This window comes from Bilifractor sp. LCP21S3_F8 (assembly GCF_052117805.1).
GTDB lineage: Bacteria > Bacillota > Clostridia > Lachnospirales > Lachnospiraceae > Bilifractor.
Genome location: NZ_JBQKIK010000001.1, coordinates 115343 through 171067 on the forward strand (window position 1 = coordinate 115343; position 55725 = coordinate 171067).

Below are 55725 nucleotides of genomic sequence, written 5' to 3' on the forward strand. Positions count from 1 at the left end.
TCAGACCCTGCGTCATTTTGAAAAGGGGGACTGGATCGTTCTTCAGAATGAAATCAACAATTTGAAGTATATTATTGAGAAAGCGCATGAAACGGGGATGACAATCGTGTTGAATCCCTCTCCGATGAATGAAAAAATCAATGACCTCCCTCTCGAATATGTGGACTATTTCTTTGTGAATGAAATCGAGGCAGGACAGATCACCGGTTATCCTTCTGATGATCCGGAAAAGCTGATGGAGGGCCTTGAAAGTATCTTCCCAAAAGCACATACGATACTGACGCTGGGATCTGCCGGTTCGGTATATATTTATCAAGGTGAAATCATCCGAAAGAGCATTTACAAAGTGAAAGCAGTGGACACAACAGCTGCGGGAGATACGTTCACCGGTTATTTCCTTGCATCCGTCATTGGCGGAAGAACACCTGAGGAAGCGCTGGATCTGGCAGCGAGGGCATCCGCGGTCACGGTGTCAAGACCGGGAGCGGCACCTTCCATTCCTGTCATGGATGAGGTGGTGAACTTCCGATTCTGAGGCTGCTGAGCAGGAATGACATATTGCTGACAGACAGATTGTTGCCGATGTATTGATCCGGAATGAGCGCCGGAAAGAGCGCCGGAAAGAGCGCCGGAGCAGATGTGTGCAGCGTTAAGGTGGCAAGTGCTGAGCATACGGGCGTGCAGCGGTCAAACAGCAGATACAGAGCATCCGGGTGTCTGGTAGTCGGGAGAATCGATATGAACAATCTATCTTGCGCCGGTGTTGGAGCAAAGTTATAATAAAACAAATTTATTTACCTGGAGAATATATCGACAGAATATTTTACAACCTCAGGAGGAATATATCATGGATTATAAGATTGATGGTCATACGACGCTGCTTGCTCTGATCGGCTCTCCGGTCGGCCATTCCGGTTCACCTGCCATGTACAACTACAGTTTTCAAAGACTTGGACTGAACTATGTCTATACAGCCTTTGACGTGAAGGAGGAGGATGTGCCGCAGGCGATCGATGCCATGCGGCTCTTCCACATGCGCGGCATGAACGTAACCATGCCGGACAAGATTGCGGCGGCAAAGTGCATGGATGAGCTTTCGCCGGCTGCCCGTATTATCGGAGCAGTGAACACAATTGTCAACGAGGACGGAAAACTGATCGGTCATATGACCGATGGCGTCGGATTCGTTGATAATCTCCGGGATCATGGCGTTGAGGTAAAGGGAAAAAAGGTGACCATAGCCGGAGGAGGCGGAGCTGCTACCGCGATCCAGGTGCAGCTGGCACTCGATGGCGCGAAGAAGATTTCTATATTTAACATCAAGGATAACTTCTTCCAGAGAACGGTGGATATGGCCGCCAGAATCAGGGCGGAGGTTCCGACCTGTGAAATCAACGTCTATGATCTTGCGGACGTGGCGAAGATGACACAAGAGATTCAGGACAGCGATATCATGGTTAACGCGACGATTGTCGGGATGAAGCCGCTCGATGACCAGAGTGTCGTCAAGGATCTTTCTGCCTTCCATGAAGGGCTTGTAGTTGCCGACACCGTTTATAATCCGGAGGAGACAAAACTCCTGCGGGAGGCGAGAGAACACGGTCTTCAGACCATAAACGGGAAGGGCATGCTGCTCTGGCAGGGCGTGGCGGCATTCAAGCTGTATACGGGAGAAGATATGCCGGTAGAGGAAGTGAAGGAACGGTATTTTTCTGACTAAGGTCCCCGAGATATTGAAGAGGACCGCGCGCGAACTACATGACCGCGCACGAACACGTAAGTGCGTATGAATCACATGACCGCGCACGAACCCATAAGTGCGCATGAATCACATGACCACGCACGAACACGTAACTGCGCAGGAATCACACGAATAAGACAGATAGAGGACTCGGATATGAAACAATTATTTGATTACAACATTTTCCTGATCGGTTTTATGGGCGCCGGGAAGTCAACCGTCGCGAAATATCTTCATCAGGCCTACGGGATGAAGGTGATCGAGATTGACCGTATGATTGCGGAACAGGAGGGCATGAGCATCCCGGAAATCTTTCAGACGCATGGAGAAGAGTATTTCCGGAAGCTTGAGACCTCTCTGCTGGTCGGGATGAAGAATCAGAGCAATACAGTTGTGTCCTGTGGAGGAGGCGTTCCGATGCGGGAGGAAAATGTATCTGCCATGAAGAAAAACGGGAGGGTTGTGCTTCTTGATGCGAAACCGGAGACAATCCTCGAGCGTGTGAAGGACAGCCATGACCGTCCGCTGCTTGAGAACCATAAAGATGTAGAATACATCGCTGAGCTGATGGAGAAGCGCCGGCCGAAGTATGAGGCGGCGGCGGATATCCGCATCGCGACGGACGGACGGAGCGCATCCGAGATCTGCGAGGCTATGATTCGCCAATTGGAGAAAGAGGTCAGGTGAGAGTCAGGTATCCACAACCTGAAGGCAGTGGGCTTCCGCCTGCGGCAAAGGAAAGGATTTCATTTATGAAGGACAATCAGATCTGGAAAATATACGGAACAGCGTATAAGGAGATGACGGTCCGGCTTCTGAAAAGTACGGATCTCGCGGGACGGATCCGTGACCGGAAACGCAGGATCTGCATCAAGCCGAACCTGGTATGCCCCTCTCCCGCGGATTTCGGAGCGACAACGCATCCGGAAATCGTGGCGGGAATCATCGAGTACCTGCAGGAAAACGGATTTGAAAACCTGATGATTGCGGAGGGATCCTGGGTGGGTGACCGCACTTCAGAGGCATATGAATACTGCGGTTACCGATCGCTATCGGAGGTGTATGGTGTGCCCTTTATTGATACGCAGAAACTGAAATCACATGTCATTGACTGCTGCGGTATGCAGCTCCATGTCACGGATGTCGTGGATGCGTATGATTTTCTGATCAATGTTCCGGTCCTGAAGGGGCATTGTCAGACGAAGATGACGTGTGCGCTGAAGAATCTGAAAGGCCTTCTCCCGAATTCGGAGAAGCGGCGCTTTCATAAAATGGGACTTCATGACCCGATCGCTCATCTGTCCGGAGGCATTCACCAGGATTTTATTGTGATTGATCATATCTGCGGCGACCCTGATTTTGAGGAGGGTGGGAATCCGCTTGTGAAGAACTGCATCATGGCATCCGCGGATCCTGTGCTGACCGATTGCTATGCCTGCTATCTGCTCGGCTTGCGTCCGGAGGAGGTCCCCTATGTGATCGAAGCCGGACGGCTGGGAATCGGCAGCACGGATCTTGCCCATGCGCAGATCGTGACAATCCAGGGTGCAGACGGCGCCTTCAGGATCAGTCGGCCGGAAGAAGACGGAGAGGAAGAGGCAAGAACGGAGCAGAACCGGGTTCTTGAGGTCGCCTATGCTGTGGATGAGGTGGATTCCTGCAGCGCCTGCTATGGGAGCCTGGTGCCGGCGCTGATTCGTCTGAAGGAGGAAGGTCTACTGGATCAGTTGAAGGATAAGATTGCCATAGGTCAGGGTCAGCAGGGAAAAAAAGGAAAACTTGGAATCGGAAAGTGCACCAGGGGCTTCGATTATTGTGTAATGGGATGCCCTCCCGATGAGGAAAAAATCTACCGGGAACTGAAACAATATATCGAATGTCAATGATGCGTTTCCATACAATAAAAAACGCCAACGGCGCGTTGCAATACAATAAAACGGCAATGGTGCGTTAAAAAACAATAAAAGTACTTTAAGGTTCTATGATAAAAGGTATTTTTTTCAGCGCTTCACTGTGGTAAAATGATGCAAGGTTAATACACGGGTGAGGCTGTGCTTCTGCCAGCTCCGTAAAATGAGGAGGAACATTGTATGGCTTTTTTGAATTTTCTGAAGAGGGCTGCGAAGAAGTATAACGATACCAGCCTGATTCTGCGGATTTTGTGCGGAATCATCATTGGTATTGCTCTCGCTTTTCTGCTTCCCGGCTGGAACTGGCTTGAGATTCTGGGAAATCTCTTCGTCGGCGCACTGAAAGCGATAGCCCCGGTTCTGGTTTTTGTTCTGGTCAGCGGAGCTCTTGCGCAGGGATCCGGCAAGCTGGACAAAAGGTTCGGCAACGTACTGTTTCTGTATATGCTGACAACCTTCCTGGCTGCCTTTGTGGCAGTAGCCGCCAGTTTCGCCTTTCCGCAGACTCTGGTACTGACCGGTGTGGAAGCGGCACAGGCTGATACCGTTCCGCAGGGAATTGGAGAGGTCATGAAAAACCTGCTGATGAATGTCGTATCGAATCCGGTCGACGCACTGGTAAATGCGAATTATATCGGCGTTCTGTTCTGGGCTGCTCTGTTTGGAGCTGCGATGAAGCAATTTGCTTCTGATACCTCCAAAAAATTCATGTCAAATGTATCCGAGGCAGTGTCGCAGGTGGTGCGCTGGATCATCAACTTCGCTCCGTTCGGAATTATGGGTCTGGTGTTCACCACGGTGCATGAGAACGGCCTTTCCATCTTCACGACGTACGGAAAACTGCTGCTGTTGCTTGTAGGATGTATGGCATTCGAATCTCTGCTTGTCAATGGAATTGTTGCCTGGATTCATCTGCACAGAAATCCGTATCCGCTGATCTGGAAGTGTATCAGGGAGAGTGGCATTACTGCGTTCTTCACCAGGAGCTCCGCGGCAAATATTCCGATCAATATGTCGCTTTGCAAACGTCTCGGTCTGGATGAGGATATGTATTCGGTGTCCATACCGCTTGGGGCGACCATCAATATGGACGGTGCGGCGATCACCATATCTGTGATGACACTTGCCTGCGCACATACGATGGGGATAGCTGTTGACATACCGACCGCTTTGATTCTCAGTGTACTCTCCACCTTTGCGGCCTGCGGTGCCTCCGGCGTAGCCGGCGGGTCTCTGCTGCTGATACCGATGGCCTGCTCACTGTTTGGAATTTCCAATGATATTGCCATGCAGGTGGTTGCTGTAGGATTCATCATCGGAGTCGTACAGGATTCGGTTGAGACAATGCTGAATTCGTCCGGAGATGTTGTGTTTGCCGCCATTGCGGAATACAGAGTGTGGCTAAAAGAGGGCAGAAGACTTCCGGGATTCATGTACACAGAGAAGGAACGGAAGAAAATGGGAATCTCCAGGGATTTCCAGGGCGACACCAAGGAAGCCATGAGGGAGCAGACGATCTCGGAAAATGCCGAGGGAGAATATAAATAACAGACAAGTCTGAGGGGGATGAAAATGGACAAGAAACCTTCAAAAACCAGGAAAATGATCTGGTGTATGATTATTGCGGCAATGATTGTTCTGCTGGTTGTCGCCGCAGTTACGACAACCGCGGATTCCGTAAAGGAGACGGCGTGGGCTCTGCTCCCGCCGGTCATCGCGATTGTTCTGGCACTGATCACAAAGGAAGTGTACAGCTCCCTGTTTTTCGGAATCCTTGCGGGCGGCCTGCTCTTTTCCGGGTTCTCTTTTCAGGGCACACTGAATCATGTGTTTCAGGACGGAATCATTACCGTTCTCGCTGATTCCTACAACGTCGGAATCCTGGTATTCCTTGTGATGCTTGGTATCCTTGTGGCGCTCATGAACCGCGCCGGAGGATCGGCAGCCTTCGGAGAATGGGCGGGAAAACACATCCGGACGAGAGTAGGAGCACAGCTGGCTACGATTCTCCTGGGTTGTCTGATCTTTATTGATGACTACTTCAACTGTCTGACGGTGGGATCGGTTATGAGGCCGGTCACAGATAAGCATCACGTATCCAGAGCGAAGCTGGCCTATCTGATCGATGCGACTGCCGCTCCGGTCTGCATCATCGCTCCGATTTCATCCTGGGCAGCAGCGGTTTCCGGCTTCGTGGAGGGAAAGAACGGCATTTCTCTGTTTGTACAGACGATTCCGTACAATTTTTATGCGCTGCTGACGATTGCCATGATGATTACGCTTACCGTAACTAAAACGGACTATGGTCTGATGGCCATACACGAGAAGAATGCGATTGAGAACAATGATCTGTACACAACGCCGGATCGTCCGTACGCGGATTCGGAAAGTCAGAAGATCAGCTCTCGCGGAACCGTGTTTGACCTGATCATCCCGGTTGTCGCACTGGTGATCTGCTGTGTTATCGGCATGATCTACACCGGCGGTTTTTTCAGCGGCAAGAATTTTATTGATGCCTTTGCGGGCAGTGACGCATCGGTAGGCCTGGTGCTCGGCTCCTTTGTCGGACTGGTGATTACACTGATTCTCTATCTTGTAAGAAGAGTCCTGTCCTTTAAGGAGTGCATGGATTGCATACCGGAGGGCTTCAAGGCGATGATCTCTCCGATCCTGATTCTTACCTTTGCATGGAGTCTGAAGGCGATGACAGACAGCCTTGGCGCGAAGGAATTTGTCGCTGCCATCGTGAAGAATTCCGCGGAAGGCTTCATGAACTGGCTGCCGTGTATCATTTTCCTGATTGCGGTGTTCCTGTCCTTTGCAACCGGAACCTCCTGGGGAACCTTTGGTATTCTGATTCCGATTGTGGTAAATGTATTTGAGGGATCGGATTACAGAATGATGATCATTGCGATGTCCGCCTGCATGGCAGGAGCTGTGTGCGGCGATCATTGCTCGCCGATTTCGGACACGACGATCATGTCCTCGGCAGGAGCGCAGTCAAACCATCTGAATCATGTGATGACACAGCTGCCATATGCTATGACATGCGCGGCGATTTCATTTGTGACATATATTATTGCCGGATTTACAAAATCGGCATGGATCTCGCTTCCGTGTGGAATTGTAATTCTGATTGCTGTGATCCTTTTTCTGAAACAGCAGGAGAAGAAGAGGGGATTTGTAGAAAGGTGACCGAAGGGTACATAACTCTGTGAATAGCAGAAAGTTAGGGGCTGCCGCACGAAGTGATCCGTGCGGCAGCCCCTTTAACATAGGTGTAGCCTGATGGGCCCGTGCAGATACTTTTCCTGCGAAACGGTGAGCCGGCAGATGATTTTTTGACATAGCAAATGTCCGCGTAAAGGTATATTGCACCTTAGTCAGAGCATACGAAATCAGGCAGATATGCGTTATTTTCTGCTCATTTCGTGAAAAAGCTTCTGCTTCATCTCGTACAGGCTGTCCGAGAGGTCTACATAGACCTCCTGCGGATTCGTGAGCCGCTTTGTCTCGTCCCAGAGCGTGTTTTTCTCATCTGTACAGATCTTTTGTATCTCCATTGTGGAGGGAGAAACGTAGCTGCAAAGCCCGTTTCGGAAGATCGGAATCAGCAGTTCGCGGATCCGGTAGGTTCCGCCTTTGAGCGTTGTCTTCTTCCACGTTGCGTTCGGGTCGAAGATCGTGATGTCCTTTTCGGGATCAAACTTCTCATCGGCGAGGGCGATGAGATCCGCGCGGATTTTTCCGGTTTGCTTGTCATAGAACCGGAAGATGGTCTTGTTGCCCGGATTCGTGATCTTCTCGACATTCTCGGAGAGCTTGATCTTTGGTACAAAATCTTTGTCATTTCTGTTCTTGATGGCAGCCATTTTGTATACGCCGCCGAAAGCAGACCAGCCGTTGGAAGTGATGAGGTTGGTGCCGACACCCCAGGAATTGATCCGGGCACCCTGCTGCTTAAGAGACGTGATCAGATATTCATCAAGGTCGCTGGACGCGGAGATAATCGCGTCTCCGAAGCCGGCCTTGTCAAGCATTTCATATGCCTTCTTGGAGAGGTATGCGAGGTCTCCGGAATCGATCCGGATGCCGTATCCCTTCATCGGAATACCTGCGTCGCGCATCTCCCGGAATACCTGGATTGCGTTTGGTACGCCGGATTTCAGTACGTCATAGGTATCAACCAGAAGGATGCAGGCAGAAGGATACAGTCTGGCATAAGTACGGAAAGCGGTCAGCTCATCCGGGAAACTCATAATCCAGCTGTGGGCATGCGTTCCCTTCACCGGCACGTCGAAGAGTTCACCGGTCAGGACATTTGAGGTGCCGATACATCCGCCGATCACAGCGGCGCGGGCGCCCCAGATGCCGGCGTCCGGACCCTGGGCGCGTCTGAGACCAAATTCCATGATTCCGTCGCCCTTTGCGGCGTCAACGACCCGGGACGCCTTTGTGGCGATCAGAGACTGATGGTTGATAATGTTCAGAAGTGCAGGTTCAATAAACTGGGCCTCCATCAATGGCGCAACGACCTTGACGAGCGGCTCTCGCGGGAAGACAACCGTTCCCTCCGGAATTGCGTAGATATCCCCGGTAAAATGGAAGCCTCTCAGATACTCCAGAAAATCGTCATCGAACAGACCGAGACCTCTCAGGTATTCGATATCCTCCGGAGAAAAATGAAGATTGCGTATGTAGTCGATTACCTGCTCCAGGCCGCAGGCTATGGCATAGCCTCCGTTGCATGGATTGTTGCGGTAAAAAGCATCAAAGACGACGATCTGATCGGTTGGATTCTTGAAATAACCTTGCATCATGGTCAGTTCATAGAGATCAGTCATCATCGTCAAATTTCGATTATCTGCCATTATTCAAACCTCCGCTTATTCTGTTGATGTAATGACCAGAATCTGACGAAGTCCGGTTTTATATATATATCTAAAAACAAAGATGTTCTGTCAGATGTAAGTTGCAAAAAGTATAACACTCCGGAAAGCAAAATACAACCGGCGAAAGCGGCGCCAGTGCTGAATTCCGGTTATGCTGCGGCGCGCATTCTGGCATAAAAATTGCACATCACAGCCGGCACGGGCCACATGCGCTTCCGGAGCGCGGCAACCGGGTGTTCCACAGGAAAAGACAGAATTATAATGACAGATTGACACGGTATGCTCTGACAGAGTAGAATCGAAGCACCGCTAACATGCATATGCGCGGGCAGAGGGGGCAGGATGATGGAATTTCTGATCCGGAAATTTGTAAAGAATTATCAGAACACAGATGACACCAGGGTGCGTACGGCTTACGGGACCCTCGCGGGTATTACGGGAATTATCTGCAATTTTTTTCTGTTTGCGGTAAAGCTGAGCGTCGGACTCTTCATGATGTCGATGGCGGTTATCGCAGACGCTTTCAATAACCTGTCGGATGCGGTTTCCTCCGTGATCAGTCTTGTCGCGATGCGGATGGCGGGAAAACCCTCCGACAAGGATCACCCGTTCGGACACGGAAGAATGGAGTACATCGCCGCACTGCTCATATCAATTTTGATTGTAGCGGTTGGTATGGAATTTCTGAAAAGCTCCGTTGAAAAAATCAAGAATCCTGAGGCACTGAACTTTTCCGCAGCGGCAATTGTATTCCTTGTGATATCTGTGGCTGTGAAGCTGTGGATGTACTTTTTTAACCGTAAAATCGGCCGGAGAATCGGATCGGAGGTAATGAACGCGACGGCGATGGATTCTCTGTTCGACGCGATCACCACGACACTGACATTGGTGTCCATCGGCGTGTATTTTCTCTTCGATATCAACATCGACGGTATTGCGGGACTCATTGTATCCTTTGTAGTCATCTACGCGGGCGTCGGGATCGTACGGGATACTGTGAAACCTCTTCTCGGAGAAGCCATGGATCCGGAGCTCGCAGATAAGATCGGGAAAATAGTCGAAAGTGTGGACGGAGTGGCGGGCGCGCACGATCTGATCATACACAGCTACGGACCAAACCGCTATATTGCGACCATACATGTGGAAGTGTCTGTGAAGCACACCCTGGAGGAGGGACACAATATCGCGGACCAGGCCGAGAAGAAGGTGCTGGATCAGCTCGGGGTTGTGCTCGTCGTCCATGTCGACCCGGTGGAACTCAGTGACAGTAGAGTGTTGAAGATCCGGAATGAGGTGACCCGGGTTCTGAACATCCTGGATGAAGAGCTCAAATTTCACGATTTCAGGGTGAATTTTGAGGGCGAAAAAGCCATGATTTCCTTTGATCTGGTTGTACCTTACTCGTATTCCCAGGAACAGGAGCACAAGGTTGCAAGACAGGTCGTCAGTCTCATGAAGGAGATCAATCCGGATTATGAATGCACGATTGTGATTGACAGAGGCATTCTGGAAGAGGTCGCACAGCCGTGACTTGAGAGAACATGGCGATCCGGGCACTGTCATCGGTGCTGTTGCTGATGGAAAATAATTACCAAAATCGGTTGTAAATGATTGCCGGGGTTTGTCTCAAGGCTGCTTTCGTGAACAGTCGGGATATGGTTGAAAAAACCGTCGAAAAAAACAGGAAATTTTTAAAAAAGTCCTTGCCTTTGCCTTTAGAATATGTTAATATTTCATGCGTGCCGTAAAGCACGCATAACATAAGGCCCGGTGGTCAAGAGGTTAAGACATCGCCCTTTCACGGCGGTAACACGAGTTCAATTCTCGTCCGGGTCACTTCTTATGAATCGGGTAAGACTTATGCCGATGTGGCTCAATTGGCAGAGCAGCTGATTTGTAATCAGCAGGTTATCGGTTCGAGTCCGATCATCGGCTCTATGGACCTTTAGCTCAGTTGGTTAGAGCAGTCGGCTCATAACCGATCGGTCCCGGGTTCGAGTCCCTGAAGGTCCATTTTAAACACAGCCTTGTGTTCACTGCTTACCTGATTATAAGAAAATAGTTTGTGGCCCGGTGGCTCAGCTGGTTAGAGCGCCGCCCTGTCACGGCGGAGGTCGTCGGTTCGATCCCGATCCGGGTCGCTTCATTCTGAACTGCTTCACGGCAGATTCGGAGTTCATATGTGTATGGGATCTTAGCTCAGCTGGGAGAGCATCTGCCTTACAAGCAGAGGGTCACAGGTTCGAGCCCTGTAGGTCCCATATTTTTTTGTACGCACGGGCTTCGGCCTGTGCTTTTTTTACGTGAACAGTGAGCCGCAGCTGAATGCGAAGTATTCGTGTGCGGCGAGCGTCGCGATAGCGAGATAAAACTCGCGCAGCGTGTTTTATCTCGTTGTCTATAAGTCCAACCGCAATGCTCGTGTATCAGTCGAACCGCAATGTTCGTGTATCAGTCCAGCCGCAATGTCCCTGGTCCGCAGGGAGCTGGTTCACAAGAGGGCAAGAACATTCGCAGCACGGAAGCTGCGAAGGGTAACAGGACTGTAAAATCCTTGCTGAACGTAGTTTGGTGAACAGCAACAAGTGACGCAGGGACTTAGATAGTATGTGGCGCTTTCGTCTTGTGCGCGGACGGTCAGAAATGATATGATAGCGATATCGATAAGATCTTCAGGCAGAAAGCCGCTTCCCGGGTATGTTTTCAGAACGGCGGAGCGGGCATGGGTATTTAGTGGGATGAGCGGAAAGAAGAAAAGATCATGGATAAACGAATACGAGACAGCGTTCGGTGAGAAAATTTCAGCACCTGGGAAGCCGGACGAACATCACGGTGAACAGAAAGAACGGGGCCGGAGTGCGATGGGACGGCTCGGGGACCTTGCGGAAAATGTTATCGGCGCGGAGATCGAGAAGCGGTTTGAATCTCCGGTGCTCGAAGGGGAACCGGAGACGGATGTCTGGTACCGGATCCCGATACCCCGTGGAAAATCCGGAGATGGCTCCGAGTACCATATCTATATCAAGAAGGGCAGGGTCAACTGTACCTGCGTCTTTCTGTCGGGCGGAGGAGTCGCGTGGAATGAATATACTGCGGCGCGTCCCGTTACGGGCGGGAAAGTGGCAGCCGGGCTTCCAAATTACTACTGGAACAATCTGCGGCCATTCACACAGATCATGAACATCAATACGGGAATCACGGAAATCGGTAACCAGCACAATCCCTTCAACGACTGGAATTTCATTGTCATCACATACGCGACCGGCGATTTTCACGTCGGGAAAAACGATTTTCATTATATCGCAGAGGACGGAACAGAGCAGATCCTCCATTTCCATGGATACGAGAACTTCACGGAAGGCATGAAAGCGGGGACCGCTTTTTTTCCAAGGCCGGACAAGCTTCTGATTGCAGGGGACAGCGCAGGCGCCTTTGCGGTTCCCGCCGTCACAACACCGATCCTCGAGGATTTTTACCCGGAATGCAAAGATGTGACAGTATTTTCGGACAGCGGCCAGCTGAATTATAAAAAATGGAGGCAGACAGCAAAGGAGGTTTGGAAGACGGATCCGGTGTACTGGGAGCCGCTTGGCTCCGGCAATATCACGGTGGACTGGTACCGGCAGCTGTATCGGATCTGGGGCGACCGGATCCGTTACCTGTATGCCGGGTCGCCGAGAGATTATCTGCTCAGCTCCTACCTGAATGACGTGCTGACTCATCAGTACGGAACCAATGCGGAAGTACAGGAGGAGTATTACCGCGAGATGCAGCGGATGATCCGCTCGCTTAAGGAGATTACACCGAAATTCGGGATGTTTATATACAATTTCCGGAATCTGAGATGGTTCCTCGGGGGTACCGTTCACACTACGGTCCGGCACAAGAGGTTCTATTTTCTGACGAAATCGGGGAAGACCATGGCAAAATGGCTCGGGGACGCGGTGAACGGTATGGTTTACGACTGCAATATGGATCTGATGAGCGGCGAAGATACAGGGTCAGACTTTATGGAGGAACTGTGAGGGGCGGATGAACCCGAAGGACAAGATTGGATGAACCCGACGTACAGAAGCTGTTTCAAGTGGAACAGAAGAGTACGCAGCCAGTGACAGGTTTTTTTCAGAACCCGGGACATTCGAGTGATCTCAGAGGAAACAGGAAGGAAATGTAATGGCAGACATGATTCAGAAGTTCGGCAATCTTGTGGACGCACAGATTCCCGATCATCCCAATGCGGCAAGGAGGCTGCTCCTTGCCGCATATTATGCGAAAAGAGTTCAACTGAAGAAGTTTCCGCCGAAAGAACTCAGCCCGGCAAGAAACGACATGGCGGTTACATCGATGAATGCGGTGATTCATCCTCTGGTACATCCGGAAAAAACAGGGCTGGTCAGTATTTTTACCCCCTGCGAACTTCTGCAGACCTACGGAATCTATCCTATGGTTGCAGAGGCGATGTCCTGTTATATTACAGGCGCGGACGCGGAACGAGGATTTATTGACTATGCAGGTGAGGAGGGCGTGCCGGAGACATTCTGCTCCTATCACAAGATTCTGCTGGGAGGTATTCTGTCGGAGGTAATCCGAAGGCCGCGGTTCATCGTCAACACCTCTCTCGCCTGCGATGCCAACAATCTGACATTCCGCATGGCAGCGGAGCATTACCATGTGCCGCATTTCTACATTGATGTGCCATATGAGTGCTCGGAGGAGTCTGTCCGGTACACGGCGGACCAGCTGCGTGAATTCGCGAAGTTTCTCGAGGAGGATCAGAAGAAGCCTCTTGACATGGAAGAACTGAAACGAAGAGTCGCGGCAGGAGGAAGGACCATGAAGAAGCTTGCCGCCTGTCAGACGCTGAAACATGACCGCTATCTGTCGAATGACATCACGGATGAGCTGTATGAGGTATTCGGAAATCATGTTCTGCTCGGGATGCCGGAGGTCGAGCGGTTTGCGGATTCGCTTCTTCGGGATCTGAAGAAGGCGGAGCCGTCAAGGGGAATCCGCATTCTGTGGATGCATACCATTCCCTTTTATCAGAAGCCGCTCCGCGAAATGCTGAATTTCAGCGACCGGTGTCAGGTCGTGGCATGTGATATGAACTACGACGAGTATTGCGAGGTGGATCCGGAGAAACCGTTTGAAAGTATGGCGAAACGGCTGGTTTATGATTCGTTTAACGGACCATCGGACCGGAGAATCCGAAGAAGTCTCGGTATGTGCCGGAAGCTGGACGCGGACGGCGTCGTGTATTTCTGTCACTGGGGCTGCAAGCAGACGCAGGCAGCAGCGCAGAATGCCAGGGCAATTCTGGAGGAAAACGGGTATCCGACCCTGATTCTGGACGGTGACGGATGCGATTCCGGTAATTCGAGCAACGGACAGATTGCGACGCGGATGCAGGCATTTATAGAGATGCTGGAAGCCAGAAAAGCTGGAAGGACAGATGGAAGATAGGGCAGAAATTCGGATGACAGGACAGTCGGATGAAAGATAAGGCAGAAATTCAGATAACAGGACGGTCAGATGATATATTACATGTGTAAATACACCCCGCTTGAGATTTTCGCGGGGTTTGGCGAGCAGACGCAGAGACTTGCCCCGATGGGGGATTCTTTTGAAGCTGCCGAGAGCCTCGGCCACCCGAATATGTGCGGCTACGGAAAAGGAATCCTGGAGGCCGCTCAGAATCCGGAGGTTCAGGAGCTTGTGCTGGTCAGCTGCTGCGACGTGGTGAAGAGAATCTATGACATTTTAAAGCGGCAGGGAAAACAGAGGTTTTTATATCTTCTCGATCTTCCGCACAAGACCGGTGCGGCGGAAGAAAGATATATGGAAGGGCAGATCCGCGGCCTGATATCCGCATACGCGGCGTACAGCGGAAGGCAATTTGACGCAGCGGCAGTGCTTTCGCAGTGGCCCTCTGCTGCCGGATGCGGCATGTGCGGGACGGTAAAGACAGAGTCTCAGAGAAAGAACAGTCAGGAGCATGTCGAATCTGAACAGGCATACATCAGCCTGCAGGGAGCGCACAGCCGGGAGGAGTTCCCCGAGATGATCCGAAGAGTAACGGGGATTTCCGTTCGTGACGACACCTGCACCGGAAACCGGAATGTAGAGCTTCCTGAGGAAATTTTCGCGGCCTGCCGAAGGGAAAAACAGAACGGGACAGAGTCGGAGACCGGCGTGGAGAATATCCTGATCCGCGCGTACGCACATGCGCTTCTCCATCAGATGCCCTGCATGAGGATGGCAGATGTGAAATCGCGAGGGGAACTCGGCAGAAATTCGCTTGGCATTGTGTATCACACCATGAAGTTCTGTGATTATTACGGCTTTGAATATGCCGCACTTAAGAAGAATTCGGAGAAACCGATCCTGAAGATCGAGACTGACGGAACCGGGCAGAACAGCGGACAGATTTCTACCAGGCTTGAAGCTTTTGCAGAGAGCCTTCATCTGAAGACAGAGAGGAAGAGTATGAGCGGTACGGGAAATTATACGGCGGGAGTGGACAGCGGCTCGTCCAGCACGGACGCCGTTATACTGGACCAGAACGGAAAGATCGCGGGGTGGGCGATTGTGAGCACCGGGGCAGGCGCTTCATCCGGAGCAAAGAAGGCACTGGACGAGGCTCTTCGGAAGGCGCATCTGAGCCGGGAGGATCTGCGCGGCATCGTCTCTACAGGATACGGAAGGGAGACTATCGGAATCGGTGACGCTTCCGTCACAGAAATCACCTGCCATGCCAGGGGCGCGCATTATCTGGATCCGGAGGTCCGCACGGTTATCGATATCGGCGGGCAGGATTCCAAGGTCATCCGGATCGACGAAAACGGAACGGTTCAAAGCTTTGTGATGAATGATAAATGTGCTGCGGGAACCGGGAGATTTCTGGAGATGATGGCAAAAACCATGGAGCTTTCCATGGAGGACATGAGCAGAATCGGATTGAAGTGGAAGAATGAAACACAGATTTCCAGTATGTGCACCGTGTTTGCCGAATCCGAGGTAGTATCGCTGATCGCCCGCAATACAGCAACCGCTGACATCATTCACGGGCTGAATGTCTCGGTGGCGAACCGGACCGCCGGCCTTGTAAAACGCGTGCACGGGGAAGGCGCGTACATGATGACGGGAGGCGTTGCGCGAAACCGGGGAATTGTAGAGGCTCTGAGCGGGCGGATCGATGAGAAAATCCGCGTATCGGAATATGCGCAGCTCTGCGGAGCCATTGGTGCCGCCCTGATTGCGGCAGAATAATTCTGCAACTATGGGAGAATATCAGATACACGCGCAGCTCTGGTGATCTGCGAGGTATTTTTTTTAAAGGTGGCAAAAAGGAACGAAACGTTTTACAATATTAACAGCAGGGATATAAGCTTAGAAGCAGCGAAGCAGCGAAGCGGCGAAGTGTTGAGGTGTTGAAGTGTCGAAGCGGCGAAGTGACGCGCGGCTTATACCGTTTGCGCCCATCCCGCGGAGCATGGCGGCTTACCATGCATTGCAATAGCGATGCAGCATAAAATGATTTAGAATTAATCGGAGGTGTTTATCCATGGATATGAGCAGGGGCTCGAAATTTAAGGACGGGATACGGATCGCGGCTGCCGCGTACCTGATCTATCTCGGTGTAAAGGTAATCAGTGATGTGATGAAGGGAGCGACCGAAGGCCGCCAGATCCTTTTTGTGATCTTCGGAATCGTGTTTATTGCTGTCGGAATCTGGATCGGACTTTGGTCGGTGAAAAGCCTGTTAAAGGAGGCGGGAAAATCAGACGGTGGATCCGGGACGGAGGAAAATGACCGCAATATAGAGAAGTCGGAATCTGTAACCGCGAAGAAAGATCCGGAGCGGATCGAAGCGGACGCAGCAATGCCGGAGCATGGTGAATCAGAGCGGGTGGAACAGAAAGACGCTGAATCAGAGCAGTCGGATAAAAATCGTACAGAATAAGGGCACGTGCGGAGCGACGGCGGGCATACTGAGGCCGGCGAGTATAAGAACAGATGTTTCGACAAATCATATGGGAGAGGAAGTCCGCGTCGGATGTGCTATGTAGTTTTCGCACAAGAAAATAATAAAATTTTTGTGAAAAAATAATGTGGCACAAGATATGGTAGACATAACGAAACGGCGTGCGTACATCTGGTGCGAAGGCACGGGAAAAGCTGTGTTTGTGCCTGTTTCAGCGGTTTTCCGTGTTTGCATTTAAAATAATTTTTGCGTATAATTGATTTATTTTGAAGGGTGAATTGCTTTTATAATATTTTAAAACAGAAGGTTGAAGTATTATGATAAATGCAATTCAGGAAAGTGCGATAGAGGAATATATTTCGTATCTGCACAATGAGAGAGAGACCTCCTATAATACAGAGATCTCTTACGAAAGAGACTTGAAGAAAGCGGCGGATTATTTCTCGGAAAACGAGATCTGTGATTTCTGTCTGGTAACGGAGGTGAATCTGCATTCGTACCTGCTCTATCTGGAGGAAAATCATAAATCAGCCGCCACCGTATCGCGAAGCATTGCTTCGCTTCGCTCCTTTTTTCAGTACCTGGTGCGCAGCCGGAGAATCCAGAAGGATCCGACGGAGAATCTGAAACCGCCGAAGGTGGAGAAGAAGGCGCCGGAGATACTGACTGTTGATGAGGTTGACCGGCTGCTTGCGCTTCCGGACCGCAGAACGGCGAAAGGAATGCGCGACAGGGCTATGCTTCAGCTTCTTTATACGACCGGGATGCGTGTGAGCGAGCTGGTTCACCTGAAGATGGGGGATGTGGACCTGGAATTCGGTTATCTCACATGCAGTGATCATGACAGAGAGAGAAGAATACCGCTGGAGCAGGGAACGAGGATTATTGTCGAGGAGTATCTGGATTCCGCCCGTATGGAGCTGCTGAAAGGAAAGGAAAGCGAGTACCTGTTCTGCAATTGCTCCGGCACGCCGATGAGCCGGCAGGGATTCTGGAAGGTTTTGAAGAGCTATGCGTCGGGGGCGGGAATTGAAAAGGATATCACACCGCATACGATGCGTCATTCCTTTGCGGCGCACCAGCTCCAGAAGGGAACGGACCTGAAAAGGGTCCAGCAGATGCTCGGACATGCCGATATTTCAACGACACAGATCTATTCCAGAATCATCGGCTAGAGTATGCCGGTTAATTTTCAAATCGATACGTGAAATTCTTGAAGGGGAACAGGGAGGAAGGAACTGCCGAGGCAGTTCCTTCCTCCCTGTTCCCTGTAAAAAACTTCCGGAGGCACAGGAGATTCTGTGTATCGGGAGCAGAAGAGCCCGTCCATCAGGCACAGGAGATTCTGCGTATCGGGGCGGGGCAGAAGCTTCCGCCCTCCGGGCATAAGACATCCCTCCGGACAGAACCAGGAATGCCGCTTTCTCACCGGGATTCCGTCATATCTGCGCGAGGCATATTCAGCATAAAGCTGCGACTTCGTAAATCAGTCTTTCGGTTTCGTCCCAGCCGAGGCAGGGATCGGTGATCGATTTTCCGTAGACGTGTTTATCTGTTCCGATTGGCTGACATCCGGGTTCGAGATAGCTTTCGATCATCAGGCCCTTCACCAGCTCGCGCACACGTGGATCATACTTTCTGCTGTTCAGAACCTCCCTTGTGATTCTGGGCTGCTGGTCGTATTTTTTACCGGAATTTGAGTGGTTCGTGTCTACGATCACCGCGGGGTTCGCCAGAGTCGTTTCATTATAGAGTCTGAGAAGAAGTTCAAGGTCCTCGAAATGATAATTCGGAACGGACTCACCGTGTTTATTTGTCGCGCCGCGGAGAACACAGTGCGCCAGGGGATTGCCGTCCGTCTTGCATTCGGAGTTTCTGAAGATAAAGGTATGTCCGTGCTGTGCCGCGATGCAGGAGTTGATCATGACGGACATGTCGCCGCTGGTAGGGTTCTTCATTCCGACGGGGATTTCAATGCCGGAGGCTGTCAGACGATGCTGCTGGTTTTCTACGGACCTTGCGCCGATTGCGACATACGAGAGAATATCATCCACGTAGGACCAGTTCGCGGGGTAGAGCATTTCATCGGCAGCAGTCAGACCGGTCTGCTCCATGGAGTGGATGTGAATGTTGCGGACAGCGATCAGACCGGCTTCAAGATCCGGTTTGCCCTCCGGATCCGGCTGGTGCATGATGCCTTTATAACCCATGCCGGTGGTTCTGGGTTTATTGGTGTAGATTCTGGGGATCAGAAGCAGACGGTCTGCAACCTTGTCCTGAATCTTTGCCAGGCGCTCGGTATATTCCAGAACAGAATCTTCGCTGTCTGCAGAGCAGGGACCGATGATCAGGAGAAATTTATCGGATTCGCCGGTGAAAATTCTGCGGATTTCGTCGTCCCGGGCTGCCTTGATCTTCTTCAGATTCGCAGATACCGGAACCCGTTCCTTAAGTTCCTCTGGAGTGGGAAGGTTTTCCATAAATGTAAAGCTCATAGTGTCTTCCTTTCGCCGGCAGAGAGCTGCCGTTACAATGAAAACCAGCATAAAAAACTGGCCTCACAGAAATTATCTATAAAAGAAAATAGAAATTATCCATGAGAAGCAACTTAAAACAAAAACATAATACACCAAGCCGGCTGTGATGTCGAACAAATCTGAACCATTGCTTTTCATGCGGGAGAATATGATTCACTGCTGCTGATACGGAGGAGTCTGCAGCGCGGTGCTGTTGCCGATGCTGTTACAGGGGAATGCTCAGCGGCTGGGCTGCTACAGGGGAATGCTCAGGGATGTTGCCGAGGAATGATCCGCGGCTTGACGCAGGGCGCAGGCAATGCTATTCTAAGGACAAAAAACTGTAGTGTTTTAGTAGGCTTTTATATTCGCGGAGCCCAGCCTGCGGGGCATGGGCCTGTATATGAAAATAGTATCAGACAGGGTTTGGTGATTTATATATGAAATTATCGACGAGAGGGCGTTACGGACTGCGTGCGTTGATCGATCTTGCGTCCCACGAGGATGAGGGCGCGGTCTCCACACAGAGCATCGCTCAGAGACAGAACATATCCGAAAGTTATCTGGAGCAGCTGATTCGCATGTTGAAAAAAGGCGGGCTCGTCCTGAGTGTCCGCGGAGCGGGCGGCGGGTACCGGCTGGCAAAGAGGGCATCCGAGATCTCGGTCGGCGACATCCTGCGGTGCCTTGAGGGAAGTCTTGACGCGGTGGAATGCCCGGCAATTGAGGGAAGTGACTGCGACAGCGCAAATGCGTGCGTATCCAAGTTTGTATGGAAGAGGATCAATGACGCTATAGCACAGGCGGTCGATTCCGTATGGCTGTCTGAGCTGGTAGAGGAAAGCCATAAGCTGCAGACGGCGCAGGCAGAGGAAAGCCACAGGCAGCAGTCGACACAGATTAAGAAAAGCCACAAGCTGCAGACGGCGCAGAAGGAAAATAAGGGCAATTCAGCCGCTCGGGACGGCGATGAAATCAACGCACGGATCATACGCGAGATTCAGAATCGGGGGCTTTGATATGATATATCTGGACAATGCTGCGACAACGAGGACAGATCCTGAGGTAGCAGAGGAGATGCTGCCATTTTTTTCCGAGGATTACGGGAATCCCTCCGGGATTTACGGGATCGCGCAGAAAAGCCGGGCAGCAGTGACTGAAGCGAGAGAAAGAACAGCTCATGTACTGGGGTGCAGAGCGGATGAGATCTATTTTACATCCTGTGGAAGTGAGTCAGACAACTGGGCGCTGAAGGCAGCGTTTGAGGCATATAAGGACAAGGGGAGACACATCATCACGACGAAGATCGAGCATCCCGCAATCCTGAATACCTGTGAGTATCTGGAGAGAGAGCGGGGAGCAGAGATTACCAGACTGGATGTGGGCCCCGACGGGATGGTGGATCCTCGTGAACTGGAGAAATCGATCCGGCCGGATACGATCCTGATCTCTGTCATGACGGCCAACAATGAGATCGGAACCATTGAGCCGATACGTGAAATCGGTGAAATCGCCCGGCGGCACGGCGTGCTTTTCCATACCGACGCGGTACAGGCATTCGGACAGATTCCGCTGAATGCGGATGAACTGAACATCGACATGCTGAGTGCCAGCGCACACAAATTCAATGGCCCGAAGGGAGCCGGTTTTCTGTATATCCGGAAGGAAGTCGGAATCCGGTCCTTCCTGCACGGCGGCGCGCAGGAGCATAACCGAAGGGCCGGGACAGAAAATGTGCCGGGCATTGTGGGACTCGGAGCGGCGGCGAAAAAGGCGGAGGAAAATCTCGTTCAGAAGATGGAGAAGGAAACCCATCTCAGGGATTATCTGATCCGCAGAATCCGGGAGGAGATACCGAACGTAAAGCTGAACGGCCCGGATCCGGAATCGGCACTGGACGGAGATACACGAACTTCGGCGGGACGGCTTCCGAACAATGTGAATTTTAGCTTTGAATTTGTAGAGGGAGAATCCCTTCTGATCATGCTTGATATGAGACAGATCTGCGCGTCCAGCGGCTCCGCCTGTTCCTCCGGTTCCCTGAGTCCGTCTCATGTACTGAAGGCCATCGGGCTTTCCGACAGCCTCGCGCATGGCGCTTTGCGGCTGACGCTGTCCGCGGAGACAACGAAGGAAGAACTCGACACTACCGTTGAGGCAATACGGGAAATTGTGGAGAGACTGCGCGGTATGTCGCCAAGGTATGAGGCGTACCGGAACGGAACGCTGCAGGCGGAGACGGAGACAGGAAGAAAATGAGCAATAGAAAAACAGTAGTAGTCGGTATGTCGGGCGGTGTGGATTCGTCCACCGCGGCATATCTGCTGAAGGAAGAGGGATACAATGTAATCGGAGTCACAATGCAGATCTGGCAGGAGGAAAATGAGTGCCAGATGCAGGCAGAGGGCGGGTGCTGCGGCATCAGCGCTGTTGAGGACGCAAGAAGAGTGGCAGAGGTTCTGGACATACCTTATTATGTCATGAATTTCAGGGATGTATTCCAGGAAAAGGTGATCAATTATTTTACCGCGGAATATCTCGCGGGGAGAACACCGAATCCGTGCATCGCCTGTAATCGTTACGTGAAATGGGAATCGCTTCTGAAGCGCAGTCTGGAGATCGGGGCGGACTTCATAGCAACAGGTCACTATGCCAGAATCCGCCATCTGGACAACGGCAGGTACGCGATCGCGAATTCTGTGACCGCCGCGAAGGATCAGACGTACGCGCTTTACGGGCTTACGCAGGAGCAGCTGTCGCGAACCCTCATGCCGATCGGCGATTACAGCAAACCCGAGGTGCGGAAAATCGCGGAACGTGCCGGCCTTCCGGTTGCCCATAAGCACGACAGTCAGGAAATCTGCTTTGTGCCGGACGGGGACTATGCCGCCTTTATCGAAAGAGATACCGGAAGGAGGATGCCGGAAGGCAATTTTGTCACGAAGGACGGAAGAGTGCTGGGGCATCACCGCGGAATTACTCACTACACCATCGGCCAGCGGAGAGGCCTGGATCTTCCGATGGGCGAAAGAGTGTTCGTGACAGAAATTCGTCCGGAGACAAATGAGGTCGTCATCGGTACCGGCAGCGATGTTTTTACGGATACGCTGAAAGCAGATCATCTGACCTTCATGGGGATTGAAGATCTCCCAATGGGAGAAGAGGAACATTTCCTGGCAAAAATCCGGTACAACCACAGGGGAACCGGCTGCCTCGTAAAAAGAACGGGCGAGGACGAGATTACCTGCGTGTTCGATGAACCCGTCCGCGCCGTGACACCCGGACAGGCACTGGTCTATTATCGGGACGGCTATGTTGCGGGAGGAGGCATCATCGGGAAATGATGATGAATCCGAACAAATTCGGCCGCAGACAGGCAAAAGTACTTGAATTTTAGAGGTATATTCGTTATTATATATCCGAGGTTGTTAAACTTTAAACATAACAAACAACATTTTTTAGGAGGAAATTAAATTATGGCAGTAAGAGTTGCGATTAATGGTTTTGGACGTATTGGCCGTCTTGCATTCCGTCAGATGTTCCAGGCAGAGGGATATGAGGTAGTTGCGATCAACGATCTTACAAGCCCGGAGATGCTCGCATACCTTCTGAAATATGACACAACGCATGGCCGTTACAACGGAACCGTAGAAGCAGCAGACAACGCAATCATCGTAAACGGCAAGAAGATCACAATCTATGCCGAGAAGAACGCTGCAGATCTTCCTTGGAAAGAGCTTGATATCGACGTAGTTCTGGAGTGCACCGGATTCTACACATCCAAAGAGAAATCCATGGCACACATCAATGCAGGTGCAAAGCATGTAGTTATCTCCGCACCGGCAGGAAATGACCTGAAGACTATCGTTTACAACGTAAACCATAAGACAATCACAGCAGATGACCAGATCATCTCCGCTGCATCCTGCACAACCAACTGCCTCGCTCCTATGGCAAAGGCTCTGAATGACCTCGCTCCGATCGAGTCCGGATTCATGACCACCGTTCATGCTTACACCGGTGATCAGATGATCCTTGACGGACCGCAGAGAAAGGGCAACCTTCGCAGATCCAGAGCTGGCGCTCAGAACATCGTTCCGGCATCTTCAGGAGCTGCAAAGGCCATCGGAAGCGTTCTTCCGGAGCTGAACGGCAAGCTGAACGGCGCTGCACAGCGTGTTCCGGTAGCTACCGGTTCCACCACAATCCTTGACGCTGTAGTTGACGCTGAGGTTACCGCTGATCAGGTTAACGCACAGATGAAGAAAGAGGAGACTGAGTCCTTCGCATACAACACCGATGAGATCGTTTCTTCCGATATCATCAACAGCACTGCAGGATCCATCTTCGACGCTACCCAGACAAAGGTTCTTCCGATGGGCAACGGCAAGACTCTGGTACAGGTTGTTTCCTGGTATGATAACGAGAATTCTTACACAAGCCAGATGGTTCGTACAATCAAATACTTCGGTTCTCTTCTGAACAAGTAATTGAATTGACAGAATCTGACGCGATTGAATCATACAAAATATCCTCATAGAGGATTTTGTATGCCATATGCGTAAGACCTGAACGGGTCCGGTCTATAAAGGACCGGGCCCGTTTACTTTTTCGCGGAACCGGAACGCCGCCAGGAACAATCCGCGCGATATAATACGCATAACCGTGCGATGCGATTATCTGTAATACGCATGACCGTGCGATGTGTTTATCTGTAATATGCATATCCGGTGTCCGGCAACGCAGAAACATCTAGATAAAAGGAGAAAAATCATGGCATTAAACAAGAAAACAGTTGATGACATCAACGTAAAAGGCAAGAGAGTCCTGGTTCGCTGCGACTTCAACGTACCGCTGAAGGACGGAAAGATCACAGACGAGAACCGTCTGGTAGCAGCGCTTCCCACCATCAAGAAGCTGATTGCTGACGGCGGAAAGATCATTCTCTGCTCTCACCTTGGAAAGGTAAAGACAGAGGAAGACAAAAAGACAAAGACACTCGCTCCGGTAGCTGCACGTCTGTCTGAGCTTCTCGGCCAGGAAGTCAAATTCGTTCCGAGCCCGGTTGTCGTTGATGACAATGTCAGAGCGGCTGTAAACGAGATGAAGGACGGAGACGTGATTCTTCTTGAGAACACACGTTTCCGCAAGGAAGAGACGAAGAATGAGGATGCATTCTCCAAGGATCTTGCTTCTCTCGCGGATGTATTCGTAAACGACGCGTTCGGAACCGCACACCGTGCGCACTGCTCCAACGTAGGCGTCACAAAGTACATTGACACCTGTGTGGTAGGATATCTGATGGAGAAGGAGATCGCATTCCTCGGCAACGCCGTTGAGAATCCGGTTCGTCCGTTCGTGGCGATCCTCGGCGGAGCAAAGGTAGCGGACAAGCTGAACGTTATCAACAACCTGCTGGAGAAATGTGATACCCTGATCATTGGCGGCGGAATGGCTTACACCTTCCTGAAGGCAAAGGGGTATGAGGTTGGAAAATCTCTTCTTGACGAGACAAAGATCGACTACTGCAAGGAGATGATGGACAAAGCTGAGAAGCTTGGCAAGAAGCTCCTGCTTCCGATTGACACTGTAGTAATCAGCGAGTTCCCGGATCCGATCGATGCACCGATTGACACAGAGGTTGTCGACGCGGACAAGATCCCGGCAGACAAAGAGGGCGCTGATATCGGACCGAAGACCATCGCTCTGTACAGCGATGCAGTGAAGTCCGCTAAGACCGTTGTATGGAACGGACCGATGGGCGTATTCGAGAACCCGATTCTGGCAGCAGGCACAAAGGCAGTCGCAGCAGCACTTGCCGAGACCGATGCCACCACAATCATCGGCGGCGGTGACTCCGCGGCGGCAGTCAACCAGCTCGGATACGGCGACAAGATGAGCCACATTTCTACCGGCGGCGGCGCTTCTCTTGAGTTCCTCGAGGGCAAGGAGCTTCCGGGCGTAGCAGCGGCAAACGACAAGTAAGTAAGGTATAAGCTCTTCGAAAACGCGGACAGGATCGTCACGCGCGGAGCGTGTGTAAGAAAATGTAGGATTGCCAGAGTGCGAAGCACGAAGCAATCCGCAGCTTACACGGTTTACGACAGAATGCAAATAGAAAATACAGATTTTCATACAAGGAGGCCACTACAATGGCAAGAAGAATTCTGGCAGCAGGCAACTGGAAGATGAACAAGACACCTTCCGAGACGAAGGCACTTATTGCGGAGATGAGAAAGACATGCGCTTCCGACAGCGTAGATGTTCTGCTCTGCGTACCGGCAATTGACATCCCGGCGGCAGTAGAAGCAGCCGCAGGCTCCAATATCCAGATCGGCGCAGAGAACATGTATTTCGAGGAGAGCGGCGCATACACCGGAGAAATCTCTCCGGCTATGCTTGTTGACGCAGGCGCGAAATATGTGATTCTCGGACATTCTGAGAGAAGAGACTACTTCGGTGAGACATCCGAGGATGTCAACAAGAAGATGAAGAAGGCCTTCGAGCACAATCTGATCCCGGTTATGTGCTGCGGCGAGTCTCTGACACAGAGAGAGCAGGGCATTACCATGGACTGGATCCGTCAGCAGGTTAAGGTTGGTTTCCAGGATCTGACTGCAGATCAGGCAAAGACGGCAATCATCGCATATGAGCCGATTTGGGCGATCGGAACCGGAAAGACCGCTACATCCGATCAGGCAGAGGAAGTCTGCAAGGGAATCCGTGACCTGATTCGTGAGCTCTACGGAGCAGAGGTCGCAGAGGAGATCCGTATCCTTTACGGCGGTTCTGTAAAGCCGGCAAATGCAGCAGAGCTTTTCGCAAAAGAGGACATCGACGGAGGCCTCGTCGGCGGCGCTTCCCTGAAACCGGATTTCGGCGATATCGTTAATTACAGCAAGTAATATCCTCTGCGCAAGTCGTGGAAAATCAAGGACGGGCAAACGGGCAGGAGCGGGTTTTCAACCTTGACTACCTGCTGTTTGCCATGTAAAATATATTCGTTAAGTAATGCCCCGCAAGCGGGGCATAAGGTTACATTATCATCAATATTTTAGGAGGAAATAAGTAAATGGCTAGAAAATGGGTCTACCTGTTCAGCGAAGGCAATAAAGACATGCGTGAGCTGCTCGGTGGTAAAGGCGCTAACCTTGCTGAGATGACAAATCTGGGACTTCCGGTTCCGCAGGGATTTACCATTACTACAGAAGCTTGTACCCAGTACTATGAGGACGGCCGTCAGATCAATGACGAGATCCTCGGACAGATCAGAGAGTACATGGGCAAGATGGAAGAGATCACCGGCAAGAAGTTCGGCGATATCGAGAATCCGCTGCTTGTATCCGTTCGTTCCGGAGCTCGCGCATCTATGCCGGGTATGATGGACACCATCCTGAACCTGGGTCTGAATGAGCAGGTTGTTGAGACAATGGCCAAAAAGTCCGGAAATCCTCGCTGGGCATGGGACTGCTACAGAAGATTCATCCAGATGTTCTCTGATGTAGTTATGGAAGTTCCGAAGAGCCTCTTTGAGAAGCTCATCGACAAGAAGAAAGCTGAGAAGGGAGTTAAGGACGATGTAGATCTGACCACAGAGGATCTGCAGGATCTTGTAAAGCAGTACAAGGTGCTTTACAACGAGAAGATCGGCAAGGACTTCCCGACAGACGCAAAAGAGCAGCTGGTTGAGGCAGTAAAGGCTGTATTCCGTTCCTGGGACAACCCGCGTGCAAACGTATACCGTCGTGACAACGATATCCCGTATTCCTGGGGAACCGCTGTTAACGTACAGATGATGGCATTCGGTAACATGGGACCGACTTCCGGATCCGGTGTTGCATTCTCCCGTGATCCTGCAACCGGTGAGAACGCATTCTACGCTGAGGTTCTGATGAATGCTCAGGGTGAGGATGTCGTTTCCGGTGCACGTACACCTATGAAGATCGACGAGATCAAGGTAAAGCTGCCGAAGATCTACGACGAGCTGATCGCCATCTCCAACAAGCTGGAAGATCACTACAGAGATATGCAGGACATGGAGTTCACCATCGAGGATGGAAAGCTTTATATGCTGCAGTGCCGTAACGGTAAGAGAACCGCAAAGGCAGCTCTGAAGATTGCCTGCGACCTTGTTGCTGAGGGCAAGATCGACAAGAAGAAAGCGGTTCTTGACGTTGATCCGCGTAACCTGGATACCCTGCTTCACGGTTCCTTCTCCAAGTCCGTTGTAAAGAACGCGACACAGATCGGCAAGGGACTTCCGGCTGCTCCGGGTGCTGCTTGCGGTAAGATTGTCTTCACCGCTGAGGAAGCAAAGAACGCTGCAAAGGACGGCGAGAAGGTCGTTCTGGTTCGTCTTGAGACCTCTCCTGAGGATATCGAGGGAATGAAGGCTGCTCAGGGTATTCTGACCGCTCGTGGCGGAATGACCTCCCATGCAGCAGTAGTAGCACGTGGCATGGGCGCATGCTGCGTAGCAGGATGCTCTGATATCTCCTTCGCTGAGGACGGAAAGTCCTTTACCCTTGGCGGAAAGACCTATCATGAGGGAGATGTGATTTCCTTCGACGGTTCCACCGGAAACATCTATGACGGCGCTCTTGAGGTTCAGGAAGGCGCAGTTGAGGATGAGGATTTCGCAAAGCTGATGTCCTGGGCTGATGAGTTCAGAACCATGAAGGTTCGTACAAATGCTGATACCCCGACTGACGCAAAGAAGGCTCGTGAGCTTGGCGCTGAGGGAATCGGTCTGTGCCGTACAGAGCATATGTTCTTCGCAGGCAACAGAATTGATGCCATCCGTGAGATGATCGTCGCTGACAACAAAGAGGATCGTGAGAAAGCTCTTGACAAGATTCTTCCGCTTCAGCAGGGCGACTTCGAGCAGCTCTTCGAGGCCATGGAGGGAGACCCGGTTACCATTCGTTTCCTGGATCCGCCGCTTCATGAGTTCGTTCCGAAGACAGAAGAGGACATCAAGAAGGTTGCAGATGACACAGGCAAGACTGTAGATCAGGTTAAGGCTGTAATCGCAGGACTGGTTGAGGCGAACCCGATGATGGGACATCGTGGATGCCGTCTGCCGATCACCTATCCGGAAATCGCAGTAATGCAGACAAAGGCTGTTATCCGCGCTGCCATCAAGGTTCAGAACGCGCACAAAGACTGGACCATTGAGCCGGAGATCGAGGTTCCGCTTGTTGGAATCGTAAAAGAGATGAAGTTCGTCAAGGACATCATCGTTAAGACTGCTGATGCTGAGATCAAGGCAGCAGGATCTGATATGAAGTACAAAGTCGGCACCATGATCGAGATCCCGAGAGCCGCTCTGACCGCTGACGAGATCGCAAAGGAAGCTGAGTTCTTCTGCTTCGGTACAAACGATCTGACACAGATGACATTCGGATTCTCCCGTGATGATGCAGGTAAGTTCCTTGAGTCTTATTATGACAATAAGATCCTTGAGAACGATCCGTTCGCAAAACTGGATCAGGATGGCGTCGGCAAGCTGATGAAGATGGCTGTAAAGCTTGGCCGTGAGACCAACCCGAAGCTTCCGATCGGTATCTGCGGCGAGCATGGCGGAGATCCGTCTTCCGTTGAGTTCTGCAACGAGATCGGTCTCGACTATGTATCCTGCTCACCGTTCCGTGTTCCGATTGCGCGTCTTGCAGCAGCACAGGCTGCCATCAAGCAGGCAAAGTAATCCGGTCTTTCACAGACTTTTAATTGAATCAAACCGGGTCTCTGCGATACGCAGAGACCCATAGCGTCCAAAAGCAGGGGCTGCTGCACTACGTGAGTAGTGCGGCAGCCCCTTAATATATGCGTCAGGCGTACAGAACAGAAAATCCCGGGAAGCCAGTAAATGAATGGCTTCCCGGGATTTATCTCGTTCTGTTATTCAAATTCAATGTCAGATGACGATTTCTTGATATCTCATGGTGCGTTTTTACGCTAAAAGATTTCATCACGTGTTATCTCGTCCTCACTCATTTTCACCAGTATTTTTTCTCCGTGTCGCAAAACTGTCGCACGGGGCTTTTTTGTGGCTAACCTTCGTGCGACACCATGATTTCCAATAATGGGCCATTTGTCTGCATCGAAGAATAATCCTGACTCCCCACCTTGAATTTTGCCAGAGCGTCTGCTATTTTTTCATCGGCTCCAGGGTATAGGTGGCCATAGGTATCAATAGTGGTTTTAATTGATTCATGTCCGAGCCTCTTAGAGATCTCTGCGATCGGTACGCCAAGGTGAACCAGCATGGCTACATGGCTGTGTCTAAGGTCATGCACACGGATTTTCGGGAGATTGGAAAGATTCGAAAGGCGCTCCATCTCTTTTTCAAGGGCAGACCTTGTGAAGTAGAAGATCCGTTCGTCCTGCTTGTACCCGTATAGGGCACTCGTATATTTCCGAAACTCAGCATAGAGGAAATCCGGAATAGTGATTTTCCTTCTGCTCTTTTCCGTCTTCGGAGTCAGCATCATCTGCTGACCCTTTACCACTGCAAAGTTCTTGTTCACATCTATCAGGTCCGGATGCACATCCTCCATGGTAAGCGCCAGCAGCTCTCCGGCTCGCATGCCGGTCCAGAAGAGGGTATTAAGAGCCAGGTGCATGGCAGGCTTCTTTTCGAATGAAAGGAACTTTTCGAACTGATCCTTTGTGTAGAACTTCATACCGGATGCGCTGCTCCTGCCAATAGAACCAGCAAGAGCACATGGATTCTGTGTGAGCCCATAGAATTTTACCGCATAGTTTAGAATTGCAGACAGCTGGTTGTTGATTGTCTTGAGGTAGGTCTGCGAATATGGCTTTCCATTCGGCCCAGTGAAAGCCATTAGATCATTCTGCCACTGACGTATATCAGATACAGATATACTGCTAACCTGTCTTTCCCCGAAAGCAGGTATGATTCTACCTTCTATAAGGAATTTCTTGTTCTCTAAGGTTGTAGGCTTAAGACGCACTGACATATCTTTGTAATATGCGTCAACTAAGGCCCTGAAAGGAATATCTGCTTTTCGGCTAAGAACGCCGAGAAAATCCCTCTCGAACTTCTGGGCCTCAGCTTTTGTCCGGAACCCTCTCTTATACGTGTGGATCCGTTTTCCTGTGTAATCCACATAATGAAATGAGGCAAACCATGTTCCTCTCTTTTTATCCTTATATGCTGGCATAAGTGCATCCATCCTTAATCCTCACCTTTTAGCGCATCAGCAGTAAAAGACTCGATTTTGTTTTCTGGTGTGTAATCGAAACGAATTTCACCAGACTGGATGGAACGCCCATCCTTATCGCTGTCAATAATCGCAAAGGTAATATCTGAACCGGCAACGCTGATCGTCACTTTCTTTCCATCCAGATCATAGGTACCGTAGGCTGCCTTTGCTGACTTTGATCTGAAATCAGGCTCGGCAAATGCCAATACACCATCCTCACGGAACTTGAATACATATACATGATTGTCCAATGATCCAACATAATACCCATCAAGTAGTGGATTTTCATTTTTCTCAGATTCCGCCGATTGCACAGATGATGTCGCAGACTTTTCCTGATCCGGTACCTTTCCCGAACCAGAACCGCATCCGGACAAAGCTAGGACAGAGGATAGTAACAATATTGCCATGAATCTTTTTCTCATCTAAGTACCTTTCACAGAAATCGGAATGCTGCAACATTCGATTAACCGTGCTCCCTAATATCGATACCTTCGGTACCACTCGAAGGATACTATTTTGCTTGCGGTAACCCTGATGCCTGTTCTGCGACTAATGCCTTATTTTGCTCAACCAGTGCTTCCTTAGCCTTACCTATTATGATGTCTCGATAATCCTCATTTAGCTGTCTGAACGTCGTAAGAAGTTTCCGCTCTGGCTTGCTGATGGTCTGCAAAAGAAGTTCATCATCTGCAGATATCCTTTTCCTTTCCGACAGATCAAGCAGCCAATCGGTACTCACATGCAGGCACCTAGCTATTTTAATTAGATCTTCGATTGAAGGGACGGGATTCGAGTACAGATAAAGATCCTTCTTTTGTTTTGAGAATCCTGTGAGTTGCATGAACTTTTCTTCTGACATTCCTTGAATCTTCATCTCGCTGCGGATTTTTTCTTTAATAGAGAAATCTCCTCTATCAATGAACACATGACTTGCATCTCGGCCGGTCGTAGGTTCAAGACCAAGAAGCTTTTCGGGCGTAGTGTCGAGAGCAGAAGCCACAGATTTTAAGAGATCCGGATCAAGACTCGTCGTAACCCCTCTTTCCATATTGGATATGACCTGTGCTGATACACCCACCTTTTTTCCCAGCTCAGCCTGAGTCAACCCCTTGAAATTCCTCTGCTCCCGCAGGGCTTCTCCAAATCCTGTCATAGGCATTACCTCCATCCATAGATTAACATATTTAACGCCATGAGATAAAAATATAACAATATACGTTAATTTTTTATTGACATCAACAACATCCGCTAGTATTATTGGACATGGGATAACAAAAATTGTTATTCGAATCTGAGAGAGAAAGGAGGATTTTAATGCGCCACGTTTATGAAAATATCGAGCTAATTCGAGAGGCCCGTGGAATCTCGCAGACCAGGATGGCAGAGGACTCCAAGGTTCCGGTCATGATGATGCACCGGTGGCTTACTGGTCAGTCTAAGCTCCCAGCTGACGCCATGAAGCCGATAGCAAAGTCTCTCTTGGTATCCGATATCGATATTTTTTTTGATGACGAACTAACAGATTCTGTTACTCAGTCCCATTAACTAACATAATTTTACAGACAGGAGGAGAGCAAATAAATGGGAACTAAACCATCAAAGGCTCAAGACAACGTGTTCTGCAAGGCTCGATTGGGGGCGGCAAAATACAATGACTCTCTCAAGAGCCGTGAAGGAGCCGCAGCTGCTCTCGGATACGGAGATGCATCTACCGTTGCCAAGTGGGAGCTGGGAACCACAAAACCATCACCGGAGGCGGTGCTGATGATGTCTGAAGTCTATGGATCCCCGGAGCTTGCGAATTATTACTGCGCACATATGTGCCCGATCGGACCGGAATGCGGGATTGAAGAGGTGAAGGTAGATGATCTTGACCGGATTACGATACGAGCACTGGTTGGCCTGAAGCAGGCGCAGTCAATATCTGCACAGCTCTTGCAGGTCACAGCTGATGGATCTGTATCTCAGGACGAGAGAAAGAGCCTTGATTCCATCGTCAACACCTTAGACAGCCTGGAGCAGGCTACGGAATCACTCAAAATGTGGATCAAAAAAAATCTTTAAGGAGGTGCCTATGAGATCGAATGGCGTAATCAGAGTACTTACCCAGGGAGACAGATCCTACTACACATCCGGAGATGTACAGAGACTCCTCGGAGTCGGAAGATCACTTGCCTACAAGATGATCAAGACTACCAGGCAGGAGCTGATTGACTCAGGAGCAATGTCGGATTTGTATCCGCAGGGAAAGATCCCAAAAAGTTACTTCAACAAGCGATTCTGTATACCGGAAGGAGGAAGAAATGAAAAGAAAGAAGCGTAAGAAGACAAGCCTACATGACAGAATCATCACGGGAGTCACATTTTTTTCATTCACTTTCCTTGGGTTGCTGGCAACTGGTCTTGATTACCCGGATGACAGAAACTGGAAGATTTGTCTGGCACTCATGATTCCATGTCTGATCTGGATCGGGCTTTTCGCATATGCAAATGACCCAGACAGAATTGCCAGGCAGGAAGAAAAGGAGGAGATGAACTATGCCGCAGAAAACGGAAGCAGAGGCACTACTGCAGACAGAGATCAGCAAAGAGCTGTTTGATCAGGCTCTGGAGCGTGCAAAAAGAAAGCAGAATCGGATTTACGAAAGCACAAACAGAGCTTGCGTAAAAGACGAGTGGTATTTGCTCCAGCTCACGGTTGAGGCAGTAAGAGATATCACATTTGAAGAGTACACATGGGCTCTCTGCAATATGAAAAAAGAGCGCCAGAGCAAAGCTCCGACACTCTCAACGGTCAATCATATTGTAGCAGGCTCTCAAGCTTAAAGCAAGGAGGTCGCATGGCTACAACATCAATTATGCTAACTCAGCAGTACCCAGAAGACAAATTTAATCTTTTGGGGAACACATCAGTAATGACCACTATTCCGGATCTTATGACTCCGGTCATCCAGGTGGTCAGCATTTCCCCCGATCCGGCAAAAGGAGAGGTCTATATTCAGCAGAAGGCATCTGAAGAATGGTACGACAGGAGCGGTAGAAAGCATCCAGGAACAGGCGCAAAGTATGCAATTACAAAGAACGGTCTGAAGAAACTGGCAGATGGTGCCGGCATCAAGATGGTTCGCTCGGAGCATGTCCTTCCAAACACCTGTCAGAAATGCGTGGCTGCCAATCAGAGTCTTGGAAAGCCTGTTCCGTGTGGAACATGCCAGAACAAGGATATAGCATTTAAGGTCACAATTTCGGTACCTCAGCTTACGGGAGAATCGATAACCGTGGAGGATACGAACGAGATAGTATTTTCCAATCTTTCGTTCAATTCAGAAAAGGAGCGTGCACAGTTCCTTAAGTTTATGCCTCAGATTTGCGAGGCGAAGGCACTTAACGGGGCTATCCGTACGGCCTTACATCTTAAGGGTACTTATACCCTACAGGAGCTCCAGAAGCCTTTCGTGGTGGCTTACCTCGTTCCGAATCTTGAAAATGCAGAGGTCAAGGAAGCTGCTATCAGGAGTATGTTCGCGTCAACTTCAAACCTCTACGGAACCAAGGCACCTACAGTCGAGCATATCGAGGCAAAGGCTCCGAATGTTCCACAGATTGAGATGTCAGAAAATGACCAGGACGTAATTGACCAGTACGTGAATGAACCGGCGCAGGAAGATCCACGGGCCATCCCGCAGAACATGCAGCCTGCTCCAGTGCAACAGCAGCCTCAGGCTCAGTACCAGGCTCTATCACAGCAGGGTCAGCCGTCGCCGTCGCAGGCTTATCACTGTTCTCAGTGCGGACATGAAATCGCAGAGAAGGTCTACAACTACTCAATGCAGAAATTCAATAGGCCTCTTTGCTATCAGTGCCAGGATGCCATAAGGAGGGGAAATAAATGATTCGAATATTACACTCTGCCGATTGGCACGTAGGTCCAAGGAAGGGCCCGGAAAAGGACGGAGTAAACCTCCGTGAAGCTGATACATATAAGTGCCTTGATACACTGGTCGAGACAGCAGAGAAGACACGCCCGGATTTCACTCTGGTGCCCGGGGATCTCTTCGATGTCGCAGCCGTAGGACAGGGCAGAAGCCATAGAGAAGTTCTAAAAGTACGTGAGATTATTCAGAAATTAGCTAATTACAGCGACCACGTGATCGTCATGAGAGGAACACCGAACCATGACTCCGCTGAGGCATTCGAGGAGCTGAAGGCTCACTTTGAAAAGGTTAGTAATGTCAAGATCATTACGGAGCCGAAGCTTCTTAAGTTCGATGATGAAGGCGTGAATATTGCTGTTGTTCCCGGCTTCGATGCCGGTGTATTCCGTGCTAAGTATCCCGGCCTTTCCAAGGAGGAAGAGAATGAAGCGTTCACGCAGGAGCTGGCGAACCTCATCACCGGTCTGAAGGCCGAGTGTGATACCGGTGCAAAGACCATCCTCATGGCTCACAATACCGTGCCAGGATGCAATACAGAGGCAGGTCAGAACACCTTTCTGCAGAACTTTGAACCGGTAATCACATCGGAAACTCTGCATGCTGCCGATTATGACCTGATGTGTCTTGGGCATATCCACAGACCACAGGAGCTCCCGAATGTTCCTCATTGCTTCTATTCCGGAGCAATCAACGCTCTGAATTTTAATGACGAAGGCCAGGAGAGGGGCTTTTGGGTTCATGGATTCATGGATGACGGAAGTCTCGAGAGTCAATTCGTGAAGACTCCATATAGGCATTTCCAGACCATCCGTCTTGGCGAGGAAGATATCAGACAGATCAATGTCGGTGCTGCAGAGCTGGTCGGTGCCACGAAGTGGATCGGGAAGATCGATAACAAGATTGTCCGCATTCTATATCGCTGTGATGAGGACGCAAACAAAGCTTTTAATCACGCAGAGATGGAGCGCTACCTGTACATGGATGGAGCCTTCTATGTATGGGACATCAGCCCGGAGAGGATTGAGCAATCGGCGAACCGAAAGGACATGGATCAGATGAGCCCTGAAGACAATCTCAGAGAATATCTGGAGGATAAGGGCTATGACAACGAATCCATTGAACGGCTTGTCCAGAAAGCCAGGCCCATCATCAGCACTGCGATTGTAGACAGTAATACATCTGCACTTATTGGAATATTCACGCCAATAAGCATTGAGGTGAAAAATTACAGGAACTACGAAGAGGAGTCTTTCGACTTCCGTGATATCCGATTCTGCACCATTAATGGTCAGAACGGAGCTGGCAAGTCTTCCCTATTCATGGATGCGATCCTTGACTGTCTCTGGGAAGAGACAAGAGAGGGAGACCTTACAGGATGGATCCGGAACGATGAGAAAGCACGGTCTGGATCTATATCCTTCACTTTCTCTATTGGTGACAAGTTCTTCCGGGTTACAAGAACCAGGGCAAAGAGCGGAAAAGCCACTCTGAATCTGTCAGAGCAGATCGAAGGTGAATGGGTAAATCGCTCCAAGGAGAGATTCAAAGACACCCAGGACGAGATCACGAAGCTGGTTGGCATGGATTCCATGACATTCAAGTCCTGTGCTCTCATCATGCAGGACCAGTATGGGCTATTCCTTGAAGCACCGAAGGATGCCAGGATGCAGATTCTCAGCAACATTCTCGGACTTGGAATCTATGGAAGCATGGAAAAATTAGCCTGGGATGAGGGCAGACAGCATGGAGCGAAGATGAGAGCTGCACAGGCGGAAGTAAAGGTGCATGAGCAGACGATAGATTCCTATGGGAACCCCAAGGAAGAATTGGCAACCCTCACAAAGCAGATGCAGGAGCTAAAGGCAGAACAGGAAGCAGTGACTGCTGAGAAGGATAAGATTACGGCCGGTCTAAATGCTCTTAAATTGACCATGGAGAGGCGTGATACCTTGCAGGCATCTATTACTACCTTCGAACAGAAAAAGACGGAAATAGAGGCATCCGTGAAGGCTCAGCAGGACGTCATTGATGCTTCACGGTTGATACTTGATTCTGAGCCAATGCTTAACCAGAAGGCCGAGGAATATTCGACACTGGAAAAGAGAAAGCAGGAGATGGCTTCCGATGCAGCAGTATATCAGGCGAAGCTCACACAGCTCCACCAGATCATTGACCGATCCGACAGGCTGAGTCACCAGATAGAGGAAAAGGAAGCTCAGATTGAGCGGAAGAAGCAGGAGCAAGAATCCCTTAATGCCACTGAGAATGTGGATGACATTACGTCCAAGGCTGCTGAGTACGCCAAGAAGAAGGCTGAATATGACCGCATGACGCAGGACCGTCAGAAATACCTTATCGCCAGCCAGAAGGTAAGGGATGCAAGAACAGACCTTTCCAGGGAGGAAGATTCCTGGACAGCGAAGGAGCAACTTTATATCCAGCAAAGAGAGTCCTTGAAGCGGCAGACGCAGCTTCTGGATGATTCCGGATGTGTGGATATCGAGCATGCTAACTGCCGGTTTCTACAGAGCGCAATAGCCGCCAAGGAAAAGCTCTCCGAAATGGAAGCCCAGTATGAAGAGATGATGAATGCCAAAGAGGCGGACCTAAATACATTTACTGATGCAGTAAAGCAGGCTGAAGGAAAACTTCTCTCACTTCACTTTGACGAGGAGGCATACAGAAACCTGGCTATCGAGACATCGAACCTGTTGGAGGCCGCAGAGAAGGCAAAAAAGCTGGAAGAACAGAGAATGAAGCTGTCCTCGCTGAAGGCATCGATTGAGGCTGATGAATCCGCCCTCGCAGATCTGAACAAGCAGTCTGAGGCAGTTATCGCCGAGCAGGATCAGGCGATGAAGGATTGCAACCAGTACAAGGCTGCATCTGATGCCCTGGCTCAGATTGAGACAGAGCTTGCAGCTCTACAGAAGTTCGTTGACCAGCACGCAAGGCTCCCGATCTACAAAGAGCGACTGGCCAATGCAAGCGAACGGATTAAGGATATGAACGACCGGATCTTTGATCTGACTGCAGCCATCGCTGAAAAGAAGCTGGAGCTTGCGGATCTCGTAGTCAGTCTTAGCGGGTATAAGGAAACACAAGACCAGCTCGCCCTTACCTCTTCACGGCTCAACGGAATCAATCTCAGGCTGGCCGATATGCAGAAGCAGGCTGGAGGATATGAGCAGAAGATTTCTGAGATTGAAAGACTCGAGAGTGGAATACAGGGCCTGCGAGCAACCATTAAGGAGTTGTCGGTTGAGACAGCAGACTTCGACACCTTGAAGGCAGCTTTCTCGCAGGATGGAATTCCGCATCAGATCGTAAGGAGCATATTGCCTAAGCTTGCATCTACGGCGAACACAATTCTGTCTCAGATGACCGGAGGGAAGATGTCTCTCGACTTTCAGACAGAGAAGACATTGAAGAGCAATAGTAAGAAGGAGGTTGAAACGCTTGACATCCTGATTACGGAATCCGGTAAGTCCACGCTTCCATACCTCAGTAAGTCAGGCGGAGAAAAAGTTAAGGCTTCCCTATCCGTCATCCTGGCACTATCTGAAGTGAAGAGCGAAGCTGCCGGCACTCAGCTAGGGATGCTCTTTATCGACGAGCCGCCTTTCCTTGATTCTGAGGGGATTGAAGCCTACTGCGACTCCCTAGAAACGATCCAGATGAGGTATCCAAACATCAAGATCATGGCAATAACGCATGACCCGAGGATGAAGGCACGATTCCCTCAGTCAATCACAGTAACTAAAGATGAGCATGGAAGTCATGTTCAGTGGGATTAAGTATTACCCGGAGGGCTACTCCCCTCCGGAATCAAAGGAGTTAAGCAGTGGCAACAGGCAAGAAGTATTACTGGATCAAATTGAAGAAAGACTTTCTCACAGGAGATAGGATTGACTATCTCATGTCACAGAAGAATGGAGCCCAGTATGTGGTACTTTATCTGCTCCTCTGCATGATGTGCATCAATACAGACGGAAAGCTTGAACAGAAGATTGGTGAACTGATCATCCCGTATGACGCGGACAAGATCCAGCGAGACTGCAAGTATTTCAACAAGGACACCATCATGGTTGCAATGAGCCTGTATCAGAGGCTGGGACTTGTCTATGAAAATCAGGACGGAAATCTGATGATATCTGACTTCAAAAATATGGTCGGTTTCGAAACAGACTGGGCATCACAAAAGCGTCAACAACGGGCTTTGTCCTCAAAAAATGCGGACACATTGACGGACTGTATCGAGGACAAAGGTGTGGACATTGTCCATACAGAGATTAGAGATAAGAGATTAGAGATAAGAGATAAGAGTATAGAGAATAGAGTTCAGAGTTCAGAGTCCAGAGAAAAGACATCATCTTCGTCAGTCTCTGGCGAGACTGCGAAGCATACAGAGGATGTCAAGACCATCCTAAAAGCTTGGAACTCCCTCTCAGATATCGGTATCAAACCAATCTCCCGCCTTGGATATGGAACAAAACGTTATCAATGTCTTATTGCCAGACTGAATGAGTACGGACCCGGTAAGGTGCTGGAAGCAATTCAAAAGATACGGAATTCAGACTTTTTGCAGGGAAAGAGAACGAGCTTCGTAGTCACCTTTGACTGGTTCGTGAAGCCGAACAACTTTCCAAAAGTGCTTGAAGGGAACTACGACAATGCTCAGGGGTCAGATCACTCCCAGGGAATGGATCAGTGGTCAAGGCTTTTTGATCAGGCGGCTATGGAGGAGGCGTATGAAAAAGACAGAACTTATAAACCTTCTGGCCAGGATTGAGGCGTCATATCCGAACTGGCATCCAAGAGACAGAGACATTCTCATGGATACCTGGTACCAGGCTCTGCAGGACATTCCTTATCAAGCAGCTCTTGGCGCGTTCCTTGCGTATCTGACATCTGATACAAGCGGATTCGCACCGGGGCCGGCGAACATCCGGTCAATGCTCTACATGCGGGCAGAATCAAATGATCCCACGGCAGAGGAGGAATGGTCAAAAGTTAGCAGCGCAATAAGGAGAGGCTCTTATCATGCAGAGGAGGAATTCAATAAATTGTCACCACTGACGCAGAAGGCTATTGGATCCCCGTCAAACATACGGAACCTAGCAACATCAGATATACAGACGGTCGAGACAGTTGAAAAGTCACATTTCATACGGACATACAACACGCTCCTTGAGTCAGAGAAGGTTCGTAGACGGATGCCAGCGGATGTGCAGAATGGCCTTGGACTATCGGCGCCAGTTCACAAGCAGATTGAGACCACTGACCGGATGGAGTTAGAGGACAGAAAGCAGACGAGTGTTCCGATGCCTGACAGTGTGAAGAACTATCTGGAGGAATTGAGGAATGGCAAAGCATGATGCACGGATGGTCGGAAGCAGAGACGAATTCATCAAGATGTTCAGGACTATGTGCGGAGCGTTGAATGGATGGGAAGTATGGACAAACCTCATGGAAGCATATGCCTGCACCCTTTCGAATGCCATGGATCCGGATGCCAAGCGGAAGGAAAAACGGGAGAAAGCATACGAACGCAGCATTAAGGTTCTTGGGGGAGTCGAGAAGCCGGCAGAAATGTTCGCCTGTCTGACAATGGCACTCGACCGGAATCCTAACCAGGACTTCCTTGGAGAAATCTTCATGGAGCTCGGCCTTGGAAGCAACTGGCACGGACAGTTCTTCACCCCGTTCAATGTCTCTCAGATGATGGCAGAGGTTGGGATAGATACCGATCTGGTAAAGAAACAGATCGATGAAAGAGGGTGGGTAAGTATCAATGATCCCTCCTGCGGAGCCGGATCAACGCTTATCGGTGCATGTACGGCACTGACCAGGGCACACATCAACTATCAGACACAGGTCTTATTCATTGCAAATGATATCGACCCGATAGCAGCACAGATGTGTTACATCCAGCTCTCGCTCCTCGGATGTGCCGGATATGTGGCTGTAGCCAATACGTTGACCGATCCTGTGACAGGCCCGGCACTCTTCCCGGACGAGAAGGAAAGCCAGACGATCTGGTACACCCCGATGTGGTGGAGGGATATCTGGCAGGGCAGAAGAATCTGCTATCTGATGGACAGGGATATGGAAAGGACAAGAAAAGAGGATCACGAGAATATGTTTTATATCGATTTTTCAAAATGGAAGGAGGCAGTCAATGAGTGAAGTGTTGGACAAAGCGCTGAAGAAGCTAGACCAGAAAGTATCAGACAGAGTATTCAAAGCATCAGACTTCTTCTATCCTGTCAGAGATTATCTCAAGAAGCGGGCTGAGGAAGATGAATCCATGGCAGAAGATATCCTGGATGAGAAGAAGACCATGGATGAGTGCTGCACATATATCTTCCGCAGGGCAAGGCACCAGCTGCCGATAAATGCTTCTGAAGGATGGATCAAAAACGAGACGATTTATGAGTGGTCGGAAGACTACTGGCGAGCCACAGAAGAGGACGTCAAGAAGGTGATCGTCGGATCAGTGAAATCAAAGAAATCAAAGCCGAAAGCGAATCCATCAAAGACCGTGGCTGATCCAACCGAAGATCCGAAGAAAGCGGATACACCAAAGACAGCACAGGAGAATAAAGCTGACCCTGTAGCAAAGAGTGAACCGAAGCCAAAGAAAAAATCCAAGAAGAAAGGAGAGCTCGAAGGGCAGATGAGCCTTTTCGATTTTATCAGCTGATGGATAAGAAAATACTTGGAAAGACACCGAGAGAAGAGGTTACAGAAATAATTAGAGCCGAAGCAACGGCCATTGGGGACAATGAATACGCTGCCACGGCTCAGGAGATAAATCCTGATATTCTCAAGCTCTGCTTTTATCAGCAGGTCAACGGAGAAGTTATTGAGAAGTACAGGATCTTCTTAGACAAGAGTGATTATATCACGCAGGACATGACAGTGCAAAAGAGAAAATGGCTTACCGGACGCGCTGAGATGGTGCTCGATTATGGATGGTGGACTCATAGAGATCATGACATAGCTTTTGTTACAGATCATGACCGGGAGGTTTTCGACAAGTGGTTCCCTGATAATGGAGAGACGAAGCGAATCTGGAGACTGAATGGGTGGCAGCTAAAGGTCATTGACAGACGCAGAAAAGACATCCACAGGGAGGAATGCAGAGAAATCGAGGAACTGGCTAAGCTTACGGATCTGCCTATTCCGGATGACTTCGAAGAGTGGATCAAGGAGACTGCTCATCACAATCATTATTACATGATCTACAAGCCAGAGAAGAAAAGAAAGATTATCGGGTACTGCTCTCACTGCCACAAGGACGTGGAGCTGGATAGGAATGACCAGCATATTCGGCGAGGAGCAAAGGGCATATGCCCGGAATGCGGATTTACAGTGACATTTGTGACAGAGCATTCCAGCATCGGAAACGAGTTCGAAAATGAGGTCCTGATACAGAAGTTTGAAGGAGGAACGGTGTTCAGATACTTCTGCTCTATGGTGGCTCACGCAAAGGTTCCGGAAATCATCCCAAGATTAGAGGATGACCACAGCTATTATGAGTCGTCACGGGATATTTGCTTTGATGATGGAACAGAAAGACTTATCTGCTACGGAAATTATAAGAATGATTGTATGACCTGGTTCGATGCAAGCAAATACTGGAACGGGACGAGCAGAGACAAGGTGTGGCTATACACAAAAAATGCGAAAGAAGGCTTAGCAGGGACGCCGTGGCAGTATAGCGGGGCGGTTGAGTACCAGCAGAAAGCCGGATACCGTCCGATATATTTCGATTCCTTACTGAGGCAGATAAAGACGAAGCCATATCTCGAATATCTGATAAAGGCGGGATTCATAAACCTGGTAGACGACCTATGCAGATACTACTGGGGATGGGATCATGACTTTCCAGAGCACGCTAAAACTCCCGAGGAGCTGTTTGAACTGCCTAAGGCATATATTAACATGCTTAAACAATTAAATGGCGATACGGGCGCATTGAGAGTGCTCAGGCAGTGCTTTGCAGACAAGACTATGCCAGACCTGGAGTCCATTGGCAAATACTGTAGCTGCTTTCCTGGAGATGATGAGCTGATAGGGGTGGTCGATACGCACATGAGCGTGAAGAAATTTATGAACTATCTGGAACGGCAGGCTGGCAAGCATGAGATTCCGCATTATGAGAAAACATGGGGATCTGACTATTCGACAAAGGAGAGCAGGCTTCAGCGGTTCATAAAAAACCTTGGCCATGACTGGAAAGACTACGTAAGCTGGCTGGCTCATCTCGGATACAACACGAGAGATGAATACTATCTACTGCCGAAGGATCTGGTATCGGCACATGACAAGCTCCTAAGAGAAAAAACGGAACATGACAAGGAGCTGGAGAGCATCCGGATTCAGAAAGAATCTGAAGCCATTGAGAAGATCGTAAAGACATTGGATGCATGCCTTGATAATAACGGAAAGCTGCAGATACAAAGCAGGAAATACATGGCGATTGTTCCTAGGTCAGCGGCAGATCTTGTTGAAGAAGGACGGCATAACCATAACTGCGTTGGAACCTACATTGATCGTGTTTCAAAGGGGTTAACGATGATCCTGTTTATTCGAAAAGTGGATGACATAGATACTCCGTTCTACACAATGGAATTCCGGAATGGTCAGATTATCCAGTGCCGTGGGATGAGAAACCAGGATGCAGAGGGAGATGTACTCGCATTTTCCAAAGCAGTTGCAAGGAAGCTGATAGAGACGAATGCAGAGCAGAAATTCAGAAAGGCGGCTACAGCATGACACAACGTCAAAGAATCTACAGCCCGCTGAACAAGCTGAATGATGAAGACAGAAGAATTATCGGAGGCTATCTGCTAAAAGCGGGATACGCAGTGAAAATCGGCAGCGAAAAACCTGAGGGAAAGAAAGCAAGCCGGTACTTCGTTGAATACTGGGAGGAGGAAGAGGATGCACAAAACTAAGACCGAATGGGCAGATTACGCATGGAACCCAATCACCGGATGCCGGAATCAGCAGAGATGCCGGCTGTGTTACATCGATACGGGCGCCAAGAGATTTTCCGGAGACGTTCTCATGAACAAGGCTGCGACCGGTAAATATGAGAAGCGAGGAGACCTTTATATTCTCGATGAGAAATTCGGGACTGAGAGCGGAGGCGTGCTGACAATGCCGTTCCGATCAGAGCCTACTTACTACCGGTACAGGCTAAAATCCCTTGACCAGCTGAAAGGCGGACAGAACGTTCTTGTCAGCTATGAGGGAGAGATGTTCGGCCCATGGGTACCGGATGACATTATTCAGGAGATTTTCAATGCCTGCATGGATCATCCGAAGAATCACTACCTGTTTGTAACGAGCTTCCCGGAAAGGTACGAAGACCTCAGAAAGAAGCACATGCTGCCGGAAGGTGACCAGTATTGGTACGGATCCAGCATCGGATTTGGAACGCAGGAAGTATTTCAGAATGATGCTTACCACTGTTTTGAGGTTGTTTCGCCGGTCCCGAAGAATCCTACCATTGACCCGAAGATGGAATGGTGCATAGTCGGAGGCTGGTCCCAGCAGACTCCAATGAAATACCGGGAGCCTATCGATAAAAGCAGAACGGACAGCTTTATTCAGACCTGCCATGACTGGAATATCCCGGTATTTGTAGAGAGGACACTGAACCCGGACGAGACGGATTATACAACGCTGCATCAGATTCCGGAGATTCTAGTGAAGAAGCAGCTTAGCAGAAAGAAAGCCGAAAAGCTGGAAACAGAATGTTTCTTCTGCGGCAGGAAAGACCGGAAGAAAAACATGATCGCAATCCTTGCAAGACCAAAAAGGTCGGTCACTGCTCCTTGTCTAGGGTACATCCATCCGGATGAGCTTAAGGAATTTTGTGAACGGAACCACATGGATGCGGAGGGATATAGAAAAACAACAGAGGCATTTGGAGGAGAACATGAACAACGAGGGGTACAAGGATCCAACTGCGGAGAAAGCCGTGGGAAGAGCGTCAAGGGAAGAAAAGAAGAGGGCGTACAGGAAGTGGAGCCAGGACGAGAAAATGACGCACAGACAGGCACAGGCAATCCGGAAAATGTCTGATCAGGAGCTGATGGATTACGTCAATGATACCTGCATGAGCGCTTATAATGCCGGAATCTCGAAGGGAAATTCTTACGTAATAAGACATCTGATTGAAATGATCTCAAATCTGCCAGGTGTAGGAGTGGTCACGATGAAGCGGATAACGAGACTCTGTGAGAAGGAGGGACTCCTGGATGACTGACAGATCACTGACGGGAAGAAGGTCCAGAGCATCCGGAGAAATGTTCGAGAGATGGATTGATAGTGCCTGCGCATATTATCGGGAGCTTGGCATAGCGCATATCCAGAAGACACCGGAGCCTGTAAGGATCCTCAAACCATACGGAGAACGAAGAACAGGGCAGTTCGTAGCCTGCTTCAAGAAACAGGCTCAGCCAGACTTCAAGGGGTGCCTGTGTGATGGCACGGCAATTATGTTCGATGCAAAGCATACAGATTCTGACCGTATAAACCAAACGGTTGTTACGGAAGAGCAGACCAGTGATCTGAATGAGTTTGAAAAGATGGGGGCTCACGTATACATCCTTGTGGGGATTGGCATGGAGAATTTCTACAGGGTTCCCTGGGACGTATGGAAGAACATGAAAGAGCTGTTCGGACACAAGCATATGGATAGGACGGATTTGGAACCCTACAGGCTTAAGGAAGCAGGAACGACGATTTTATTTCTGGAGGGAATTGAACTTGAAGATACAGCAGAGTGAACTGGCAGGAAAAATTGCAAAGGTGAAAGGAGTGGTACCTTCACGCACTCCTCTCGGCGTATTACAGAACGTTTTAATTCGAGACGGGTATTTAATCGGGTCTAATACCGAAGTGACCATACAGGTCAAATTAGAGGCATCCAGAGGGGAAGAAATGTTGATCCCTTCCCATGCATTTGAGCTGATAACCAGTCTGCCTGACGAGGAACTGGAAATTACAACAGATGAGAGGCACACCATCCACATCAGCGTGGTAGGAAGAAAGACGTCCGTGGATTATCCTGGTCAGAATCCGGCAGATTATCCGAACATCGAAGAGATGCCTACAGATGCTCAGGCTGTGGAGGTAAGCGCTGAGAAGCTTCAGACATTGCTTAAGAGCGTTAGCTTCGCCGCAGGGAAGACCGGTGGCTACATGATGGAGTCAATCAACATGAAGAGCTCCGGAGGAATGCTGAGCTTTGTAGCCCTGGATGGACACCAGATAGCATGGAATCAGACGGAAACCGGGCTTGGAGAATTCGAACTGACGATCCCAAAGAGCGCAGTCAATGAAATTATCCGGCTAGACCTAAAAGGAACGGTAACCATCGCATACAGCAAAACTAGCGCGGTATTCCGCACGGAGAACTACATCGTCAGAACCAGACTGGTAGACGGAAAATATTACAGCTATAGCAAGATGTTCCCTGAGTCCACGCCAGTTGAAATAAGCGTAGACCGGCAGGACTTCATTGATGCGCTTGCCAGATCAGGCCTTTGTACGGCACAGAATGAGCCGATCATTATGACGTTTGATGGCGGGGCGGTACAGTTCCAGACCAGAGGTGGAAAAGCAAAGTACAAAGAGAGCCTTCCACTTACAGAAGCTTCACAGCATCCGGTAATTATCGGTGCAGATCCGAAACTGCTAAAGACAGCCATCATGAACTTTGTAGGTGACGAGTTGCACATGGGGCTGATCAATAGCAGGAGCCCGATCGTGATGACAGAGGATGAATCAAAGCTCAAAGAAATCGTCCTGCCGGTAAGCATCCCTGAAGCAGGGTAGACAGGAGTCAGGCATGAAGAATAAAGCTCAGAAAGCAGTCATCGCAGGAGCGGTAGCCCTGGCAATAGCTGAGGCCGTGTTTCTACACAGTACAAGCAAGGAAATGAGACCGAAAACACAGGCGAGCCCACGGGCAGGAGTGGTTAGCCAGATAGAGAAATCTATCCAACCTTCGATTGTGAAGGCAGTCAACAAGGCAGATACAGCGGGAACGAGTCTTAAAACAGAAACAAAAAGTACCGAATCAGCAGCTGATGCTACAGAAATCCAGCAGACGATTGAAACACAGGCGAATGATACGTGGATCTCTTCAGACCAGCAGGCGATATGCATTGAAGCAGGAAATAAGTACGGAATCTCTCCAGAACTTCTAATGGTGATAGTGGAGACTGAATCATCCGGGCAGCAATACGCGCAGAACGGCCCCTGTATCGGTCTTATGCAGATAAACCAGTATTACCATACCGGACGTATGTACAGGCTCGGATTCGTCAATTTGTGGGATGAGAGGGCCAATATATACACCGGTGCTGATCTCCTGAGAGAACTGCTTGATAAGTATGGCGATACAGGCACTGCACTGATGGCATACAACGGAGTAAGGGATGCCTCCAACAGGACAAGCCTTACAGAATATGCAGAGAAGATTCTCCTTCGTACAGAGGAGCTGGAAAGAATCCACGGAAAGTGAGGTAGAAAAGATGATTGAAATTCTTGAAATGCACGATGCGACTCCAGAAGAAAGAAAAGAGCTGGAAGAGCAGGCCAGGAAGTTCGAGGAGAAGTTTAAAAAGAAGACTCCTTATGAGAGGACAAAGGCTAAGGTCTATGCCACTGGGAATAAGTGGGCAATCGAAAATTTTAACGCAACACATTGAGAGGAGGCTTCCGGATGTCGCTGTTTTGGTTGATCGTATTTTTCTGGTTTCTTCACAAGGACATTCGGAGAGCCAGAGAAAAAGAAGAAAAATGAAAGCAAGGAGATTTCTTAGACGGAAAGGGGACAAAACTATGGCGGGAATCATTGTTTTAGCATCATTGGTGTGTATGACTGCATTATTTGACGACAAGATGAGGAAGAAAAGGGGGAAGCGCAGAAAAAGATAAGCCGCCCTGCGCAAGGAGATTGAGCAGAGAGGATCAGATGATCGAATGGATGTCGAGGAGGGAGCTCCTGGAGGCGTTTATGGAGGAATATGACATTATCGGACTCATAGATGCTACTGATGTGCAAATGATTGAGTTCATTCAGCGGAATCGGGATGCTCCCCTTTCCAGACAGCAGGAAAGGAACAGAAACAATGTCACGGAAAGAGGAACAATGGAGGCAGGAGGGGATGGCCTTCTGTATTCGTTATTTGGAATCCCACAACAACGATGTGGAGAGCCTTAAGAAGGAGATTAAGCGCAGAGGTGCCTATGGAATCCCAATCAGCATTAGCCAGGCAGAAGAGCGTAATTGGATGGATAGGGCCAGGATGAATAGCGTAGACACAGTTTTGATCTTATCGCTGATAACGCTCCATGATGAATTCAAATTCGGAACCAAAAGGCTTAACCGATTCAAGGAACGGATGAACTTAAAGGCTGAGTGCCTTGCAGAAGACTATACCACCTGGGATGACCAGATAAAGATACTTGCGGACGAATGCGGACTGGATCTTTCCATCCGATGGCTGGGAGAGGATCCGACGAAGAAGGAGGGCCATTGATGAGATATGTGCGGTTTATGGGATTAGATGAGTTCCGGAAGCTCTGCTATGGCATGAAGCTGGAAAACCATACAGACTGGAAGGCCAGAGCAAAGAAGACGGAGTCCAAAGGCTTCTGTTTCTTCGATGACTCAGTGCCTCCTGAGGAAAGGATTGAATATCTGACAGGTGTAGTAGACCTTACTGTGTGCGTGGTATTCGAGCTTCGGGCGCCGATCCAGATGAAGGAATCCTATGGACGATACAGGGATCCCAAGAAAGACAGAATACCGCCCAATTTTGCAGACATTTTTGCGATAAGGCCGGAAGCAATGCAGATGATCAAGGAATACAGCGTCGAGTCATATGACGCTGAGATGATGCACATTGAGAGGGTTGGAATCTGCGAACCATGGATAGGGGTAATAGAGTGGCAGCACGATTTCCCAATCCCGGCTTATATGCGGAACATAGACGAGGTGATGATATGAACGAAGAAGAAGGAATGATGAACGCCAGAAATGCGTTCGAGCGCCGGCACATGAAGGCAACGCTTATACAGCACAGCAACCGCTATACGATTATTGACTGGAGAAGAGAAGACGGGAGCGGTGAGTATTACTGCAATTTCATCGTGGATAAAAAACGTGGATCCATCATCATTTCTGGTGATCTTGGTGACTGCATCGCTACCTGGTACAACGAACTGAAGGTAAAGGATTTGGCGCACTACATGCGAAACACCGGGTACTGGACAGGAAAGATTCAGTGCTCATCCAATCTTTATGAAATCGATAGTGATGACTGGATGGAAGATTTCAAAGATTGGTATAAGGACTGGTTTGAAGATGGCGACTGGCTGGATGAAATCGTGAGACACGAAAATCCGAATTTGGATTTAACAGAGGAGGATAACCTAAGCGAAGAGAGAGATTACCAGCTGGAGGAATTCAAGGACGAGCTGGAGAAATCCATTATTTCCACTGAATCCGGAGACATCTTCTATCCAACAGATAGAATGAGCGAACTCATGGATATCATTGACCCCGATTGGTATGAAAACAGCTTTGGGAGAAGGTACAATCCAAGGATTTATTTATGGGGAGAGGGCTTCTACATGGCCTGCAGACAGTTGGACTTTGTTGAATGATAATCACACCGCCCTGTTGATTATAAAAGCGGGTGCCATACCGCGAATTTCTCCTAGGAAAATAAAGTTTAACACATACTCAGCCGGCCCGGGGCGGCGGGCCAATTTCTGAGAAATGAAAGGAGAATAAATGAGTTTCTTTGTTGATGGCTATAAGCGGACAATCAATGGATTTGAGGTTAACAACGTAAAGAACTATGCAGACAGCAAGAAATATATGGTGATCAAAATGATTGATGGTGAATGGTGGTTTGAAGCTGCTGATGACAATGCGGAGACAGTTGGGAATATCGTATCCGCATTGAACAGACTGGGAATTAGGGCAGCCGTAATAAAAAACATGAAGGAGCAGACAGCATGATGTGGTTTGTTTTATACCTTTTGGTACTGATTGTCGGTGCTGCGATTGGCTATCAAATAGGAGCGGCCAAGAAAGAAAAGAGGATTGAGAGCCTTGAAGATCGGATAGACACATTAGAGCGCCAGGTGCATCTGAATGAGCAGATCAGAGAAAAGAGGGAAAGCAAATGACAGAAATCGGCAGAGTGATCATAGGATTCGAGCGGCACGAAAAGGGAGTTATCTACTGCGTAACGAAGAAGCTGGTAGACGAGCTCAAGACGTTGCAGGGAAAAAGAAAGCATGCACACTGGGAGACATTTTCAATTATCGGAGGACCCGGAGAGATGACGGGAATCCGGTACTCAGAATGCAAAGCCGAGCTCGATGATACCGTGAACTGCGATGAATATGATTATTGTCCATTTTGCGGAGCTGTAATTGATGGAGGGGAAGATCATGAAAGCTTATAGAGCTTACTGGGCTGGAGATGATGATCATATATCCACCGTGGTCTTCGCCAATAGTGCCATTGAAGCCAAGAATGCTGTAAGAAATACGGAATTCTGGGCCGATTCAGACCAGATTTATACAGACCTAAGAGTGAAGCGGATTAAATCTCTGGATGCCGAGTATAGAGGCCATACCGAGATGGACTGGGACGACGATCAGGACAGGATAGCACTTGCGAAAGACGGATGGCACTGTTTAGAAAAAGACGATGAATGCGACAAGTGTAAGGCTAGGAAATATTGTGATCTTTGGGAATGGGAGCGTGAAGATGAAGATAATTTGTAATGGGGTCCTTGTGGAGGACAGAAATAATTCCATACGGATTACTAAAGACAGAAAAGGAGTGGAATGCGGATGCACTAGTCCGAATTATAAGTTTGTGGCTCATATGGACGGCACGGAGATCTACAGCAACTTCTTTAATTGTACATGCTGTGGAAACGTAATCACACAGACATTCAAGAGAAATGGCAAATTTACTGAAGAGGATCTGAAATGAAGATGAAAAGACTTTATACCTGCGAAATCTGCCATACAGATTATGCGGAGAAGGAAAAAGCAGTTGCGTGCGAGAAAGGACATAAGAAGGCTACTGCCTATCAAGGACATTACAAGCCAATAGCTATGACCTGGCCATATCCGTATGCAATAACTGTTACTTTTGAAGATGGGAAGCAGATTAGATACAGGCAGTAAGGAGGTATGAGGTGAGTAAGTGCAGAAGCTGCGGAGCAGAAATCATCTGGATCAGGACGAAGGCCGGAAAGAATATGCCGTGTGATGCTATGCCGAGATACTTTGCTGAAGCTGATGGAGGCAGCATTACATTCGTAACCCCGGATGGAGAGGTAAAACACGGAGAGTTCATGGAGCCAGGAATCATGGGATATATTCCACACTGGGTTACATGCCCGGACGCTTTCAAATTCAGAAAGAGAGGGTGAATGGTGGAAAATAAAATCAACCGAGAGGAGGAAGAATGATTGAGAAGATTGGAAAGGCAGCCATGTTGGAACAGTTGGCGGAGGAATGCGTCGAGCTGGCAAAGGCTGCATTGAAGCGGGCAAGGATTGAGAGGGGAGAGAACCCTACGTCGGTGACCAAAGCTGAAGTCGAAACTGCTCTCTTTGAGGAGTATACAGATGTACTTACCTGTGCTAAGGAATTGGGATTGACTGAGTGGGAAGGCCTTGCAAAAAAAGAAGAAAGAGCGATTTGAGTTGAGGTGGGAGGTATACAAGGAGGACAAAGATGGCACTAGGTAAATTCTTCCAGTGCGGAGGCTGCGGATATACCGTTATGGTCAATCTGGAATGCCCTCCGGAAGAAGTCGAAGAACAGGAAAACAAGCTGATAGCAGTTGATGGGTGGAGATATGTAAAGGCATGGAATAGCTTTATCTGCCCTAATTGCCGAAAGAATGGACTTGACCCGCTATACCTTGTCTATGCCGGGAAACCGAAAATAGAAAACAAGGTAAACAGCTATAAGACAATGATGGCACAGGTAATTCAACAAATCATGATGTTCAAGGAACTTGGTATGGGTAACCGTATCGGAAAGAAAGGAGAAGAAAATGACAAAGAGTGAATTAGTTAATTACATTGCAGAGAACACAGGCATGAAGAAGACGGAGGCAAATACCGTATTGTCCATCATTGGAAAAGCGGTTCAGAAAACTATTGATGAGCACAGCTCCGTGACACTTCCGGGAATCGGGACGTTCAGTTTCGATGTGGCAGAGTCCAGAATGGGTAGAATTCCACAGGACGAAGATCCGGCGCGTGAGTTCGAAGGTAAGCTCGGGAAAAGAATGACAGTGAATGACCCGCAGAGCAATATGGAGCTTCTTCACAATGCCCTGTTCGTCAAAGACCATGAGGCAATGATACGGGATTTCGAACATGTGGAAGACCTGAGAAGCTGGACCAGGCAAATGCTTATGGCATTCGGATGCATTGATGAAAGAGAGTGGTCCCGAATGGAAGATGATGATTACTTTGATGAAATGCTCTGGGCATACTTCCAATCCCTGAGGGCAACAGATGGGATCAAGGGATTTATTGCATTCACCTACATGAAACTCATTGGTATGGCTGATTTACAGAACAAACTAAAAGCTTATGAGGATGCGGAACAGGCGGGTGAATTTGAGTGGAAGAAGTGAGAGCTGACTGCATAGACAGAGCTGTTGCAATTCCTCCAAAGGTTATTCCGGCAGTGAAGTGGGGAACAGACCATTTCAGCTGCCGGAGATGCGGGTACGGACTTCCGGACAGCGACAGAAAGAGACGGTTCCTATATGTAAACAACAGCAAAGAACTGGAAGCACATTGGAACTACTGCCCGAACTGCGGGGGGAGAATCCTTCATGCCTCCTACGCTGGATGCTGTGGCTGGACAAAAGAGGCTGCTGACCGGAGATATAAAGAGATTTGCTAAGACCTGATGAGGATTGACCTTGGAGAGGGTTGAGATGAGAAACTTTAGCGAAATCGTAATGAATAATAAGACCAGGATGTGGGACATAAAAGTAGTGGCTCCAGACATGTACGCAGGGCTTGTGACGCTTCCTGACTGTGGCACCTGTTCCATAGTGTTCGGGTATCACGAGGATGGAATGGAGCATGTGAGCGTTGCTCCCAGACATCAGTTTAGAATTCTAACCTGGAACGATATGGCGACGTTGAAAGGGATGATTTTTAAGGACGAGGAAGAAGTCTACCAGGTCATGCCTAAGAAGAGCGAGTACGTGAATATCGTAGAGAATTGTCTGCATCTCTGGAGACCAGAGAACGGATTGACGCTGAATGACTTGTCTAAGGCGATACGGAAGGAATACTAAAACATGTTGATGTCAGACAGAGAGATAGCACACAGATTTAAGCATCGAAGCGGGACGAAGTTTGAGATGATCGGGATCCTTGCGGAGCTGAATGCAACCGGCGAGAACGAAATAAAGGAAGCCCTGTGGAGACAGGGAATAGATACTGACTCAAAACCGGGGAGAAGAAAGCAGGAACCTATGGAAAACAAGGATAAGGAAACTGTGCCGTCCATCGCCAGTACAATATCGAAGGAGCCGGAGACGAAAAAAGTCCAGAAAACCGAGCCGGAGCTTCAGAAAGAGAGTGAACCCATGCTGATTGTTCCGGAATGTGCTCTGCAGATCTTAAAATCGGAACAGGTAAGGATTGAGAAATCCATGGACGAGAAGAGAGATGAAATCAGCAAGGCACAGGAACAGCTTGAAGGAATGAAGAAAAGATGGACAGAGCTCGATAAATTTCTGGAGGACGCAGCAAGAATGAAAGGACACACAGTACAGCTCGGGTAGGAGGCGGATATACCGTTATGGTCAATCTGGAATGCCCTCCGGAAGAAGTCGAAGAACAGGAAAACAAGCTGATAGCAGTTGATGGGTGGAGATATGTAAAGGCATGGAATAGCTTTATCTGCCCTAATTGCCGAAAGAATGGACTTGACCCGCTATACCTTGTCTATGCCGGGAAACCGAAAATAGAAAACAAGGTAAACAGCTATAAGACAATGATGGCACAGGTAATTCAACAAATCATGATGTTCAAGGAACTTGGTATGGGTAACCGTATCGGAAAGAAAGGAGAAGAAAATGACAAAGAGTGAATTAGTTAATTACATTGCAGAGAACACAGGCATGAAGAAGACGGAGGCAAATACCGTATTGTCCATCATTGGAAAAGCGGTTCAGAAAACTATTGATGAGCACAGCTCCGTGACACTTCCGGGAATCGGGACGTTCAGTTTCGATGTGGCAGAGTCCAGAATGGGTAGAATTCCACAGGACGAAGATCCGGCGCGTGAGTTCGAAGGTAAGCTCGGGAAAAGAATGACAGTGAATGACCCGCAGAGCAATATGGAGCTTCTTCACAATGCCCTGTTCGTCAAAGACCATGAGGCAATGATACGGGATTTCGAACATGTGGAAGACCTGAGAAGCTGGACCAGGCAAATGCTTATGGCATTCGGATGCATTGATGAAAGAGAGTGGTCCCGAATGGAAGATGATGATTACTTTGATGAAATGCTCTGGGCATACTTCCAATCCCTGAGGGCAACAGATGGGATCAAGGGATTTATTGCATTCACCTACATGAAACTCATTGGTATGGCTGATTTACAGAACAAACTAAAAGCTTATGAGGATGCGGAACAGGCGGGTGAATTTGAGTGGAAGAAGTGAGAGCTGACTGCATAGACAGAGCTGTTGCAATTCCTCCAAAGGTTATTCCGGCAGTGAAGTGGGGAACAGACCATTTCAGCTGCCGGAGATGCGGGTACGGACTTCCGGACAGCGACAGAAAGAGACGGTTCCTATATGTAAACAACAGCAAAGAACTGGAAGCACATTGGAACTACTGCCCGAACTGCGGGGGGAGAATCCTTCATGCCTCCTACGCTGGATGCTGTGGCTGGACAAAAGAGGCTGCTGACCGGAGATATAAAGAGATTTGCTAAGACCTGATGAGGATTGACCTTGGAGAGGGTTGAGATGAGAAACTTTAGCGAAATCGTAATGAATAATAAGACCAGGATGTGGGACATAAAAGTAGTGGCTCCAGACATGTACGCAGGGCTTGTGACGCTTCCTGACTGTGGCACCTGTTCCATAGTGTTCGGGTATCACGAGGATGGAATGGAGCATGTGAGCGTTGCTCCCAGACATCAGTTTAGAATTCTAACCTGGAACGATATGGCGACGTTGAAAGGGATGATTTTTAAGGACGAGGAAGAAGTCTACCAGGTCATGCCTAAGAAGAGCGAGTACGTGAATATCGTAGAGAATTGTCTGCATCTCTGGAGACCAGAGAACGGATTGACGCTGAATGACTTGTCTAAGGCGATACGGAAGGAATACTAAAACATGTTGATGTCAGACAGAGAGATAGCACACAGATTTAAGCATCGAAGCGGGACGAAGTTTGAGATGATCGGGATCCTTGCGGAGCTGAATGCAACCGGCGAGAACGAAATAAAGGAAGCCCTGTGGAGACAGGGAATAGATACTGACTCAAAACCGGGGAGAAGAAAGCAGGAACCTATGGAAAACAAGGATAAGGAAACTGTGCCGTCCATCGCCAGTACAATATCGAAGGAGCCGGAGACGAAAAAAGTCCAGAAAACCGAGCCGGAGCTTCAGAAAGAGAGTGAACCCATGCTGATTGTTCCGGAATGTGCTCTGCAGATCTTAAAATCGGAACAGGTAAGGATTGAGAAATCCATGGACGAGAAGAGAGATGAAATCAGCAAGGCACAGGAACAGCTTGAAGGAATGAAGAAAAGATGGACAGAGCTCGATAAATTTCTGGAGGACGCAGCAAGAATGAAAGGACACACAGTACAGCTCGGGTAGGAGGCGGATATGGCAGAAATCATGATTCGGTGCATTATTGGATTCCTGGCTGTAATTGGTGCTCTGGCGGTCCTAGGATCGGTGCTGGTAGTCGCTATGATATGCATCTACGAGTGCCATGAAAAGAAGGAGGCCAGGAAGCGTGAAATGCAAGAGATGCCATCGGAAGCTGAAAGACCCGGAGAGCATTAAGCTCGGATATGGACCTGTGTGCTATGAAAAGGAATTCGGAGCATCAATGCAGAAGAAAAAAATTCAGACTTCTCAAGACGATAATACCGAGGATCAGCTACCGGGACAGATGAGCATATGGGACTACATAGAGGATGGTTCCGAAGAAAAAGAGACGGTGTAAAAATATTTATCGTGTCGCACGAAGCAATTTTATTGTATAATTCCACATATGTGCAGTACCAATGCACTTTGTCTCTATCAATTCTGCATAAATGAATCAGGAGGGGGCCGATGGACCAGAATGACCAGCAGAGGGTGTACGTCGTGATTTCTCAGGAAGATCTCGACCGCATCTGCGAAAAGGCTGCGGAGGTCGGATCAAAGACAGCCGTTAACAA

65 protein-coding genes, 5 tRNA genes and 1 pseudogene (2 of these 71 only partly in view) are annotated in these 55725 nt (G+C 49.3%); 66 read left to right on the forward strand and 5 right to left on the reverse strand.

What is annotated here, in order from left to right; genetic code table 11:
- The 6 genes from ACTQ3A_RS00505 to ACTQ3A_RS00530 all read left to right on the forward strand — a co-directional run.
- Positions 1 to 535: the 3' portion of a ribokinase gene (locus ACTQ3A_RS00505; protein ID WP_441494222.1), read on the forward strand. It extends 359 nt beyond the left edge of the window; only the last 535 of its 894 coding nucleotides appear in the window; its start codon lies off the left edge, out of view; its stop codon occupies positions 533 to 535.
- 312 nt (positions 536 to 847) lie between these two features.
- Positions 848 to 1720, forward strand: coding sequence for a shikimate dehydrogenase (gene aroE, locus ACTQ3A_RS00510; RefSeq protein ID WP_441494221.1), 873 nt, complete (start codon positions 848 to 850; stop codon positions 1718 to 1720).
- A gap of 177 nt (positions 1721 to 1897) precedes the next feature.
- Positions 1898 to 2428 carry a shikimate kinase gene (locus ACTQ3A_RS00515; protein ID WP_441494220.1) on the forward strand — a complete coding sequence of 177 codons (531 nt, stop codon included), beginning with the start codon at positions 1898 to 1900 and terminating at the stop codon, positions 2426 to 2428.
- A gap of 65 nt (positions 2429 to 2493) precedes the next feature.
- Positions 2494 to 3627, forward strand: coding sequence for a DUF362 domain-containing protein (locus ACTQ3A_RS00520; protein WP_441494219.1), 1134 nt, complete (start codon positions 2494 to 2496; stop codon positions 3625 to 3627).
- Between the two features lie 222 nt (positions 3628 to 3849).
- Positions 3850 to 5199 (forward strand): serine/threonine transporter SstT, encoded by a 1350-nt coding sequence (gene sstT / locus ACTQ3A_RS00525; RefSeq protein ID WP_441494258.1) that lies wholly within the window; start codon positions 3850 to 3852, stop codon positions 5197 to 5199.
- A gap of 24 nt (positions 5200 to 5223) precedes the next feature.
- A complete protein-coding gene (locus ACTQ3A_RS00530; protein WP_441494218.1) occupies positions 5224 to 6846 on the forward strand; it encodes a Na+/H+ antiporter NhaC family protein in 1623 nt (540 codons plus the stop codon).
- 218 nt (positions 6847 to 7064) lie between these two features.
- Here ACTQ3A_RS00530 and ACTQ3A_RS00535 read toward each other — a convergent pair whose 3' ends face one another.
- Positions 7065 to 8522 (reverse strand): nicotinate phosphoribosyltransferase, encoded by a 1458-nt coding sequence (locus ACTQ3A_RS00535; RefSeq protein WP_441494217.1) that lies wholly within the window; start codon positions 8520 to 8522, stop codon positions 7065 to 7067.
- A gap of 363 nt (positions 8523 to 8885) precedes the next feature.
- Between ACTQ3A_RS00535 and ACTQ3A_RS00540 the strand changes: the two genes are divergently transcribed.
- From ACTQ3A_RS00540 to ACTQ3A_RS00590, 11 genes are all read left to right on the forward strand, one after another.
- Positions 8886 to 10073: a cation diffusion facilitator family transporter gene (locus ACTQ3A_RS00540; RefSeq protein WP_441494216.1), complete on the forward strand. Its 1188-nt coding sequence runs from the start codon at positions 8886 to 8888 to the stop codon at positions 10071 to 10073.
- 234 nt (positions 10074 to 10307) lie between these two features.
- Positions 10308 to 10379: transfer RNA gene (locus ACTQ3A_RS00545), tRNA-Glu, on the forward strand.
- A gap of 26 nt (positions 10380 to 10405) precedes the next feature.
- Positions 10406 to 10478 (forward strand) — tRNA-Thr (locus tag ACTQ3A_RS00550).
- Positions 10479 to 10482: 4 nt separating this feature from the next.
- Positions 10483 to 10556, forward strand: a tRNA-Ile gene (locus ACTQ3A_RS00555).
- A 54-nt stretch (positions 10557 to 10610) separates the two neighbouring features.
- Positions 10611 to 10684, forward strand: a tRNA-Asp gene (locus tag ACTQ3A_RS00560).
- 47 nt (positions 10685 to 10731) lie between these two features.
- Positions 10732 to 10804: transfer RNA gene (locus ACTQ3A_RS00565), tRNA-Val, on the forward strand.
- Between the two features lie 600 nt (positions 10805 to 11404).
- Positions 11405 to 12568 (forward strand): pectin acetylesterase-family hydrolase, encoded by a 1164-nt coding sequence (locus ACTQ3A_RS00570; RefSeq protein ID WP_441495211.1) that lies wholly within the window; start codon positions 11405 to 11407, stop codon positions 12566 to 12568.
- Between the two features lie 148 nt (positions 12569 to 12716).
- Positions 12717 to 14006: a 2-hydroxyacyl-CoA dehydratase subunit D gene (locus ACTQ3A_RS00575; RefSeq protein ID WP_441100987.1), complete on the forward strand. Its 1290-nt coding sequence runs from the start codon at positions 12717 to 12719 to the stop codon at positions 14004 to 14006.
- 81 nt (positions 14007 to 14087) lie between these two features.
- The gene (locus ACTQ3A_RS00580) at positions 14088 to 15812 is read left to right on the forward strand and encodes an acyl-CoA dehydratase activase (protein ID WP_441495212.1); all 1725 of its coding nucleotides are present in this window, start codon (positions 14088 to 14090) and stop codon (positions 15810 to 15812) included.
- Positions 15813 to 16107: 295 nt separating this feature from the next.
- Positions 16108 to 16506: a hypothetical protein gene (locus tag ACTQ3A_RS00585; protein ID WP_441100985.1), complete on the forward strand. Its 399-nt coding sequence runs from the start codon at positions 16108 to 16110 to the stop codon at positions 16504 to 16506.
- 338 nt (positions 16507 to 16844) lie between these two features.
- On the forward strand, positions 16845 to 17702 hold the full coding sequence (locus ACTQ3A_RS00590; RefSeq protein WP_441100984.1) for a tyrosine recombinase: 858 nt from the start codon (positions 16845 to 16847) through the stop codon (positions 17700 to 17702).
- Between the two features lie 285 nt (positions 17703 to 17987).
- Here the strand turns inward: ACTQ3A_RS00590 and ACTQ3A_RS00595 are convergent, their stop codons facing one another.
- A complete protein-coding gene (locus tag ACTQ3A_RS00595) occupies positions 17988 to 19022 on the reverse strand; it encodes a 3-deoxy-7-phosphoheptulonate synthase (protein ID WP_441100983.1) in 1035 nt (344 codons plus the stop codon).
- Positions 19023 to 19483: 461 nt separating this feature from the next.
- Between ACTQ3A_RS00595 and ACTQ3A_RS00600 the strand changes: the two are divergent.
- The 7 genes and pseudogenes from ACTQ3A_RS00600 to ppdK form a co-directional block, all read left to right on the forward strand.
- Positions 19484 to 19894 (forward strand): annotated as a pseudogene (locus tag ACTQ3A_RS00600) (RrF2 family transcriptional regulator); the annotation flags it as partial.
- A 169-nt stretch (positions 19895 to 20063) separates the two neighbouring features.
- A complete protein-coding gene (gene nifS, locus ACTQ3A_RS00605; protein ID WP_441100982.1) occupies positions 20064 to 21302 on the forward strand; it encodes a cysteine desulfurase NifS in 1239 nt (412 codons plus the stop codon).
- Entirely contained in the window at positions 21299 to 22387 is a 1089-nt protein-coding gene (gene mnmA / locus ACTQ3A_RS00610) for a tRNA 2-thiouridine(34) synthase MnmA (RefSeq protein WP_441100981.1), read from the forward strand. The genes nifS and mnmA overlap by 4 nt, the downstream gene beginning before the upstream one ends.
- Before the next feature lie 132 nt (positions 22388 to 22519).
- The gene (gene gap, locus ACTQ3A_RS00615) at positions 22520 to 23533 is read left to right on the forward strand and encodes a type I glyceraldehyde-3-phosphate dehydrogenase (protein WP_441100980.1); all 1014 of its coding nucleotides are present in this window, start codon (positions 22520 to 22522) and stop codon (positions 23531 to 23533) included.
- A gap of 283 nt (positions 23534 to 23816) precedes the next feature.
- The gene (locus tag ACTQ3A_RS00620) at positions 23817 to 25028 is read left to right on the forward strand and encodes a phosphoglycerate kinase (protein ID WP_441100979.1); all 1212 of its coding nucleotides are present in this window, start codon (positions 23817 to 23819) and stop codon (positions 25026 to 25028) included.
- A gap of 167 nt (positions 25029 to 25195) precedes the next feature.
- The gene (gene tpiA, locus ACTQ3A_RS00625; RefSeq protein ID WP_441100978.1) at positions 25196 to 25948 is read left to right on the forward strand and encodes a triose-phosphate isomerase; all 753 of its coding nucleotides are present in this window, start codon (positions 25196 to 25198) and stop codon (positions 25946 to 25948) included.
- Between the two features lie 167 nt (positions 25949 to 26115).
- Complete coding sequence (gene ppdK / locus ACTQ3A_RS00630; protein ID WP_441100977.1) at positions 26116 to 28749, forward strand: pyruvate, phosphate dikinase; 2634 nt, start codon at positions 26116 to 26118, stop codon at positions 28747 to 28749.
- A 346-nt stretch (positions 28750 to 29095) separates the two neighbouring features.
- On the opposite strand, the gene ACTQ3A_RS00635 is transcribed toward ppdK, so the two are convergent.
- The 3 genes from ACTQ3A_RS00635 to ACTQ3A_RS00645 form a co-directional block, all read right to left on the reverse strand.
- The gene (locus ACTQ3A_RS00635) at positions 29096 to 30241 is read right to left on the reverse strand and encodes a site-specific integrase (protein WP_441494214.1); all 1146 of its coding nucleotides are present in this window, start codon (positions 30239 to 30241) and stop codon (positions 29096 to 29098) included.
- Positions 30242 to 30243: 2 nt separating this feature from the next.
- The gene (locus ACTQ3A_RS00640) at positions 30244 to 30681 is read right to left on the reverse strand and encodes a hypothetical protein (RefSeq protein ID WP_441495213.1); all 438 of its coding nucleotides are present in this window, start codon (positions 30679 to 30681) and stop codon (positions 30244 to 30246) included.
- Positions 30682 to 30785: 104 nt separating this feature from the next.
- Complete coding sequence (locus ACTQ3A_RS00645; protein ID WP_441494212.1) at positions 30786 to 31427, reverse strand: helix-turn-helix domain-containing protein; 642 nt, start codon at positions 31425 to 31427, stop codon at positions 30786 to 30788.
- 428 nt (positions 31428 to 31855) lie between these two features.
- Between ACTQ3A_RS00645 and ACTQ3A_RS00650 the strand changes: the two genes are divergently transcribed.
- The 42 genes from ACTQ3A_RS00650 to ACTQ3A_RS00855 form a co-directional block, all read left to right on the forward strand.
- Positions 31856 to 32338 carry a helix-turn-helix domain-containing protein gene (locus tag ACTQ3A_RS00650; RefSeq protein ID WP_441494211.1) on the forward strand — a complete coding sequence of 161 codons (483 nt, stop codon included), beginning with the start codon at positions 31856 to 31858 and terminating at the stop codon, positions 32336 to 32338.
- Between the two features lie 10 nt (positions 32339 to 32348).
- Positions 32349 to 32597: a hypothetical protein gene (locus ACTQ3A_RS00655; RefSeq protein WP_441494210.1), complete on the forward strand. Its 249-nt coding sequence runs from the start codon at positions 32349 to 32351 to the stop codon at positions 32595 to 32597.
- Positions 32578 to 32874, forward strand: a complete 297-nt coding sequence (locus ACTQ3A_RS00660; protein WP_441494209.1) for a hypothetical protein — start codon at positions 32578 to 32580, stop codon at positions 32872 to 32874. Before ACTQ3A_RS00655 ends, ACTQ3A_RS00660 begins: the two co-directional genes overlap by 20 nt.
- Positions 32813 to 33100, forward strand: a complete 288-nt coding sequence (locus ACTQ3A_RS00665) for a hypothetical protein (protein ID WP_441494208.1) — start codon at positions 32813 to 32815, stop codon at positions 33098 to 33100. The genes ACTQ3A_RS00660 and ACTQ3A_RS00665 overlap by 62 nt, the downstream gene beginning before the upstream one ends.
- Positions 33101 to 33171: 71 nt before the next feature.
- Positions 33172 to 34167: a hypothetical protein gene (locus tag ACTQ3A_RS00670; RefSeq protein ID WP_441495214.1), complete on the forward strand. Its 996-nt coding sequence runs from the start codon at positions 33172 to 33174 to the stop codon at positions 34165 to 34167.
- Positions 34164 to 38006 carry a metallophosphoesterase gene (locus ACTQ3A_RS00675; RefSeq protein ID WP_441495215.1) on the forward strand — a complete coding sequence of 1281 codons (3843 nt, stop codon included), beginning with the start codon at positions 34164 to 34166 and terminating at the stop codon, positions 38004 to 38006. The genes ACTQ3A_RS00670 and ACTQ3A_RS00675 overlap by 4 nt, the downstream gene beginning before the upstream one ends.
- 47 nt (positions 38007 to 38053) lie before the next feature.
- The gene (locus ACTQ3A_RS00680) at positions 38054 to 39001 is read left to right on the forward strand and encodes a phage replisome organizer N-terminal domain-containing protein (protein ID WP_441494324.1); all 948 of its coding nucleotides are present in this window, start codon (positions 38054 to 38056) and stop codon (positions 38999 to 39001) included.
- A complete protein-coding gene (locus tag ACTQ3A_RS00685) occupies positions 38961 to 39587 on the forward strand; it encodes a hypothetical protein (RefSeq protein WP_441494325.1) in 627 nt (208 codons plus the stop codon). Before ACTQ3A_RS00680 ends, ACTQ3A_RS00685 begins: the two co-directional genes overlap by 41 nt.
- Positions 39574 to 40398 carry an N-6 DNA methylase gene (locus tag ACTQ3A_RS00690; protein WP_441494326.1) on the forward strand — a complete coding sequence of 275 codons (825 nt, stop codon included), beginning with the start codon at positions 39574 to 39576 and terminating at the stop codon, positions 40396 to 40398. Before ACTQ3A_RS00685 ends, ACTQ3A_RS00690 begins: the two co-directional genes overlap by 14 nt.
- The gene (locus tag ACTQ3A_RS00695; protein ID WP_441494327.1) at positions 40391 to 40915 is read left to right on the forward strand and encodes a Cas9 inhibitor AcrIIA9 family protein; all 525 of its coding nucleotides are present in this window, start codon (positions 40391 to 40393) and stop codon (positions 40913 to 40915) included. Before ACTQ3A_RS00690 ends, ACTQ3A_RS00695 begins: the two co-directional genes overlap by 8 nt.
- Positions 40915 to 42993, forward strand: coding sequence for a PcfJ domain-containing protein (locus ACTQ3A_RS00700; protein WP_441494328.1), 2079 nt, complete (start codon positions 40915 to 40917; stop codon positions 42991 to 42993). The genes ACTQ3A_RS00695 and ACTQ3A_RS00700 overlap by 1 nt, the downstream gene beginning before the upstream one ends.
- Positions 42990 to 43175, forward strand: coding sequence for a hypothetical protein (locus tag ACTQ3A_RS00705; protein WP_441494329.1), 186 nt, complete (start codon positions 42990 to 42992; stop codon positions 43173 to 43175). The genes ACTQ3A_RS00700 and ACTQ3A_RS00705 overlap by 4 nt, the downstream gene beginning before the upstream one ends.
- Positions 43162 to 44310: a DUF5131 family protein gene (locus tag ACTQ3A_RS00710; protein WP_441494330.1), complete on the forward strand. Its 1149-nt coding sequence runs from the start codon at positions 43162 to 43164 to the stop codon at positions 44308 to 44310. Before ACTQ3A_RS00705 ends, ACTQ3A_RS00710 begins: the two co-directional genes overlap by 14 nt.
- Positions 44270 to 44494: a hypothetical protein gene (locus tag ACTQ3A_RS00715; RefSeq protein WP_441494331.1), complete on the forward strand. Its 225-nt coding sequence runs from the start codon at positions 44270 to 44272 to the stop codon at positions 44492 to 44494. Before ACTQ3A_RS00710 ends, ACTQ3A_RS00715 begins: the two co-directional genes overlap by 41 nt.
- Positions 44487 to 45017 carry a Holliday junction resolvase RecU gene (locus tag ACTQ3A_RS00720; RefSeq protein ID WP_441494332.1) on the forward strand — a complete coding sequence of 177 codons (531 nt, stop codon included), beginning with the start codon at positions 44487 to 44489 and terminating at the stop codon, positions 45015 to 45017. Before ACTQ3A_RS00715 ends, ACTQ3A_RS00720 begins: the two co-directional genes overlap by 8 nt.
- On the forward strand, positions 44998 to 46068 hold the full coding sequence (locus tag ACTQ3A_RS00725; RefSeq protein WP_441494333.1) for a DNA polymerase III subunit beta: 1071 nt from the start codon (positions 44998 to 45000) through the stop codon (positions 46066 to 46068). Before ACTQ3A_RS00720 ends, ACTQ3A_RS00725 begins: the two co-directional genes overlap by 20 nt.
- Positions 46069 to 46081: 13 nt before the next feature.
- Entirely contained in the window at positions 46082 to 46759 is a 678-nt protein-coding gene (locus ACTQ3A_RS00730) for a lytic transglycosylase domain-containing protein (RefSeq protein WP_441494334.1), read from the forward strand.
- A 10-nt stretch (positions 46760 to 46769) separates the two neighbouring features.
- Positions 46770 to 46946 carry a hypothetical protein gene (locus ACTQ3A_RS00735; RefSeq protein WP_441494335.1) on the forward strand — a complete coding sequence of 59 codons (177 nt, stop codon included), beginning with the start codon at positions 46770 to 46772 and terminating at the stop codon, positions 46944 to 46946.
- Between the two features lie 248 nt (positions 46947 to 47194).
- Positions 47195 to 47461 (forward strand): hypothetical protein, encoded by a 267-nt coding sequence (locus ACTQ3A_RS00740; protein WP_441495216.1) that lies wholly within the window; start codon positions 47195 to 47197, stop codon positions 47459 to 47461.
- 85 nt (positions 47462 to 47546) lie between these two features.
- Entirely contained in the window at positions 47547 to 47780 is a 234-nt protein-coding gene (locus tag ACTQ3A_RS00745; RefSeq protein WP_441495217.1) for a hypothetical protein, read from the forward strand.
- A gap of 17 nt (positions 47781 to 47797) precedes the next feature.
- Complete coding sequence (locus ACTQ3A_RS00750) at positions 47798 to 48250, forward strand: hypothetical protein (RefSeq protein ID WP_441495218.1); 453 nt, start codon at positions 47798 to 47800, stop codon at positions 48248 to 48250.
- The gene (locus ACTQ3A_RS00755; protein WP_441494339.1) at positions 48247 to 48909 is read left to right on the forward strand and encodes a hypothetical protein; all 663 of its coding nucleotides are present in this window, start codon (positions 48247 to 48249) and stop codon (positions 48907 to 48909) included. Before ACTQ3A_RS00750 ends, ACTQ3A_RS00755 begins: the two co-directional genes overlap by 4 nt.
- 130 nt (positions 48910 to 49039) lie before the next feature.
- On the forward strand, positions 49040 to 49270 hold the full coding sequence (locus tag ACTQ3A_RS00760) for a hypothetical protein (RefSeq protein ID WP_441494340.1): 231 nt from the start codon (positions 49040 to 49042) through the stop codon (positions 49268 to 49270).
- On the forward strand, positions 49267 to 49440 hold the full coding sequence (locus tag ACTQ3A_RS00765; protein WP_441494341.1) for a hypothetical protein: 174 nt from the start codon (positions 49267 to 49269) through the stop codon (positions 49438 to 49440). The genes ACTQ3A_RS00760 and ACTQ3A_RS00765 overlap by 4 nt, the downstream gene beginning before the upstream one ends.
- On the forward strand, positions 49437 to 49721 hold the full coding sequence (locus ACTQ3A_RS00770) for a hypothetical protein (RefSeq protein WP_441494342.1): 285 nt from the start codon (positions 49437 to 49439) through the stop codon (positions 49719 to 49721). The genes ACTQ3A_RS00765 and ACTQ3A_RS00770 overlap by 4 nt, the downstream gene beginning before the upstream one ends.
- On the forward strand, positions 49708 to 50046 hold the full coding sequence (locus ACTQ3A_RS00775) for a hypothetical protein (RefSeq protein WP_441494343.1): 339 nt from the start codon (positions 49708 to 49710) through the stop codon (positions 50044 to 50046). Before ACTQ3A_RS00770 ends, ACTQ3A_RS00775 begins: the two co-directional genes overlap by 14 nt.
- 210 nt (positions 50047 to 50256) lie before the next feature.
- Positions 50257 to 50457: a hypothetical protein gene (locus ACTQ3A_RS00780; RefSeq protein ID WP_441494345.1), complete on the forward strand. Its 201-nt coding sequence runs from the start codon at positions 50257 to 50259 to the stop codon at positions 50455 to 50457.
- A gap of 11 nt (positions 50458 to 50468) precedes the next feature.
- Positions 50469 to 50705 carry a hypothetical protein gene (locus tag ACTQ3A_RS00785; protein WP_441494346.1) on the forward strand — a complete coding sequence of 79 codons (237 nt, stop codon included), beginning with the start codon at positions 50469 to 50471 and terminating at the stop codon, positions 50703 to 50705.
- Between the two features lie 35 nt (positions 50706 to 50740).
- Complete coding sequence (locus ACTQ3A_RS00790; RefSeq protein ID WP_441494347.1) at positions 50741 to 50980, forward strand: hypothetical protein; 240 nt, start codon at positions 50741 to 50743, stop codon at positions 50978 to 50980.
- Positions 50981 to 51012: 32 nt separating this feature from the next.
- Complete coding sequence (locus ACTQ3A_RS00795) at positions 51013 to 51351, forward strand: hypothetical protein (RefSeq protein ID WP_441494348.1); 339 nt, start codon at positions 51013 to 51015, stop codon at positions 51349 to 51351.
- The gene (locus ACTQ3A_RS00800; RefSeq protein WP_441494349.1) at positions 51338 to 51928 is read left to right on the forward strand and encodes an HU family DNA-binding protein; all 591 of its coding nucleotides are present in this window, start codon (positions 51338 to 51340) and stop codon (positions 51926 to 51928) included. Before ACTQ3A_RS00795 ends, ACTQ3A_RS00800 begins: the two co-directional genes overlap by 14 nt.
- Complete coding sequence (locus ACTQ3A_RS00805; RefSeq protein WP_441494350.1) at positions 51916 to 52203, forward strand: hypothetical protein; 288 nt, start codon at positions 51916 to 51918, stop codon at positions 52201 to 52203. Before ACTQ3A_RS00800 ends, ACTQ3A_RS00805 begins: the two co-directional genes overlap by 13 nt.
- A 19-nt stretch (positions 52204 to 52222) precedes the next feature.
- Positions 52223 to 52606 (forward strand): DUF7694 domain-containing protein, encoded by a 384-nt coding sequence (locus ACTQ3A_RS00810; protein ID WP_441494351.1) that lies wholly within the window; start codon positions 52223 to 52225, stop codon positions 52604 to 52606.
- Between the two features lie 9 nt (positions 52607 to 52615).
- Positions 52616 to 53098, forward strand: a complete 483-nt coding sequence (locus ACTQ3A_RS00815; RefSeq protein ID WP_441495219.1) for a hypothetical protein — start codon at positions 52616 to 52618, stop codon at positions 53096 to 53098.
- A gap of 17 nt (positions 53099 to 53115) precedes the next feature.
- Entirely contained in the window at positions 53116 to 53406 is a 291-nt protein-coding gene (locus ACTQ3A_RS00820; RefSeq protein ID WP_441494353.1) for a hypothetical protein, read from the forward strand.
- A complete protein-coding gene (locus ACTQ3A_RS00825) occupies positions 53393 to 53983 on the forward strand; it encodes an HU family DNA-binding protein (RefSeq protein ID WP_441494349.1) in 591 nt (196 codons plus the stop codon). Before ACTQ3A_RS00820 ends, ACTQ3A_RS00825 begins: the two co-directional genes overlap by 14 nt.
- Complete coding sequence (locus ACTQ3A_RS00830; protein WP_441494350.1) at positions 53971 to 54258, forward strand: hypothetical protein; 288 nt, start codon at positions 53971 to 53973, stop codon at positions 54256 to 54258. Before ACTQ3A_RS00825 ends, ACTQ3A_RS00830 begins: the two co-directional genes overlap by 13 nt.
- 19 nt (positions 54259 to 54277) lie before the next feature.
- A complete protein-coding gene (locus ACTQ3A_RS00835; protein WP_441494351.1) occupies positions 54278 to 54661 on the forward strand; it encodes a DUF7694 domain-containing protein in 384 nt (127 codons plus the stop codon).
- 9 nt (positions 54662 to 54670) lie between these two features.
- Positions 54671 to 55153 (forward strand): hypothetical protein, encoded by a 483-nt coding sequence (locus tag ACTQ3A_RS00840; protein ID WP_441495219.1) that lies wholly within the window; start codon positions 54671 to 54673, stop codon positions 55151 to 55153.
- A 9-nt stretch (positions 55154 to 55162) separates the two neighbouring features.
- On the forward strand, positions 55163 to 55345 hold the full coding sequence (locus tag ACTQ3A_RS00845) for a hypothetical protein (protein ID WP_441494354.1): 183 nt from the start codon (positions 55163 to 55165) through the stop codon (positions 55343 to 55345).
- Positions 55296 to 55508 (forward strand): DUF6011 domain-containing protein, encoded by a 213-nt coding sequence (locus ACTQ3A_RS00850; protein WP_441494355.1) that lies wholly within the window; start codon positions 55296 to 55298, stop codon positions 55506 to 55508. Before ACTQ3A_RS00845 ends, ACTQ3A_RS00850 begins: the two co-directional genes overlap by 50 nt.
- 110 nt (positions 55509 to 55618) lie before the next feature.
- A protein-coding gene (locus ACTQ3A_RS00855; RefSeq protein ID WP_441494356.1) for a hypothetical protein crosses the window boundary here: on the forward strand, positions 55619 to 55725 show its 5' end (the start). The gene runs 484 nt beyond the window's last position; only the first 107 of its 591 coding nucleotides appear in the window; its start codon is at positions 55619 to 55621; its stop codon lies off the right edge, out of view.

Excerpts from the sequence above, each read along its gene's own strand:
- ACTQ3A_RS00595 (WP_441100983.1), bottom strand. The coding sequence starts at position 19,022 with ATGAGCTTTACATTTATGGAAAACCTTCCCACTCCAGAGGAACTTAAG.
- ACTQ3A_RS00700 (WP_441494328.1), top strand. The coding sequence starts at position 40,915 with ATGGATAAGAAAATACTTGGAAAGACACCGAGAGAAGAGGTTACAGAA.
- ACTQ3A_RS00775 (WP_441494343.1), top strand. The coding sequence starts at position 49,708 with ATGAAAGCTTATAGAGCTTACTGGGCTGGAGATGATGATCATATATCC.
- gap (WP_441100980.1), top strand. The coding sequence starts at position 22,520 with ATGGCAGTAAGAGTTGCGATTAATGGTTTTGGACGTATTGGCCGTCTT.
- ACTQ3A_RS00845 (WP_441494354.1), top strand. The coding sequence starts at position 55,163 with ATGGCAGAAATCATGATTCGGTGCATTATTGGATTCCTGGCTGTAATT.
- ACTQ3A_RS00825 (WP_441494349.1), top strand. The coding sequence starts at position 53,393 with ATGACAAAGAGTGAATTAGTTAATTACATTGCAGAGAACACAGGCATG.
- ACTQ3A_RS00750 (WP_441495218.1), top strand. The coding sequence starts at position 47,798 with ATGGGATTAGATGAGTTCCGGAAGCTCTGCTATGGCATGAAGCTGGAA.
- ACTQ3A_RS00765 (WP_441494341.1), top strand. The coding sequence starts at position 49,267 with ATGATGTGGTTTGTTTTATACCTTTTGGTACTGATTGTCGGTGCTGCG.
- ACTQ3A_RS00790 (WP_441494347.1), top strand. The coding sequence starts at position 50,741 with ATGATTGAGAAGATTGGAAAGGCAGCCATGTTGGAACAGTTGGCGGAG.
- ACTQ3A_RS00655 (WP_441494210.1), top strand. The coding sequence starts at position 32,349 with ATGAGATCGAATGGCGTAATCAGAGTACTTACCCAGGGAGACAGATCC.
- ACTQ3A_RS00820 (WP_441494353.1), top strand. The coding sequence starts at position 53,116 with ATGGTCAATCTGGAATGCCCTCCGGAAGAAGTCGAAGAACAGGAAAAC.
- ACTQ3A_RS00665 (WP_441494208.1), top strand. The coding sequence starts at position 32,813 with ATGCCGCAGAAAACGGAAGCAGAGGCACTACTGCAGACAGAGATCAGC.
- ACTQ3A_RS00590 (WP_441100984.1), top strand. The coding sequence starts at position 16,845 with ATGATAAATGCAATTCAGGAAAGTGCGATAGAGGAATATATTTCGTAT.
- ACTQ3A_RS00520 (WP_441494219.1), top strand. The coding sequence starts at position 2,494 with ATGAAGGACAATCAGATCTGGAAAATATACGGAACAGCGTATAAGGAG.
- ACTQ3A_RS00515 (WP_441494220.1), top strand. The coding sequence starts at position 1,898 with ATGAAACAATTATTTGATTACAACATTTTCCTGATCGGTTTTATGGGC.
- ACTQ3A_RS00720 (WP_441494332.1), top strand. The coding sequence starts at position 44,487 with ATGACTGACAGATCACTGACGGGAAGAAGGTCCAGAGCATCCGGAGAA.
- ACTQ3A_RS00760 (WP_441494340.1), top strand. The coding sequence starts at position 49,040 with ATGAGTTTCTTTGTTGATGGCTATAAGCGGACAATCAATGGATTTGAG.
- ACTQ3A_RS00815 (WP_441495219.1), top strand. The coding sequence starts at position 52,616 with ATGTCAGACAGAGAGATAGCACACAGATTTAAGCATCGAAGCGGGACG.
- ppdK (WP_441100977.1), top strand. The coding sequence starts at position 26,116 with ATGGCTAGAAAATGGGTCTACCTGTTCAGCGAAGGCAATAAAGACATG.
- ACTQ3A_RS00745 (WP_441495217.1), top strand. The coding sequence starts at position 47,547 with ATGAATAGCGTAGACACAGTTTTGATCTTATCGCTGATAACGCTCCAT.
- ACTQ3A_RS00690 (WP_441494326.1), top strand. The coding sequence starts at position 39,574 with ATGGCAAAGCATGATGCACGGATGGTCGGAAGCAGAGACGAATTCATC.
- nifS (WP_441100982.1), top strand. The coding sequence starts at position 20,064 with ATGATATATCTGGACAATGCTGCGACAACGAGGACAGATCCTGAGGTA.
- ACTQ3A_RS00755 (WP_441494339.1), top strand. The coding sequence starts at position 48,247 with ATGAACGAAGAAGAAGGAATGATGAACGCCAGAAATGCGTTCGAGCGC.
- ACTQ3A_RS00635 (WP_441494214.1), bottom strand. The coding sequence starts at position 30,241 with ATGGATGCACTTATGCCAGCATATAAGGATAAAAAGAGAGGAACATGG.
- ACTQ3A_RS00645 (WP_441494212.1), bottom strand. The coding sequence starts at position 31,427 with ATGACAGGATTTGGAGAAGCCCTGCGGGAGCAGAGGAATTTCAAGGGG.
- ACTQ3A_RS00585 (WP_441100985.1), top strand. The coding sequence starts at position 16,108 with ATGGATATGAGCAGGGGCTCGAAATTTAAGGACGGGATACGGATCGCG.
- tpiA (WP_441100978.1), top strand. The coding sequence starts at position 25,196 with ATGGCAAGAAGAATTCTGGCAGCAGGCAACTGGAAGATGAACAAGACA.
- ACTQ3A_RS00715 (WP_441494331.1), top strand. The coding sequence starts at position 44,270 with ATGACGCACAGACAGGCACAGGCAATCCGGAAAATGTCTGATCAGGAG.
- ACTQ3A_RS00705 (WP_441494329.1), top strand. The coding sequence starts at position 42,990 with ATGACACAACGTCAAAGAATCTACAGCCCGCTGAACAAGCTGAATGAT.
- ACTQ3A_RS00535 (WP_441494217.1), bottom strand. The coding sequence starts at position 8,522 with ATGGCAGATAATCGAAATTTGACGATGATGACTGATCTCTATGAACTG.
- ACTQ3A_RS00540 (WP_441494216.1), top strand. The coding sequence starts at position 8,886 with ATGATGGAATTTCTGATCCGGAAATTTGTAAAGAATTATCAGAACACA.
- ACTQ3A_RS00800 (WP_441494349.1), top strand. The coding sequence starts at position 51,338 with ATGACAAAGAGTGAATTAGTTAATTACATTGCAGAGAACACAGGCATG.
- ACTQ3A_RS00575 (WP_441100987.1), top strand. The coding sequence starts at position 12,717 with ATGGCAGACATGATTCAGAAGTTCGGCAATCTTGTGGACGCACAGATT.
- ACTQ3A_RS00695 (WP_441494327.1), top strand. The coding sequence starts at position 40,391 with ATGAGTGAAGTGTTGGACAAAGCGCTGAAGAAGCTAGACCAGAAAGTA.
- ACTQ3A_RS00620 (WP_441100979.1), top strand. The coding sequence starts at position 23,817 with ATGGCATTAAACAAGAAAACAGTTGATGACATCAACGTAAAAGGCAAG.
- ACTQ3A_RS00675 (WP_441495215.1), top strand. The coding sequence starts at position 34,164 with ATGATTCGAATATTACACTCTGCCGATTGGCACGTAGGTCCAAGGAAG.
- mnmA (WP_441100981.1), top strand. The coding sequence starts at position 21,299 with ATGAGCAATAGAAAAACAGTAGTAGTCGGTATGTCGGGCGGTGTGGAT.
- ACTQ3A_RS00795 (WP_441494348.1), top strand. The coding sequence starts at position 51,013 with ATGGCACTAGGTAAATTCTTCCAGTGCGGAGGCTGCGGATATACCGTT.
- ACTQ3A_RS00735 (WP_441494335.1), top strand. The coding sequence starts at position 46,770 with ATGATTGAAATTCTTGAAATGCACGATGCGACTCCAGAAGAAAGAAAA.
- ACTQ3A_RS00730 (WP_441494334.1), top strand. The coding sequence starts at position 46,082 with ATGAAGAATAAAGCTCAGAAAGCAGTCATCGCAGGAGCGGTAGCCCTG.
- aroE (WP_441494221.1), top strand. The coding sequence starts at position 848 with ATGGATTATAAGATTGATGGTCATACGACGCTGCTTGCTCTGATCGGC.
- ACTQ3A_RS00580 (WP_441495212.1), top strand. The coding sequence starts at position 14,088 with ATGTGTAAATACACCCCGCTTGAGATTTTCGCGGGGTTTGGCGAGCAG.
- ACTQ3A_RS00530 (WP_441494218.1), top strand. The coding sequence starts at position 5,224 with ATGGACAAGAAACCTTCAAAAACCAGGAAAATGATCTGGTGTATGATT.
- ACTQ3A_RS00770 (WP_441494342.1), top strand. The coding sequence starts at position 49,437 with ATGACAGAAATCGGCAGAGTGATCATAGGATTCGAGCGGCACGAAAAG.
- ACTQ3A_RS00660 (WP_441494209.1), top strand. The coding sequence starts at position 32,578 with ATGAAAAGAAAGAAGCGTAAGAAGACAAGCCTACATGACAGAATCATC.
- ACTQ3A_RS00640 (WP_441495213.1), bottom strand. The coding sequence starts at position 30,681 with ATGGCAATATTGTTACTATCCTCTGTCCTAGCTTTGTCCGGATGCGGT.
- ACTQ3A_RS00650 (WP_441494211.1), top strand. The coding sequence starts at position 31,856 with ATGGGAACTAAACCATCAAAGGCTCAAGACAACGTGTTCTGCAAGGCT.
- ACTQ3A_RS00840 (WP_441495219.1), top strand. The coding sequence starts at position 54,671 with ATGTCAGACAGAGAGATAGCACACAGATTTAAGCATCGAAGCGGGACG.
- ACTQ3A_RS00685 (WP_441494325.1), top strand. The coding sequence starts at position 38,961 with ATGAAAAAGACAGAACTTATAAACCTTCTGGCCAGGATTGAGGCGTCA.
- ACTQ3A_RS00780 (WP_441494345.1), top strand. The coding sequence starts at position 50,257 with ATGAAGATGAAAAGACTTTATACCTGCGAAATCTGCCATACAGATTAT.
- ACTQ3A_RS00710 (WP_441494330.1), top strand. The coding sequence starts at position 43,162 with ATGCACAAAACTAAGACCGAATGGGCAGATTACGCATGGAACCCAATC.
- ACTQ3A_RS00570 (WP_441495211.1), top strand. The coding sequence starts at position 11,405 with ATGGGACGGCTCGGGGACCTTGCGGAAAATGTTATCGGCGCGGAGATC.